A 57,671-nucleotide genomic window follows, 5' to 3' on the forward strand; every position below is an offset into this window, starting at 1 on the left:
CCTCCTTATAATAATCTGTGAGGTTAATTATACGCTATTGTTATTCGAGAAAACGACATGTACCATCAGGTTTTAAGCTGAGATCTGCATTTCTTCTGGAATAATAATACTTCTGGGATAATGTGTCCAGCACCCGGCAAATGTGATATCCGGATTTTCCCGGTCCAGCTTCCTGTAAGCGGAATAGCCGTCACAGACAACTACCCCTGTAAAGCCCTTCAGGAATTCTTGCGGGTGGTCTGCTTTTCGGGTCCGCTGATATTCATACAGGACGATGGGCGTATCTTTGTAGATCTTCCCAGTGCGGTAGATCCACATATAACTCTTGCTGTTTACGGGACGCCCATCCTTCGATACCATGACCGGAGTTTCGTCGGCCTGCAGCACATGGAAACGGTACAGTTCTTTATGGAGATAATCATAAAGGATTCCCAGATACCGGTCCGCACACTGGATCATCCAGTTCGCCATCACCTGCTTGGAAATGTGGATGTCGTTCCGCAGGAATTCCTGACTGATCCGGTACAGAGGAAGCCCGTTTACATACTTGGCATTCATGATACTTGCCGCCAGAGAAGGAGTCAGGATGCTGTTCCGCAGCAGATCTCTCGGACGGTCTGCCTTAACGATCGTCTGATTGTCCCTTCCGGCATAGACAGCTACATGATGCTCTTCAACTGTATACACGGCTGGCTGAACACGGACTCTTTTGTAGACTTCATCCGGAAGCTGCTTCCAGCCGTCTGCGCCAAAGAGTTCCTGCAGTTTTTCGTCCGAAAGAGTATGAGGGATCACTTCAACCGGAAGATCCTTTAAATCTTCCTCACGTTTCCCTTTCCTTTTCCGGCGGCTGACCTGGATCACATCCTCTTCGGCAGGCTCAACGACATAAAGAGTTTCTGTCAGGGCTTCTGCTTCGTTAAAGATGAGTTCCAGTTCTAACTGGCCTGCTATAACATCCAGTTTTTCAGAAGAACGCCCATAGCGTTTATTGTTTGCGTCAGCGATCTGCTCGATCAGCCGCTCCATGTTTGCGTTCAGTTGGTTCAGCTGATCCTGCATGGACAGGATCACTGCTACGAGTGTCTCTTTGCTGAAGCTGTTCAGTTCTTCTGGTGAGTAGATCTTTGACATGTCCGGTGCTCCTTTGTTTTGCTGAAACTATTGTACCGCAAAACAAAAGAAAAAGCGAACCACACAAAAAAGATCGTTCGTCATTCTCACCATAGGATAAACACTCTGAAAAGCCGAAAAAACTACTGGTTTTTTCAGTTTTTCAGAGTACTTATCCACACGGCAGCTTGCTGCCGGTAAGTACTCCATGATTGAATGAATGCAATAAGGCTCTGCTGTGGATAACTCCCAATCTGTCCTGGACGGCGAATGCGAAAAGATTTTTGATTTTCTCCGTTTTGCACAATGCTTTACAGGAGATCCTGAGGATACACTTCCTGGATCGGATGTCTGGAGACGATCTCCAGCCCCTTCATCAACGCCTGATATTGTTCCGGCGTGATCTCCAGTGCCTCTTCTTTTGTACGGGGCCAGCTGAAACCGCCAAGCTCCAGCCTTTTGTAGAGGAGAAGGAATCCATCGCCTTCCCATACAAGCCCCTTGATGCGGTCACTGCGCCTGCCGCAGAAGAGAAAAAGGATGTCCTTTTCATAAGGATCTAACTGGAAGTTGAATTTAATAATAGATGCCAGACCATCAATCCCGCGGCGTAAATCTGTGTATCCTGCAGCAATATAAATCTTTCGGAATCCGGTTGCATTATTCAGCACCCAGGAGCCCTCCAATCCGGGAGAGAAGCTCATCCGATGCAGAATTCGAAATCTCCAGAATGAGACTGCCTTTCCGGATCACGAGATCCGGATGAAAAACCGGAGCTGTGTTCTGAGAAGAAGATGGAAGCTTGATCTCAGTAAAAGAGACTGCCCTTTGAGTCGCTGGCACCATCGGCGCCATTTCCTGATGCGGTCCGGCAGTTGCCGGTAATAATGAATTCTGGGAATTTTCGAAAGCTTCCCTGCGCAGGATCCTCTGCCAGTAGAAGAACTGCTTCACTGAAATCCCATTTGCTCTGCACCAGGCAGTTTTAGACATTCCGCTGTTTATGCATTCATTCATGATTTTGGCCCAGTGCTCTGCACGGACCTGATGTGTGATCTTATCCATAGGGACACTCCTCTAAAAAACTTGTAGTTTTCTGGAGGTATTATCTCATAGATAGATAAAACTAGCACGGTACTAGTGATTTACCGTGTACATATTGTCGGGTTTTTATCATATAATGGGAAATATGGTATACAAATTTTTAATTTTGGGTTGTCCTATGAATGGGAAAAATATAATAATTGTAATCCTGAGCAAATATGTTTTGAGTTTAGAAATTCAGTTATAGTAAAGCTAGCTGAGAAAATAGTGGATAAAATGATAACTTCCAAGAATATTCGATATGATATAACAAATACAATTCCGGATGAAATCGGAATAAAGCATCCAATCATAGCATTATTCGATGATTTGGCAAATAAAAAGATGCTAATAGAATTCCACAGATGTATTTTAGATGTAAATTATCGTAAAAAAATGTTGGAGGATTGTTTCATGGAAAAGCAAGCAACTTATAAATAGACGATTAAAAATGTAGATAATCCTTTCAGTCAAAATTCTAAAATATTATTGACGTTACTAGGAGACTGATATAATCTATGACTATAATAGAGTTTTACGTTTGAAAGGAATAAAAAATGAAAGTATGGGGAAAATCTGAGTTCAAATCTGATGAGCATTTTTTGGGAACAATACAGCTGTCTTGCAAAAAAAATATTTATGCTTGTACAGTAGGAAGAACCAACTGTAAATGGGTGTTAAACCTATCGGCGCCAAATATGTACCTCTGCAATCTGTTTGTTGATAATGCAATAAATGACTGGAAAAATATATTCCTTGTATCAGATCTGTTTTATGAGCTGTATAAGAAAAGCAAGGAGGCAGGGAAGAATGCTAATGAGAAATTGAATGATTATTTTTCCAGCAGTTCTTATATGGATCTTGTAGATCGAATTGAGGATCCAATGCGTTTGCTTTTCGCTAAGGACCCAGACGACCTTGAACTTGAAATTGCAATTTTACTCCATAGAGAAATACCAGTGCAGGAGAGCGAGCGACTGCAGGAGATGGGGAGTGAACTCCAAGAATTTATTCATGTGTGAGGAGGGAACATCAAAGGATTATTTTACGTAAATGGAAATTTAAAGTGACTTCGCACAATACTTCTAAGATTGTGAAAAGATATTGATTTTTGAACTGTAATAGACCGAAAAGTCGATGATTAGGCGAAAAGTGCAAGTGAAAAGTATTTCCATGTTGACAAATATTCGGAACGAAGGTACGATATACATGATACAGATTACTTTAGTTCCATTTTGATGGAAGCGTAGTTTTTATTCTGAGAGAACTCAGAAGATGTTTTTTGCATATTGAGTGAATGAAAAGCATTGATTGTTTTTATGACAGTCAGTGCTTTTTTATTTCGGAATAAGTATCACGTAACTTATAAATTTTGCAAAATTAAAAGGAGGATAGTCAATAACAAAGAAAATATTAGGAGACAAAGAATCTTTGAGAATGGAGGATGAATATGAATAGATATGCTGTTTGATATTGTAATATATTAGCCAAGATCGTTATTGCCGGGTCAGACACTATCGAAGAGGCGAAAGAAAAGATTTAGGCTGCAGATGATGAATGGAGATTTGGATTAGATATGAAAGTCTATGATAAGTGTGAAATCAGATCGAGTTTAACATCTCAAGAATAATCTAAAAGGTAATACGAAATAAATATAGGAGGATCATTATACATGATGACAATAGGACAGTTAGATTATGCGTTAAAAGAAAAAACACCTATTTTTTTAAGGGCAGTAACAGGAAAGAAAAAAGTGGAACTTACAAATTATATACGTGGCCAATCCTGTGTACTTTCATGGGAAGTAAATAGCATTGAAATTTTAGGAAAGAAAAAAGGAGTTGTAGCAGACATTCTGCTTTCTGAATCAGTAATAAGCGCCTTGGAGACTATAGAGGAATAAAGGTTGCAAAGCGTTTGGCATTTTCATGCGTATAATCTTGCGGCGAGGAATAATGAAAATATATTTTAGAAACGAGTAATAATAGATGAATGATAAGAAGGAGAAAGGAGAATGCGTTTGAGTAAAGTAAAATGGTTAGATGAATATTGTAACAATTGTGGCTGCCAGATTAACTCCTGGGATAAAAGAATTTCAAAAACTTTAGCGTACCGCTATCCTAATTGTGAGAAATGTATAGCAGAAGAATATGACATGAACGTAGATGATTTGCGGAACCGGATGGAACGATTTTTTGGTATGCGCCCATGCATAGGCATATAAGGGAGTAGTATGAATGCGGATAATGAACTAACAGAAGTATTCCTGGATGTAGAAAATCTGGTGGGGAATTATCTGGATCATATTGGTGGGTATCATACAGACAGGTGGATTTCTGATGAAGAGTTGTACCGAACTATTTATGACATTGACATATTGAAAAGCTGCAGCTTAAAAATATAGATTGTATTATTTTAAGAGGATTTTGTGCCAATATATATTAGGGGCAATATATTAAGTGTTATATTTGACATTGCTTTTTTTGAGGGGTATACTTATTAGAAGTTAGCATGAGACCTGATGAGATGATTGGAACTCTAGCCACTTAGTCCAACTTTACAACTTAATCATTTGTAGCAATACTAAAAGAAAAAAACGGAGGTGAAAAAGATTATTGCTACAGGTGGAATGCTATTTTCCTGTAAAAATAAATATATACAAAATAGTTATTTAAGCGGGAAATGTTAAGTTTTCCCGCTGTTTCATAATTGGGGCCCCTGATTTAAGCGGCAGATTTATTTTAACAATCTTAAAAATGAATAGAGAGGAAAAGTATGATATCTAGAGAAGAACTGCTCAGGATGAAAAATATGACGTTCGACGAAGTGAATCCAGACGATATTATAGATGTTGAGGATTTTCATATTGATGTGACACTGAGTAAATCAGAAAAAATCAAACAGATTTTGGAATCTGGAAAGAACCCTTATTTTCTGAAATCTGGAAATACAATTGTTAAAATTGGGTATGCGGATACAACCAGAACAATTGAAGACGCATTAGAAAGTTTGGTGAGTTTAGAAAGCAAATCAGGAAGCGAAAATGGAAATAGACGTAATGGAGGCTGGTAATGTTTCTCGATAAAAACTTAGATCATATAGGGAGCAATAAATGCCACGAAGAAGTTTTTATGATTACAAGGGAAGAATTAATTAGAATGAGGAACATGACGTTTGATGAGATAGATCCTGATGATGCAATAGATCTTGATGATCTTGATGTTGATGTAACCTTAAGTAAACAAGAGAAGATTTTAAATATTTTAAATAGCGGAAAAAATCCATATTTTTGTAAGTCACAGGGCTATTTAATAAAAGTAGGATTTGAACCAAACGGTGTATCTGCAGAAGAGGCACTTGAAAGTTTAGTTAAAATGAAATGGTAGTGGAGGTAAAGATGATTAAATATCGTCCAGTTAGATCAACGCTAAGCGAAGCAATGGAAGAAGAACAATTTTTTGACACAATAGACGCTATGTTTGATTATATTGTGAAAGATTGGCAGCAGTTTGGAAATGACTTGTTTTCAAAAGAAGATTTGAGTATTGAAGAAAAACCTGGCAAAGATAAACGTATTAATTGGAAAGAATGCAGAGAAGTATACGTAAAACGGATGGGGCAAGAAATGTACACAACGCCACAGTGTATTGGATATTGTAGTTTTGAAGACTCTAATGTATAAAAGTGATTCATATATTAATGAGAATCTGCAAGATGAAATATAATCGAAAAATTATTAAAACAAATAAAAATTCAGTCCTATATGCAAATAAGTACTGGTTTGTGATAAATCAGAGTGGAAAAGTACAGGAAGACGGAGTAGATTATTATATTTTAGAAGTTACACGCCTAAAAAAGGATTATACACTATATCGTGGGAGATGCAGAAATAAGTTTATTCAGGTGTGTGATGATGAAATAAATATTATGCAGGATACATCTGCACAGATCTACTGTGAAATCTATAATTCAAGAAAAACCTATTTAGGGTGAAGTTTGTTAGTATAATTTTGAAGGTGGGATGCGGCAAGTTGATGAGGTTAAACCATCAACATAGAATCTTACAGCTAAAAAAAATAGCATGATATTTAATAGTTCACTTTTAGATAAGAAAAAAGGCAAAACCAGCAGGTAATCCTTTCTGGTTTTTGCCTTTTTCTTATCACAGCATAAAGGAATTTGTTTTATGCACCATCTACCTAAAATATGCGTAACACACAAATTATTAAAATATATTATCTGATATGGAAGGAAAGAAATTTGTCTTTTAATTTATTAATTTCTTTAAACCTTTCTTTCTCCTCACAGAAACAGGACAGCTTTCCCCATTATTCATGTGGACGGTTAGCTCTTTGAAATCTACATCAGCGATGTTATCTTTATTGATAATATATGATGTATGACATCTATAAAATCGATAATCTAATTGTTGCTCAATATCTTTTAATTGTCCAGTAAATTCTATGACACGTTTTCTTGCATGCAAAATAATTTTATGGATATTACTGGATGTTTCAAAGAAAATAATATCATTATAGTCAATCACAATATGTTTATCATTTTGATTAATCGTAAAGGTTCGGGTAACATCATTGTACAATGATGTGTATTTATTGTTCACATCTAATAGGCATTCATGGATTTTAGATTTTATATGTTCAGCAGTATCCTTTACGATGAAATCTAGAGCTTCTGCCTTATATTGAAAGGTGAGAAAACTCATCTCTGAATGGGATGTAATAAAGACTATGAAACAGCGAGGCTGAATTTGTCGGATCCGCTGTGCAAGTGTCAGCCCATCCATATCAGATTTTAAATCAATGTCAAGAAAGAAAAGGCCTGTGTTTTCGGAAGTTAATATTTTTTTTAGAATCATATGGGGGTCAGATGTTGCCTGAACAATCTGCATATCAAAACCTTCCATAAGAATAAAATTAGATATATATTTTTGAAAGAGGCTTAACTGCTTTTTGTTGTCTTCACAGATGAAAATATCAATCATGTTCAGTATCACTCCTTATTTTATCTTGTGATATGTTTATTATACAATAATTTGAGTTATTATAGAAGAAAAATAATAAGTGTCAACTTTTTGATAATAAGTGTTTGGGATTAAGCAGTTTTTATATAGAAATGAACGTTTATTATAAAAACCTAAAGGGTTATTTTTATTCTGCTATTATTGCTCCAAGAAAGGAGATACGAAAATGGAAACAATCGCGAACAGAATTGTAAATTATTTAGATACTTATAAAACTATTTGGAGCGATGTAGATCGAATGCGAATGAGTTTGGGGCTGCAAATCATGATTCATAATATCGTTATGATTGGAACGATTCTTTTGATTTCGAAAATTGCGGGAATTTTTCTGGAAGCCGTTGTTCTTTTGACTGCATATGGAACGCTAAAAATGACCGCAGGAGGAGTACATTTCAGAACGAGTCTGGCATGTCTTATTGGGACTGGGGTATTTGTGATGGCTGGAGTTTTGTTTTCTAGACAGTTAAATATGGAGTTGTTTCATATAATGGGAATTTATCTTGTCTGTCTTATAATTCTGGTTAAAATTGGACCACAAGGTACTGAGAATAATCCAATCTCAGAAGAAAATTATATAAAACTCAGAAATAGAACGGGGTTTATAGTTTTGACATATATGTTTCTAACCGTTATTGTGGAAAATGTGACAGGTCGCATTCCATATTTACTATTTATTGCGGTAGTATTTGAAACAATATCTATTCTTCCGTCTTATCTAAAAAACAGGAGCATTTAATGCTCCTGTTTTTTAAGAAGATTGTTTTGATATGTGAAGGCGCTGCGTAAAAATATCATCTTGTATTTCAGTGTCTAAAAATACGTGATTATATTTAGAAATGATTTCGTGGGCATTATATAGTCCGATCCCGCGGTTCGCTCCTTTTGTGGATACATTGGGTTTTGCCAAAGTGGCATATGGAATGCCCTTTTCTAAAAAGGTATTAGAAATGATAAAGATATATTCCGTATCCAAGTTAATTAGTGCAAAGCGGATTGAAGGCTGCTCTGTTTCCGTTGTAGCTTCGATAGCATTATCAAGAAAGATTCCAATAATCCGACATAGGTCAAGTGTATCTATTGGAAGTGAGGTTATTTCATCTGTCATTTCAATACAAACATTGATATTTAATTCTACTGCATATAGCAACTTAGAGGATAGGATACTTTTGAGCTCAGTATTTTTGATATTCATCAGTTGGTTCATATGTGATGTGTTTTTTGTGATTTTCTTGCCTAATGGTAAAATCTCTTTATCAAAATATTCTCTTAAACCGTCCATATCGTTAGCTTCGATATATCCCGACATGGAAAGCATGATATTAGAAAAGTCGTGCTTAAAAGATCGTAATGAAGAATACATGCTTTCGATTTGATTAGTATATTCCTGCAACCTATTATAGGTATCCCGACGCATATCCATATCCACTTTTTCCATATGAGCTTTTATGATATTTACGATTAGGATGGTACTGATGACAAAGTAGCAGGCAAACAAGATACAATTAAATGTTATAATACTACGGCTATATCCAATACATTCCCCAATTACTATATTAAACAAAAAAATAAATAGACAGCTCCCCAGATTTGTAGCAATAAGTAATAGAAGTTGTTTAGACAATCCGGCATGGATTTTCTGGATAACAAAATGGAGCAGTCGGCCTATTACTGGACAAATACAGCCTAAAAGTGCAATGTATGAAATTATGTAAATAACATAGTACATAAAATGGGCTTGTAAATCAGTAATAGGATAAATGAATGTATCCCATAATAAAGAATAAAGATTATCCCAAAGTACGCAGAAAAGATAGGTGGCTATAAAGACACAGATATTCATTAAACGATTGGGATTGAGTATTGCAATATAAACACAGGTGCTTATAATTAACAGAATGACTCCAATGTTACCAAGAACAAATCCAATCAATAACATATTGATTAATAATATAACAAATAGTACTGCTTTTTGTCTGAGTTTCAACTTGAATGGTAAAAAACAGCAAATGGGTAGCAAATAGGAAAAAACACTTAAAAAATACGGGAGTATTTGTATTGCTTGCAATGTCATATCTACACCCTTTCATATTTAATTATTTGAAATCACCTACATTATATTACTTAGGTTTTTTGAAATCAACGATTATTACTGAATAAACGTTGATTTTTTGAACTTGTATTACGATTTTTCGGATAAAAATATTTTTTATTCATAATATCTTAATTCAAAAAAAGAGTAGGTTATACTTGTATTACCAAATATGAAAGGGGTAAGTAAAAATGAAGGAAAAATTAAAAAGAAGCATTGGTAACTTGGCAATCAATCTTGGAAAACATGCGGTAGGAAAGTGTATGATTCCTGGTATGTTTGATCCTAGAATCCCGGATGAAATAAAAGATATGAAAAGGGAAAGAAGAAGCAAATAGTTAATGTAGGATAGCTCTAAAGCTTATTAACGTTAAAGGAGAAAGTTATGAAATGTATTAAAAAACTTGCAGCTCTATTATTATGTTTAGCAATGATGTGTGCTGTATCCATGACAACTTTTGCTGCAGAAGAGGAGACTGTTACCCCTGACGAAAGGGAGTATCTGATCGTAAATGGAGAAGATATTGTATATGTAGGCGAAGACTATGAAAATCCGGACACAGGAGAATACGTACATTGGAATACGAATGCACGAGGAATTGATAAAAGCTTTTCATTTAAAATTCGATATTCTGTATCATCAAGCAACTTTACCGTACATAGCAGTAAAGTTTTGGTTAAAGCAAATGCACATGTTGAAGATTTAAACGGAAAGACTGTAAGCGGGTATAATGGTCATCTTTATACAGTCTCCATTGTTGGATGGTATTCTCGAAACCTTCAATTTTCTGTTGGAAGTACCCAGTCTGGAACGATTACTGGGCTTGATAACGGCGGTAGCTATAAAGTAAAAATTACAAATAATGATTATCTTTCCGACACGAGATATTTAGTTGGGAGCGGAACTGTTTCGACTTTATAAAACTTTGAAGTTCCAAAATAGAGAAATATTTTAATGAAATTCTGTCTGCTTAATAAAATAAAAGCAGACAGAATTTTTTAGATTTAAGTGTAATGTGATAAGCAGTTAATGTGTCTATTATAGTGAAAGGAGTAAAAATGCCGACAGATAATGAACTTGAAAGACTTATTAACGAATATGGGAATACACTTTTGCGTATGTGTTATTTGTTTTTAAAAGATTACCAACTTGCAGAAGATGCAGTACAAGAGACTTTTATAAAAGTTATGAAATCATATGAAACTTTTAAACACAAATCCAGTGAGAAAACATGGATAACACGAATTGCAATAAATGTATGTAAGAACGAAATGAGAGGTGGATGGTTTCGGATCAGAAAGAATAACGATTTTGATGAAGACACAATTGGCGAAAAAACTTTCGAAGATGCAGTTGTAGACAGAGATTCTCTTTCGAGGGCAATTATGCGTCTAAATGACGTAGATAGAGAAATTATCATCTTATATTATTATCAAGAACTTCATATAAAAGAGATTGCTCCTATCATGCATATTTCAGAAAATACTGCATTACAACGCCTGAGAAGAGCGAGAGGGAAACTAAAAAAAAATCTTGTGGAGGACGGATATGAATGTTAAGGAAAGAATAGATAAAGAACTGAATATGATTTATATGGATGAGAATCTGAAGAAACGGATAAGAAGTAGCTGTTCAAAGAAAAAATCATATAAATTACTAACCAGTATTGCAGCTTCCCTAGCTATAATTGTTCTGGCCGGAGGCACTGCGTTTGCAGGATATTATGCATTAAGTCGTATTACGGTAAATGAAGAGGAAACACCTGAGCTTAGTCAGATGTATGCGGTAGATGCGGAGTCTATTAATGGAAATATAGACGAATATGGGATGAGTGATAAAGACTATTCAGACTATGAGAGTATAAAAAGAGAGATAGGTATTCCTCTATTAGACACCGAGTTGTCTCAAAATAATCCATATATGCGTGGGCATATTATGACTGATAATAAAGATTTTGCCATTATTACGGTAGATAATTATGTTCTTGGTGATACCAGTAATTATATATATAATTCAGAGGAAGAAAGATACTTTTACAATTCTGGAGAGGAATATACCTCATCTGTTTCTCTATCAATTGATATTATGTTAAGTAAAGAACAAGAAGTTAACGGGTGGACGGTGGATTATCTGGGAATGTATAAGTTTGTTGAAAGTTATATTTCCGACCAGGGATATAAAGTTAATATTTTGGAGGATCAAACTGATGAAAATGTAAGAGATTATGTATCAGAGAAATGCGCAGTTTTTGTAAAGGATGGAATACGATACACCCTGAAAGGACGAATTCCTCTTGAGAGTATGAAAGAGATCATTAATTCTTTGAAGTACTAAATAGATGCTGGAGAAAAACAACATCATACAGAAAAGTGTTTTTCTCCAGTCTAAAAAAGATATAAGCGGATAAATATAGCGATATCAAGAACGGCAGTAATCCGTTCTTTTTTTAGGTGCGATTATATTTTTGGAGAGTACTGAGGTGCGCCTCATAGCTCAATTTTGCAATATAAGGTAAAATTTTCCAGAAATTTGTCGAAAGCAGGGGGCAATGGATGAAGGGAAATTCCAAACAGTTGTTAATGGGTTATCTTAGAAAAGAAATCCATGCATTCCGTGATCAAGAAGGATATTCGCAGGAAATGATGGCTGAAAAGCTTCACATAGCGCCACGTTCGTATTTTGATCAGGAACATGGGAAATATGGATTTTCTGCACTATCACTTATCTATTTTCTTCTGCTACTTCCGGAGGAAGAAGTGATTATATTTCTTAAAAATTTCAGGGAATTACTGCAAAGGAGTGGGGAGGATGCAGCTTGAGCCGATTCAATATGAAAAGGTATCGCAATGGCTGTTACGCAAACTGGGAATTACAGCAAATTATCGAGGTTTTCATTATATTTCTCATGCTATGTATTTAATATCTGAGGATCAAGAACGATTACTATATGTTTCTAAATTACTATATCCAGATCTTGCAAAAGAATACAAGACAGACTGGCGTGCAGTTGAACATAGTATCCGAACTGTAATTAATATTTTATGGAAAGACAATTCGGACTTTTTATGCTTTATGGCAGAGTGTCAGCTGTCACGGAGGCCAGCAGCAGGAAAATTTTTAGCAATACTGTATGACTTTATCTCGAATCTTGATATTGAAGCATCACAGTTAAACTAAGAATATATCACAGAAATTGAAAGAAATTAAGCTTTTTTACAGAAAAGCCGTCTATTTCACGTTTATATAAAGTAGGAACTATTTTATAACGAGGTGAGAAAGATGGCTTTTTTATATTTGATGAACATTATACATATCGTCAAAAATAGGACAATGTCTATTTGCCGATTTGTCAGAACAGCATTTATTGGACACAGAGAAACAGCTATAGTAAAAATAGAGGGAGGGAAACCTACTTTGATTTTAGTCGATAGTGGATATCTGCAGAGCTCGAAAAAAATGATGGGAGATTACAGAGAACGATTATTCGATTATTGCCAGAAAAGAGGATTTCAGGTGCTGGTGCTACTTGAAGCGAATAGCTTTAATAAATCATGTCAGAATTGGGCTGCGAAGAAAGTATTACAATTAGTGGAAAAGCAATATATAAATACGATTATAATTGTCGGCGGAATATCCCAGAAACGATGGATAGAGATTTTAAAGAGTATGATAAAAAGAAAAGTAGAAATTGAATATCTCTCAACAAGTGAGGACATAAATACATACAGATAGCATACTAAATATAAATGAATTGAAATGATACTATATTTCCTTATAAATTAATATTCAAATTTCAGAGAACAATTTAGCGCCAGCCACGCTAGTTTTTGTGGTTGGCGTCTTTATCTTATATGGATGCTTCTATGGGACTATATTCTAAACTTATTAATTTACATTCAAAACATCTCATAAAAAATCCTCAAATCAAATGATAGCTTATCTTTACATATCCATAAAAAGAATCATGATAATGCACACTTATGCGGTTAAATTTCACTTTTTTTGAAAAATTTTAAAGAATTTTACAGAAAACGGCACTTTTTTTAGTTGGTATATATTAGTGCACCTTGATAATTGCATATAGCTAATATACCAAAAGTATCAATTTTCAGGTGAGAGCAACCATAAAAAGAAAGGAGCAAAAGATGAAGGCAGTGTGTATTGGATTAGGTATTTTGGGAGGATTGGCATTGTTCACAGTATTGACCTGTATGTTCCTGTCAGTCGGAAAACGGGCAGATGAAGAGATGCAACGTTATTTTGCAGAACAATTTCCCGAAAAAGAAAAAGCAGAGCAGAAAGAAGGCAGGTAGCGCGTGGGAAAATCAGGAGTAATTTCAAAAGAGGATAAAGGGGAGGATAACGAATACTATCATGACATCATTTCTCTGTTCAAAATTTACCGTTCGGTCAATTGGAAAATGCAGATTAAAATCAATCAGGTAAAACAAAGTTTTCATGCAGAATATGGAACTAATGTAGATGAATTTCTAGATAGTATTTATCAGGCAGGGATGGATATCAATCTTGATATGGAAAATATGAAAGAGAGGATTGAAGCCATTAATCAGGCAAATAAATACCTAAAACTGATTGATGAGGCGGTGGCGTTGATGAGAAAGTATCATCCGCAGGGAGAGCGATATTACTGGGTATTGTATTACACTTATATGTCCGCATATCGTGCGGAAAATGTAGACGAAATACTGGACAAATTGGAACCTCATTTTCCAAGAATACCGAGGATTCATCGTGCCACTTATTTCAGATGGAGAGAAAGAGCGTTTGAAGCAGTTGGGAATATTTTGTGGGGATATGAGCCACAGAACCAAAAGCTGCTGGCTCAAGTCAGAGATGCGTATGAACATGGAGAGTTAAAAGACTGAAACTGATAATGCGTGTGCAGCCTAAAGAGGGCGGAAAGGAGGACGAGTTGATCTTAGGGGTAGATACTGGTAACAAGATGATAAAGACAGATCATTTTATTTTCCATTCTGGGATCAAAGTGAAAGAACAAAGGATTCTGAACGGAGAAGAAGGGATCTGTTATAAAGGTGTTAATTACATAGAGAACAGTCAAAGAATAACATATTTGCAGGATAAAACAGCAGATGAAAGATATTATATACTGACGCTGCTTGGAATAGCAAAAGAACTGGAAAGAGAAGAAGGGAATGTAAGAACGAAAGGGATCATCCCAATTACTTTGCTTGTGGGGCTGCCGCCTGGAGATTATGGCAGGCAAAAACGGAGATTTCAGGAGTATTTTTACCGTCAAGGGAAAACAGTACATTTCCTTTACAAAAATAGACCTTATCAGATTACATATACAGACGTAAAAGTTTATATGCAGGCATATTCAGCCTATCTTCTTATTGCTAATCGATTGCGTCTTGTTGAGTACTCAAAGGTTTTGATCATCGATATCGGAGGATTTACAGTAGATTATCTGATGGTACGTTACGGTGTCGTGCAACCGACTCAGATTGATTCTATACCGGAAGGAATCATTACACTTTATAAGCGGATCAATGCAGGAATCCGACAGCATTTCAATCTCCTTCTGGATGAAACAGATATCGATAATATTTTATTTAAAAGGAATACACAGTATCCAGAGAAAGTGCTTCGCCGGACTTTTGAAATAGCAAAAGATTATTTAGTGGAGCTGTTAGGAACCTTTTTAGAACTGGGAATCGACATACGTACAACCGTAACAGTGTTTGTAGGTGGCGGGTCTATTCTTTTAACAGATCTGATCGAAGATGTGTGGGTTAGATATAATAGCCAATATTTTATTGTTGATGATCCGCAAGCTAATGTAAAAGGGTTTAAGAAACAGTATCTGGCAGAACTTGCCGACTCTGCGGAAACATGATATGGGAAAGAGTAATCCATATCGATTTTCACTAGGATTTGATCCACAGGATCCGGATCACAGAAAAGTTGCTGACCTTTTAAATTCACTGGGACATAGAAAAACGAGATTCGTTGTAAAGGCAATTTTAGCATATTGCAGTGAAGACACGAATCAGAAAACAAATACTGATTATAAAAGTGATTTGTTTTATAAAGATGAGGAATCAGTGAAACAGGAGCGAGTGATTCGCTTTGATGAAGAAGTTCAGGTAGATGAAGAGGATCTGTCCATGATTCAAAAAAATAGAGATTTACTAAAGTATTTGGAAGGAGAAGAAAATGTTTAAAAAGCATCCAGTTCTTTGTTCAATTGCAGCTGCAGCTGTTGCGGTCATAATATTTCAGTTGTTTTGGGGAATTGCAGTTGTGAGTGGAAATTCTATGTCTCCATCTTATGAAGATGGTGATTTGGTTTTATTTAATAAACGGGAAAATCCAGAAAAAAATCAGGCCGTGGTAGCATACGTGGGAGATAAGTATGTGATTAAGAGAATTGTCGCAGTGCAGGGTGACGTGATTACGATTTGCGACAATATCCTGCTGATAAACGGAGAAGAGCAGGGGAGCGTTGATACCGATGGGGATGATAGAGAAGAAAGTATTACGCTTGTAGAGGACCAGTATTTTCTGATGGGAGATAATCGTGAAAATTCAAAAGACTCACGTATATATGGAGTCGTCTATCGGTGTCAAATTATTGGCGTTGTAGCGAAAAAATTATAGGAGGAGAGTGTATATGTTCAAAAAAGGAGAATACCTTTTCGCTTTTTTATCACTGGCTGAACTAATCTGCATCGGACTAGTGTGGATACATTATGACTGGATGCTGTATCTTCTGTCGGCATTAATTTTATTTCAAATGGCCTATTCAGTATTTGTTCAAATCAAGAACCGGACAAAAACAAAAATCTGTCCGCTTTGCAGTATGCATATTGTGGTATGGTATAGAATCTGTCCCAATTGTGGATATATTTTTGAACCGGGCTGTAAAAAAGATGAACTTACAGATATGATTGAGGATGCTCTTGAAAAAGAGGAAATTCATGATTTTGATGGAACTGAATACCCCGTAGACAGAGTAGAACAGATAGAGATGGAGGCTGTAGAAAACTATGTAAAAAGTCCATAATTGAAAATATATGATAAAAGTAAGTTTTCGGAAAGTTTTTTTTGCTATAATGTCGAAATGGTGACTTGGAACACATACAAAACCGGAAAATAAATCTCAGGTTTTGTGGCACTGCATGTAAGTCCCTTTTCTGGATTAAGTGCTGAGATTTAGAAAGGGTGATTCGCATGAGCAAAAGAGAAACTAAAGAAGAAAACAGAGGAATAAAAAGGCTGTTAGAAGACTCTCTAACGGTCTTTTTTTGTAAATGAGTTTTATTTACATAGACAGTCTGATTTAAGACTGGCTCAGAATCGGGCTCCGCCTGGAAATTCTTGCTGCACTCAGACAAAAATTTCAGGAGGAAACCAGATGAGAAAAGGTAAAAAAACTGTACAGGAGAACTTTAGTAATTATCTCTTACATGCAGTAGAAAATACGATTCGTACATATTGTAAAACAAAATATTTGATACTTGAAAATGAAGTATTATCTGAAAAGGACTTGGAAGAGTCATTGGAAGAACCGCAACAGCCTTTAGACGAAACAGAAGTAATGGGGTGTGAATTTAAGGGGATCATAGAAATGGAGAAACTCCTTCATCAGATTACAGATAACCATCTTCTAAAAGCATTCTGCAGTCTCTCCAAGATGGGAAGAGAGGTTATGTGCCTTCGGATTCTTTATGAGAAGAGCTTTAAAGAAATTGGAGAAATTGAAGGAATTACGAAAAAAAAAGCAGAAGACACCTATTATAATTCAATAAAAAAAGTACGTAAGATTGTGGGAGGAACCAAATATGAAAAGAGAAGATGAATTTGAGAGAATTTTGCGTAGAGCACAAATGGCAGATAAAAATGCGATGGTAAAGATTGTAGAAATGTATCGTCCGTTATTGGTAAGCCATGCTAAAATTAGAGGAAAATTTGAAGAAGACTTATATCAGGAACTGGTTTATACGACTTTAAAATGCATTTTTAAGTTTCCGTTGGAAAAGGCAAAGAGAGAATCCACGGTCGCTGCGCTATATTCTGTATAGACTTGCGTAAGACAGGGCTGAAAGATATAATGAGTAATGAAACAGAGAACAAATAGAAATGTTACCATAAAAAACAAGCGAGGGAAATGAAGATGGATGAGAAAAATTACAAAGCTATTGTTGAGTACTTGGAAAATTCTTATAGCGGAGCAAAGATGATGGATGACTTTGAGTGTATGTGTCGTTTGACACGTGCAATTGCTGCTTTTAAAGCAGATCCGGAACAGGAAATTTTTTCTGAAGAGTTCAAAGAACAGTATTACAGTGATCAAGTGAAACTGTGAAAAGAAGATGTGTATTCTTAAACTGTCAGAAGATACCCTGTTGACAAAAAAGACCTCTTTTTTTATGATATAAGTGACACATTTTATAACTGCAGGTTCACAGTGCCAGTTATTAGAATTTTATTCCAACGGAGCAGTTGGAAGTTAATTTTGGCAGAAATATTGCATTTTTTAAAAGCAGAAAGACATTGATTATTTTGGTAAAAGTAATCAGTGTTTTTTTGTTTAAGTAAAAATTGTGTCAAGTAAAAATATCGAAAAGGAGGAACAAGGATGAAAAAAATGAAATGCGAAAAAGCAGAGAAAATTAAACGTATGATTTTTACATACGGGTCAGTGTTATTCCCAATTGCTACAGGGCAGCCGGTAAGTTATTACAGAAAAGGAAGATGGCATAAAACAGAGAAAGTGCAACGGATCATTCGTTCAGACGAGGAGCGTATTGTTGTGGAAACGAAAAGTTTCGTTTACAGTATTCAGTTCCAGCAGGAAGAAGCTGCCTCTGCAATAGCTGCAGCATAAGAGGAATTACTTTAATTAGGAAAATCGGCAGAAAGAGATAAGACTCTTTCTGTCGATTGAAAGGAGTTGAAAGTATGGGATGGATATCTTATCACGTGAATACTTATACAAAAAATGGAAAACAGGTCTTTGACAGAAAGAAGGAATGTGATGCGGAACTTACAAGAGGTATGGAAAAAGACAGTAAGATTTTAAAATCTGCTATGGTTGGAAGTACATATTATGCTGCGGTGCAGTCGATGAAACCAGATGGCTCTTGTCAGGTATGGGCTGCTATTTTTCGAACATGTTTCGACAGTAATTCGGAGGAAAACTTTTCATATAAGCCTATGGATGAGACGGTGGGGCCAGGAATACAATATTGTAAATGCCCCATATCTATATTGGAATTACTGACAGAAACATCAAATAAGTATGCACTTGATTGGAGAAACTCATGCAGGAAGTATCATGAAGCTCTAAAAACTAGAGCAAAGTTACGAAAATATCCGATAGGATCAAAGATAACATTCATAAATCAGCAAAAATTCATGGATGATATAGTGCGAGTAGGAGAAAGAGTATGTTTAGTTAAATGCCCGGGAATAAATGGCAGGCCCGCATACTGGAGCAATGGGGCATATCGATGGAGAGTGAGGTTTATCCCGGGAGATTACGAACTTATTGAAAAGAGGGGAGAAGATAAGTGAGCTGGATCTGTTTTCAAATAGAATTACCTCATAACAAAAATCAGTGGGGAAAGAAGATTAAAGAAGAGTGTGACCGGATGCTGACCCAACAGGTACATGAAGATAATGGTCTTTTGCGTCCTGCTATGGAGATTGTCCAATCCTGTATTCATAAAGACATCTATTATGCTGCCGTAAGAACGATATCTTTGTCAGGAAAATGCCGCATTAAGGCGGCTGTTTTTAAGATCAAGATTCATGAGAATAGGGTTTACAATCTGCTTTGTGATGAAAAATATGAAGATGAACTTCCGCAGGAGCAGGAGTGCCCGCTAGCGATTCTTCGGCTTTTAAGCGATACAAAATCTGAAAAAGCATTAGAATGGCGGAAAAAATGTTATGCCTTTCATGGTATATTAAAAGAAGAGCAGGGTAGAAAAAAGGAGAACATATTCCCATTTCAAAAAAAGCCACAGTACGGCAAACGAGTCCACGGATTGAAAAAAGGGGATTCGAAAAACAATTTATATAAGCAAAGATCGAAGTATAAAATTGCCAAAGGCTGTCATGTAATCTGATTTTCATATTTTAGGCTTTCAAAGCCATTCATCAGAAGAGAAGCGGTGGAATTTGACAAGTATTCTCCGCTTCTTTTTCTTTATAATTTTCTCTGCGATAAAATTACTACAAAAATGCGATTAAATTGCGGCTGTAATGAAATTGACAGACGATTTCAATCAGTATAGAATGATATCGTAAAGTTTTGTGCATGCGGAACGTATGCATGGAGAGCCGCAAAACCTTATAATAAAGCAAAGCGAACAGTCCGAAAGGGCTGTTTTTTTGTGCTTTAAATAATGAAGGAAGGAGGCTGGTGCTTGTTTAAGCTGATACGACAACTTCATAAGGGAACGGGAAACCAATTGGGGAATCCATCTGCAGGTAAGATGACAGAATGGATTCCCCAGTTTATGTTTATTTGTTTTCTCGTAGCGGGACTTACAGCATTTATGATTCAGCCTGTATTTGCCGAAGATATTTTTACAATGGCAAAAGATGCAATGCAGAAAGTCTATAATGATGTAATCGGTATTGCGACAGTTGCTGCGGTGGTATGCTCTGCGGTCTGCCTGTTTTTAATGAATTTTTCTAAATCCGGCAGGACCGTGGACGAATCGCGGATCTGGCTAAAGCGGATCATTATCTGCTGGGCGGTTCTGATGGCTTTGGGTGCGATTGTAAATTACATGGAAGAATTGGTTCCAAAGCAGGAATTTACATCTTAATCATTATTAAAATCAGGAAAAAGCCGGCGCTCTCCCGGTCAGTGAAAGGAGGTATATGACGGCAGTTGAGCTGGCTGATAGAGCTATTAATTGAAGGAATCCGAGAAGTTTGTTCACAGTTTCTGGTTGACATGATGGATCTGTTGACCAATATGTTTACGGAATTGGTTTCTTGCGATTTAAGCCTGTTTGAAGATCTGTTTGGTGTGGTAAAAGATTTGTATGAAAATGCAATCCTGCCACTTGGCGTAGCAATCTTGCTATTAATCCTGGTATGGCAGTTATTTAAAGCAATGTTTGGAAGAGGTACAGCAGAAGACCCTGTGGAATTGGTCTGCCGGAGCTGTATCTGCCTTTTTTTTGTAATCTTTGCCAGACCGCTTGCAAATTATATTTTGAGTGTTGCAGGGACCCCGTATCAGTGGGTAGCCGGAACAGAAATTGAAGTAGAGAGTTTCTCGGATTTTGTAAACGCTTTGGATGTTCTTTCTGCGGGGCTTGGAATTAACACATTGAGTATTACGATCTTAATGCTGATCATGCAGTTTGTAGTTGCATGGAACTATTTCAAAATGTTGTTCATTATAGCGGAACGGTATGTACTTCTCGGTGTGTTCTCTTATACTTCCCCGCTTGCTTTTGCGACCGGCGGTTCCAAAGCGACAAATAACATTCTTGCATCATGGGCTAAGATGTTTGGTGGTCAGGTTGTTTTGATCATTATGAATGCATGGTGCATGAAGATGTTTTTAAGCGGCTACGGTAATCTGATGGCAACCGGGTTAGGATTTACACAGTTTTTCATTGCTACCTTGTGTCTGATCGGATTTTGTAAGATCGCATATAAGCTGGACTCCTATATGGCAGCACTCGGGGTCAATTTAGGAAGGCCTTCCAATGGAATTGGAGCAATGGGCCTTATGATGGCTGCGAGTCGATTATTCTCCCATACTTCAGGATCATTTAGTGGCATGGGAAGTTCTTCGACAGAAAACGGAACTTCTTCAAATAACGGAGAAGGAGATGTCAATATGGCAGGAGGAAATGGCCCGATACCTATGAGTCCTGGCGGTGTGGAACCGGAAGAAATGAACCAATCACCAGTGCAGGAAACAGAGGCAGAAAGTACGGAAGCCTTTACAGCAGATGCAGGATATGATGAACCAGATAGCCAGGATGATGTTTTGGAAGAGATGGGGGCAGCTCCGGAAATGGATCAGCCTGAAGTAAATACTGCAGGAGCAGATGCATTCTTTGAAAGTGGTGGAGATCAAACGATACAGTCCGATGAAGAAGGCAATCCTGTGCCAGGTGATGGAAAAGATACGATGTTTGCGGATGCCGGTATGATAGAAAACGATGAAGAAACAGCAGGGAACTTTGCAGGTACTGTGGAGGATGAGTCAGAACAGGGAACCGCTTACGCAGAGAATGTGGAAGACAATGAACCGATTCCTATGGGTGAAGGAAATGAAGAGTGGACAGGCCAGACGATGGAGAACGGAGAAGGAGTACCGGATTATCCGCGGGAAGATGAAGAAATGGAAATTCCTGGAATGGATCTCGATTCTGGAGGAATGACGGAAAAGGATATGGATCTCGAGGGTGTTACCAGCGGCAGTGCTGGCAGCGGACTTTCTGAAGGAGAGTACATTTCCGGAAACAGCACTCAAGACCTTCATTCAAGTGGACCAGGCATCCTCAATGAGATCGGAGAAAGCACCGTATCTGAAACGGTCTTTTCTGAAACAACGAATCCGGATATGGAAGTATCTGGACGTATACAGGAGCATAGCGATAGTGATACGCTTTCTTCCCGTGAGGCAGGGAAGGGTGAAATTCATGGAAAGGATTTTCGCCGGGATGAGTTTTTAAGAGAAGGATCACCACTCACAGAGCAAGATTTCAAGGAAATGGGAGGTATCCCGTCATCTGAAAAATATCAGGAACATTTTACTGACGATTTCCATACTGTTCCGAGATCCAGAAGAGATATTCGCCGTAGACGAAAAGACGATACAGAGTATTGACGGGAGGTGAATCTGGATGCAGGAGGATAAACAGAATGGCTCTGTTGCAGACGGGGCAGCCAGTGCAGCTCATGGTGCACAGGCCGCATACTCTGTGATTTCAGCCGCAAAGGCTGGTAGTGCCGCCGCAGGAGCGGCAATAGGAACAGCAACGGCAGGCCCTCTAGGAACAGTTGTGGGTTTCCTAGTGACAACGAAGACTTTTTGGAAGGTGTTAGGAAGTGTTTTTGCCGCAATCCTTTTATTCATTTTCATTATCGTCAATTTTATCGGAATCCTTTTATCCTACTTAGGTTTCATGGATGCAGATTCTTTTGCAAATCAGGCTCAGTCGGAAGAGTTGAACAGCATGAGAAGCCGGATTGAATTAATCCTTGAAGAAGAGACATACCGCAATGAAATCCTTTCGATCATCTCTCAGGAAAGGGAAAGAAAGCTACAGGAAATAGAGGCAGATTGGAGTGCGAATTATGCGGATTATACACTGGAGATTGTGGATGAATACGAAACAAAACTTAAAGATAATCTTGCATATTATCTTGCTATCTTCCTTTTGGAGCAGTGGGATGAGAGTACTCAGAGATCGTTCTTGGGATATTCGGGAAGCTTAGATGCTAATCTGCAGACAGATCTGACAAGTACGTATGATGCCTATTTTGAGGAGGCTGCAAATACATATAATGTCCCCGTGGCACTTTTACTTGCAATGGGACAAGTAGAATCTGGTTTTAATCCGAATGTGGTGTCTTCGGCCGGGGCGATTGGCATTATGCAGTTGATGCCGGGAACTGCAGCGTCGCTCGGAGTAGATGATCCTTATGATCCAAGGCAGAATATTATGGGCGGCGCAAAGTATGTTTCTCAATTGATCGAGCAGTTTCAAGATTTTCCGAATGCATTGGAACTGGTAATCGCCGGCTATAATGCAGGTCCGCAGGCCGTTGTAAATGCAGGCTATCAGGTTCCTGCTTATAAAGAGACACAGAATCATGTCCAAAAAGTGATGGGGTATTTAACAGTATCAAATCTGGATACAGACGGAGATGGGCAGGATACGGAAAATCTGGATAACTCTTATGCTCTGCTAAAAACAGCGGTGCAGGAGAATGTAGGCAGTTTCTTTTCGTGGTCTAATACAGGGGTTGAGGAAACGACACAGAAGCAGACAGTATATTATCTAAATACAGAAAACGGAAGAACAGAAATCTCAAAGGATACTTATGATGAATTAAAAGAGAGCGGTCAGAATGCTATTTCGGAAGAGAAGGACATCGAAGTTAAGCGTGTGGAATATACATTGGCACTGTTGCTTAATTCGCAGCTATCGGGTACTGCGTCAGGGTATGAATACAAATATGTTCTTGATCAGCCCACTTTTGAACTCGTTCTCCGTGTCCTGCAGGTTATGCAGGATGGAGTAGACGCTCTGAGAGATGCGTTTTTCTCACTGTTTTCCTGGACTGATTTTGTGACAGGAGGAAATATTGAGGATTCCTATGTCGGGAATATTGACGTTACAGGTGATGTGATACATTACGATACGGTCGGGAAAGGTGTAAAGGAGGTCGTGTATTTTAATCAGTTGGAAGAACCGTGGGCAAGCCTTCCGTATGCAAGCAGTACAATCGAAGACTCGGGATGCGGGCCTACATCCATGGCAATTGTGATCTCAACTCTTACTGGAAATAATGTGACCCCGGAAATGACAAAATCCTTTGCAGAGAATAACGGGGAATATGTACCGGGACAGGGAACCAGCCATTCATTTATCGGTAATGCTGCAGCCCACTGGGGATTAACTTGTGAACGTGTCGGAAAGGATCGGATGGACGATGTGGTACAGGCGTTAAAAGAGGGCAAAATGGTCGTAGAAATCTGTGAAGCCTATACAATCACTGGCGGGAGCAGCGGACACTTTATCGTTTTGACCGGAGTGACCCGTGATGGTTATATCACGATTGCTGATTGCGCCAGCAGAGAAAGGACCGGCAAGGTTTATAGTGTGGAAACAATCAAAAGCTATGGCCGGGATCTGTCTGCCGGCGCTTTCTGGATTATTGGAAAGTAGGTGAAAAATATAATAGTGAAAAAAATCACAGCGATACTCTTGCTTGTTTGCGCCTTATTCGTTTTGACCGGTGCTTCTGTATTGGCGGAAGATGAACCCTCTGACCTGCCTGTAATTACCCAGTGGGATCAGGGAAAGGGATATGATGCTTCGGGGAGTATGCTGAAGGATACGTGGGCCCTTGATTCCGTAAATGTAGACGGAAAATATGTTTTGTTTGGTGCAGATGGAGAAGTACTTCAGAAAGCAGATAAATGGCAGGAGAGAAACGAAACAGAGGAAAACTATTCGATTACGGACCAGAGTACAGGAATCATAGCGGTGCGGTGCAGTACTTTCCCGGATTTTACGGGGATTGTAGAAGGTGTCCTTGAAGAAGAAGCAGGAACCCGCTATTCTTTTGAACTTGATCAGGAGAATGGATATAGCAGGAATGTGTCGGTCAGTGCCGGGAGTTATCGGCTTTTGCTCACGGCGTATGATGATAAATTTTATTATCAAACTAATTCTCAGGAAGAAGCGGTTGAGATACAAGGAGAAGGGTTTGAGATTGTAAATCTGCAGGTGACTCAGGAAACTACGGGAACTGTGAGTGTCCAGGAAGGAAATGAGCGTAAAAACAATGTTCTTTCCAATGAGGTGCAGAGCCAGAGGGTATCGGAAGATGAACTGGAAAAAATGGGTGCATTTTTGCTAATCACCGTTCTTATTTGCATAGCGGGCTACGGAATTTATCGGAAAAGAAAGAAGACATATACTTGATTTTTGAAAGGGGGCATGAGATGTCAGACAAGGAGAGAGTGGATATCTATACGATACCACCAAATTTCGCAGAATCCGGGAAGTGGTTTTCCGGAAGAATTGATGCGGGAAATGCAGTAGAAGCGGCAATTTTGTCGCTTTTTTTAGTGAGGCTTCTTCTGGAGCTGCCGATAGATGGTGAAATGAAAATCTACGCAGGCGTTATTTTTATTCTTCCGGTCACCATTTTTGCTGTGATTGGAGTGCAAGGGGAGCGCCTAACCTTATTCTTGTTCCATGTTCTGTGTTTCCTAAAAAGACGCAGGGTGCTGACGAAGCCAAGCGGGAAGTATCAATTAGAGCGGAAACGCAGGATAGAAAGGCGAAATCGCAGGATGAAGAAGAGAATGCTGCGTAAGAAAGGAGGTAATGGAGATAAGCCAGGAAATCAAAGAACTGGAAGCAAGATTAAGAGAGGCGAGAAGAGAAGAAAGGCAAATGCAAAAGGAGGAAAGGCTTCACCGGCAGAGGCAGAAGAAAGTTGAGAGAGAGCAGAGCCGAGAGGAAAGCCGGACGCGGCGAGAGATTCAGATAGAAGAAGAAAAGCTGAGGCGTTGCTTAGCAAATCCTCAGCTTGAAAAATCGAAGCCTGATTCGAATCAGAAAAAGAAGCATAGTGTCAAATCAAAAGTAAAGGATGAAGAACAGGATCTGCTTCCAATGACTTGGGCAGCGACCTATCTTCCAATCCGAAAAATTAAGAACGGGATTATTTATACGAATGATGGAAGATATGTAAAAATCTTGGAAATTTTACCGATTAACTTCCTGCTCCGTTCGCCTTCTGAACAGAGAAATATTGTTTTTTCTTTTTTGAGTTACCTGAAAATAGCTCCTGTCCGGATGCAGTTTAAGATTGTGTCCAAAAAAGCCGATATTGCGGAATATCTGGAAAAGATTCAGGAAGAGATTGAACATGAGGAAGATGAACAGTGCAGGATTCTTCAGGAGGATTATGCAAGACTGATTCGTTCAATCGGGACGAAGGAAGCTATTACCAGGCGGTTTTTCCTGATTTTTGAATACCATTCTTATGATGGAAACCGGAATCCAAAGGAAAAGGATGTATATCTGAATATCCGATCAGCAGTGCAGACAGCTAAAAAATATCTGGCAATGTGTGGAAACGTGGTCTTGGAACATGAAAATGAATCCCGTTTCTGCGTAGATGTACTGTACCAGATTTTAAATCGGAGAACAAGTGTTACAGTACCACTATCAGAGAGAATCCGGCAGGTTTCAGAATGGTATCGAAAAGAGAATGGAAGAGAAAGCCTTTCCCGTTTGCCGGTTACAGAATTATTTGCCCCGAATGCCATTGACTTTAGGCACCGGAACTATGTAGTATTTGACGGTGTGTACCATACTTATTTATATATCCCGTCGAATAAGTACAGAATCCGTGTTCCAGCTGGATGGTTGTCCCTGCTAATCAACGCAGGGGAAGGGATCGATGTGGATGTATTCTTTTTCAAGCAGGACAAAGCAAAGTGTGTGGAGCGGATTGGACGGAGAATCCGGCTGAACCGGTCGAAGCTGAAAGAGACATATGATACAAATACGGATTATGATGATCTGTCAGAATCAATCCGGGCAGGATTCTATTTAAAAAACGGGCTGAGTGGAAGCGAAGAATTCTACTATATGGCGACACTCATTACCGTTACCGGACATTCGGAAAAAGAGGTGGAATGGCGTGCGAGGGAGATGGCCAAGCTCCTAAGTTCACAGGACATTGGAACTGCCAGGTGTATCTTTTCAGAGGAAGCGGCATTTTTATCTTCACTACCGATTTTAAATCTGGATCAGAACCTTTACAGGAAATCAAGAAGAAATGTTTTGACTTCCGGCGTGGCAGCGTGTTATCCATTTGTAAGCTATGAGATGTCAGACCGTGACGGTATCCTGATGGGGGTTAATAAGGCGAATAACTCGCTTGTGATTGTGGATATTTTTAATTCGGAGATTTATAAGAATGCAAATATTACAATCTTAGGAACCAGTGGAGCAGGAAAAACGTTCTGCCTTCAGTTGATGGCGCTGAGAATGCGGCGAAAAAATATTCAGGTATTTATTGTCGCACCGGAAAAAGGGCATGAACTGGCGAGAGCCTGCCAGAATATCGGTGGAGCTTATCTGAAAATTGCACCAGGATCGGATTATGGAATCAATATCATGGAGATCCGGCCCAGTGATCAAAGTGCCAGAGTCATTTTAGACGGGGAGGCTTCCCAGAGATCAGAACTTGCAATGAAGATTCAGAGCCTCCATATCTTCTTTACGATCCTGATACCGGATATTACTCATGAGGAGCGGCAGCTTTTGGATGAAGCCTTTATTCTTACATACAAAGAAAAAGGAATTACTCATGATAATGAAAGCCTCTGGGATGAAAACAACCCGGGGAAATATAAAGAAATGCCGGTATTGGGGGATCTGTATAGGATCCTCATGGAAAAAGAAGATACAATACGGATGGCAAACATCTTGAACCGTCTGGTCAACGGTTCTTCGTCTAACTTTAACAGACGTACAAATATAGACCTGGATAATAAATATATTGTCTTAGATATCTCTGAGATGCAGAGTGATCTGGGGCTTGCAACATTTACAGCTTTGGATTTTGTGTGGTCGAAAGTGAAAGAAGACCGGACAAAAGAAAAAGCTTTTTTTATTGATGAGTGCTGGGCGCTGCTTGCCGACAATGAACTTACTGCAAACTATATCCTTGAAATATTTAAGACGATTCGTGGATATGGAGGAGCAGCGGTTTGTGCAAGCCAGGATCTGGAGGACTTCTTTTCACTGAAAAACGGAAAATATGGAAAGGGAGTATTGAATAATTCGAAGACGAAAATAATCCTGAACCTGGAGCACAAGGAAGCAGAGATTGTGAAAAATGAGATGGATCTTTCGGAGGCGGAGGCATTAGCAATAACCAGATTCGAAAGAGGAAATGCTCTGATCTCAACAAATAGTAATAATCTGTTGGTTGAATTTAAAGCCAGCCAGTTGGAAAAAGACCTGATTACCACAGACCGGAAAGACTTAAAGGAATTAAAAGAGCGGTTGGAGAAATATGGCGGTCAGGCATATGGAAGAAAGGGGGCATAGAAATGTAATTGGCAATGTGTAATTTATGCGTAAAGAATACGCATTCGCTATTTATAAGCAATAGGAATACGTAATCATTGCGTATATCCATGGGAAAGGAGAATGCATTGGAATACATAAATAATCAAAAACAAGTCGAGAAACAGATCCTTGAACTGGTGAAAAAATACAATGTTTTATATAAGAAACAGCTCTATGAGTTTTTTGCAGTAGACGGCCGGGATAAATTTGTGGGGAAAGCACTGCATTCTTTATTAAAGGATCGGTTTCTCTATCTCAATGATGTGACACAGATGGTGTACCAGCATGAGAAAGCCTATGAGTTTAGGGAGAAGGGAACACTTATGGCCTTTTGGGTATTGATATCCTTGATGAAACAAAAGAAAATAGAGAACCATTTCTTGTCCTCCAGAGAGGAATATCCGGTCCGGATTATTTTTGTGGGAGATGCGGAGATTTATGATATCTTGTATGTTTCTGAGGAAGAGATCCAACTGGTAAATAACCTTTTTTCAAGAAAGAGAATAGAGGGGTGCCAGCATGTAGTGATTGTAGAAGATAAAAAGGTGATTCCGCAGCTTCAAATTCCTGATGCAATTGGGTTTTGCACAGTTTCAGAAGATGATGGAGGAGTTGAGTATTATCGCAGAGACGAATGAAAAGGAGGTCTTACAAAAATTAAGAGCGCAGCTTGACGCAGGACAAAAGGCGGCCGGCCATGTAGAGCAGATGCTGGCAGAATCCAGAAATCTGCTGCTCGCATATTCGAGAAAAACTGTAAATATCCATTATGAGAATCTCAGTGATATGATCGTGGAAGCAGCGAAGAGCTCAGAAGTTTTGACAGAAAAAATGAGGCGGTTAGTCTTAGAAATGACGTTGGATAAAAGGAAATATGAGCGGTATAAATCTGATGTAGTACTGATTCATGGAATTAAGCTGAAATATCAGGATGAGATCCTGTGTATTTCTCTTCCGGTCTTAATCCCTCATAGAAAAGCAGAGTACACAGACTATATTTACCGGCCGCTTTATACTGCGTTCCAGCACTGGTGTATGCAACAGGCGGAGAATAATCAGGTGATTCCAGAATACAAGAATTGTACCGTCTGTTTCTTCCATCTTTATGATAAAAATCTGCCTCTTTATAGGGTACGTGATCATGACAATATGGAAGAAAAACACGTCCTTGATGTAATTGCAAATTTCTTCCTGACATCTGACAGTGGATACTACACAAGTACTTACCATGAGACACGGATGGAAGAGAAGGACAGGACGGTGATCTACTTGATTCCGGCGGAAGTTTTCCCATCCTGGCTGCAGGAAAAAAGGGAACAAACGATATCGAATTTTTTATAGACGGAGCTTCTGTTTTTTTCGATAACGGCAAAACATACGAAATGTTATGAAAATACGGGGGTTGAAAAAAGGATTCCTTAGTGGAATCTACCCAAGTATGAAAAAGGTAGGGTACGCATATGAGCAGACACACTGCAGGGGAAAAGATGGAAACAAAAAGGGATACACTTTTAAAAATGATCGCAATATCAGGAGAACTACCGTCATATTTGACGGGTATAGTCGTTGGTTCGCCATCCTATGCCGCCAGCCTGGTTACTGCGTTGAAGAAGGATGGATATATACATATCAGGTCGAAAGATGGCGTCAGAGGATATATTTTAAGCAAGAAAGGGAAAACGTATCTGTTAAATCATTATGAGACGGACATGCGGGACTATTTGACAGGGGCGAGCGAGACAAACCATGTAAAATCGGAGAAAGAGAAAAGGCTCCGCCTTCATCGCATGAGTCTTGCATGGACGCATTTTTTTTTGCAGGGGTGCATTATCTTTTCATCTGAGAAACCAGAGATTTTTAGTGAAAGTTTTTTCAGGCAAAAAGAAACGGGAACCTATTATGGGAGCCAAGAGCTAAAAGGAGGAACAGATAAAATAAAAGGCTCCAGAGCTTGTGGACTTTTTATAAAAAAAGGAGAAGCTTTTGTGGTATACCAAACAATGGAAAATCTGCTGAAGTGGGCAAAAAAAACAGAGCATGCAATGCGTGCGTGGGTGGAAGGAAAAGCGCTCCGGTATAACCTGTCGTGGGGAAGTGATGCGATCTTTTTAGGAAATTCCATGGCGTTCCTACTCCAGATCCTTGAAAGCACTGGAGGGATAAAGAACCAATTGTTCCAGGTGGACGAAACTTATGAACATTACTATTATATTCCGTGTTTTTCAACGCCGTCTTTCATTCAGACGGACCTTATCGTAGATGGTAAAACTACCAAGCATTTTAAAAAGTTTTTATATACCATGCTGGATGAGGTGGAGAATCGGGAGTTTTCTGTCCATGCTGGGTATCAGAAACAGAGAAGGGTCTATTTCTGCTATGAAATGGAATTAAAACATCTGATTCAGGTGAAAATGGAACTGGAGAGGAAAGGGAATGGGGTTGTGGTCTGTCTGGATTATCAAGCGGAAACCTTAAAAGAATATTTTGGAGAGGAGGTGGAGATGATGGTTCTTGTTTGCGAAAAAGTAAAACAGTATCTGGACATGCAGAGATCGTAGATGCATATCCTTCGGGAACGCACTACAGGAGGTGGCATAAGCCATGCAGAGCCAATTTCATACAGGAAGCTTGACAGTAGACCAGATGAGCAGGCTCCATATTTCTGGCAATGTCATTCCGGTAACCTGGTTTAAGACAATCAGGAAAGCGACGGGAAAACCAAATCTGAATGCAATCATTATTCTTGCGGACATCGTATATTGGTATCGGCCTGTGGAGATCCGTGACGAATTGACCGGAGAACTGATTGGGTTAAAGAAAAAATTCCATTCGGATATTCTGCAGCGAAGCTACCAACAGATTGCGGATCAGTTTGGGATTACGAAAAGAGATGCTACAAATGCAGTGGTAGAACTGGAAAAGCTCGGAGTGGTGAAACGGGTTTTCAGAACTTTGCGGCTGGGCGGACAACAGATTCCTAATGTGCTGTTCCTTGACCTGAATGTAAAAGTATTGGAACATCTTACTTATCCGGACGGAGAAAACCGAGGGTATCCCTCAAATCGGGGACACCCCTCACGCAAAATAGTGACAGGTACTACTGAAATCAGTCAGAGTGCTTCTCCGTTTTGGGAGGGAGGATACTCTGAAATTGGAGAGACAAATACAGAGAATACTAAGAGAGATTACTCAGAGAATACTCCTTCAGTTTCTTATGCTGAGACAGAGGAACAGGTCAAAAAGCAGATATCCTATGATGCGTTAAAGCGGGATTATCCATATGATAACAAAATTGATGAGATTTTAGGAATCTTGATGGATGTGATGACAAGTTCAGCGGCAACAATCCGTGTGAACCGAGAGGAGAAGCCGGCTGAAATCGTAAAGGCGCAATTTGAAAAACTAAATAAAGAGCATATCCAGTTCGTACTTAGCTGTATGGAGAAAAATACAACGAAGGTGACGAATATCCGGGCATTGTATATTACAGCTCTTTATAACTCAGTGAATACAATTTCCAGTTATTACAGCAGTCTTTATAACTATCATATAGCATCTGGGCTGCTGGGAAAAAGAAAGGAGGAAGAGAACGGGGAATATCTTTGATAACCGGGGGCTTTTAAAAAAGCTCCTATTTGGCGTCCTGTTTGTGGCGCTTACTTTCTACTTTGGCGGTGTATTAGAACGACTGATCCATTCGAAAGTAGAAATCAATCCGTTCATCTGTATCCGGCAGGGTATCACAACCATACAGGGATTAAAGTGTTCTGTCTGTGCATTTTTGGTCATTCTGCTGATCGCAGCAGTGATTGTATGGCGAGGCAGAGGAAAAGAGGTTTTAGAGACGGATGAAGATAGAAACTTTGATTATTCGGTCAAAGGAACCTATGGTACCGCTGGTTATATGAAACGGGAGGAAGAAAAAGAGATCCTGAATATTGACAAAAAACTGGATGACGTAAAGGGAATCCTTTTCGGAAAAGATCTGGATACAGGAGAATATATAAGTCTTCCCGTAGATTCCAGGCTCAATAGAAATCTGGCCGTATGTGGCAGCCAGGGAAGTATGAAGTCCAGAGCATTTGCCAGAAATATGGCGCTTCAATGCGTGCGGCGAGGCGAATCGATGTTTATTTCAGATCCAAAAAGCGAACTTTATGAAGATCTGGCGGCATACTTTAAGGAGCAGGGCTATACTGTCAAGCAGTTTAATCTGATCGATCTTTCCCATAGTAATGCGTGGGATTGTCTTGCAGAAATCGATGATGGCAGCATGATTGATGTTTTCGTGGATGTTGTGATCCGAAATACAACAGATAAATTTGACCATTTTTACGATAATGTGGAAATGGACCTCCTGAAAGCTTTATGCTTGTATGTATATGAGGAATATCCGGAAGGAAAAAAGACATTCCCGGAAGCGTATAAGTTACTGCTTAATAAATCCGTAGAAATGTTGGACAGTATTTTTGAGAGGCTTCCTACAAACCATCCGGCCAGAGGCCCGTATCAGTTATTCAGTAAAGCGGAAAAGGTGAAGGGGAATGCAGTTTTAGGACTTGGAACACGACTGCAGATCATGCAGAATAAACTGGTCCAGCAGATCACAAGTAATAAAGATATAGATCTGACACTTCCTGGAAAACAGAAGTGTGCTTATTTCTGTATTACATCTGATCAGGATTCTACCTTTGATGTGCTGGCAACGCTGTTTACCTCTTTCCTTTGCATAAAACTGGTAAGGTTTGCAGACCGCACAGTAGAACGGAAACTCCCAGTAGGCATGAGTTTTATATTGGATGAATTTCCAAATATCGGTGTGATTCCTGACTTTAAGAAAAAGCTTGCGACAGCCAGAAGCAGGGGGATCGGGATGAGTATCATTTTTCAGAATATTCCCCAGATGATGAACCGCTATCCGGAAGGCCAGTGGGAGGAAATTATCGGAGGATGCGATATGTCATTGTTTTTGGGCTGCAACGATATGACAACGGCTACATATTATAGTTCCCGTTCCGGGGAAGCAACCGTTGCGGTTGCATCCTGCAGGAAAAGTTATTATACTATACGGATGACGGATTATGTACCGGAGTATTCAGAAACCTCTTCCGTAGGAAAACGAATGCTGCTTTTGCCGGATGAAGTTCTGCGGTTCCCTTTGGACGAAATGCTTTTGATTATCCGAGGGCAAAAAATCCTGAAGTTAAAGAAGATGGATTATACAGAACACCCGGATTCCAGACATCTCAAACTGGAAAAAACAGAAGATTTTATACCAGACTGGTATCAAAAGATGCAAAAAGAGAAGATTTCTTTTGAAGAAGCAGATCCGGAGCAGGAGCGTTCCCTGCGTGTTCAGGCGGAGGAAGAGAAGCAGGAAGAAGAAATTTTGACTCTGCAGGAAGAACTCCCGAAAAAGAAACCGGGAAAGAAAGCCGGGGATGCAGCATCCGTATTCAAGGTGGAGGATCTGTTTGGGTAATATACAGGAGGTTGTATACAATATGGATGTCAAGAAGAATACACTGACCAGACATACATTCCGGAAACTGCTCTTTCAGGAATTTGGCATAGAGATCGGAGAGGAAGAATCCGAAAAGATAGAATTAGCGGAATCCTGTATTGAGATTTATAACAGCATGGAAGAGTTTTATGAAAAGACCGGCTGGGATAAGGACAATCCGGAACACAGCAGCCAGGAATATCTGGAGCAAAACCATATCTGCCGAGACATTCAGGGCAAGATCTGGTATTTTTCGAGAATCCGCTGGGAGGAAGGTTTAAAGAGTCTTCTTGCGGAGAAAGGAACTTATGAGTAGGCAGCAGGTGGAACTGCTGCTTGGTTGAAGCTTACAATTTCATATGGAGCAAAGAAATACGGGCACAGGGAAACAGTCAAAAAGGCTGTTTTTTTGTGCCTTTTTTGAAAGGAGATTTTATGGCAGAAGCAATGAAAACTGAAGAAAAAGAAATGCCCAAGGCAGTCATGCCTGGGTCAGTCCTCACAATCGAAGTGGACTCAAGCATTGAGAGCAGTCAGGAAAAGGAAGAAGCCAGATGGCACCAGCTCTTAAATGCCCAGAGGACACGAAAAATTTTAACCGGACCGCTTAGCGGCATTGAAAAACTGGAAAGCGGCTGGACGGTGGCCGTGACTTATTTCAACGGATACCGGATCATTATCCCCATGTCCGAAATGATGATCAATTTAAAGGGCGATGGTCGAGAGAATGCGGATACCTTAAACCGTCAGGTCAGGATTGCCAATAATATGCTGGGCGCTGATATTGATTTTATCATCAAAGATCTGGATGAGGCGTCCAGAAGTGTAGTAGCTTCCCGCAAGGATGCAATGCTCAGGAAGCGACAGATTTTTTACTTTACTGATAATGAAGAGGAACAGCCCATGATCTATCCTGGAAGGATCGTAGAAGCAAGGGTCATTGCCGTTGCACCGAAAGCGGTCCGTCTGGAAGTGTTCGGAGTAGAATGCTCAGTCCGGGCAAGGGACATGGCATGGGAGTGGATGCCGGATGCTACAGAAAAATTTCAGGTGGGGGATCTGGTACTGGTCTGCGTGAATAAAGTGGAGGCTCCGGATGTTGAGAATGTGACTGTCATGGCGGATGCAAAAGGCGCAACGGAGAACACCAATAAAGACAATCTGAAAAAATGCCATCGGCAGGGGAAATATTCCGGTATCATTACCGATGTTTATAAAGGAACTTACTTTATCCGTCTGGATCTTGGTGTCAATGCGATTGCCCACGAGTGCAACATGACAAATCTGCCGGGAAAATGGGACCGGATCGGCTTTGTCGTTACCCGGATCAATGAGACATCAGAAGTGGCAGAGGGGATCATTACGAGGATGATCAAGCGCCATGAATAAAGTTTATAAAAATTTTAGAAAATTGCCTTGAAATACAATGCCCAGATTTTTTATCATGCACCATACATAAAGAAAGGGGGAATATCCGCATGAAGAAACGGAAGAAACAAACGGAAGTTTTCTGCCCTTATTGTGGGAGAAGAGCTGTCCTTCGACCAATCACTTATGTTGTTGGCGAAAACCGGAGAATCTTCGACCCTGACCAAAAGGTTTATGTATGCAGTGCATATCCGGCGTGCAATGCCTATGTGGCAGCCAGCAAAAAGAATTTGAAGCCGCTTGGGAGCCTGGCAGACGGAGAATTGAGAAACTTACGGATCCAGGCGCACCGGGCGCTTCGGGGACTCTGGCAGAACGGCTATCTATCCGAAAAGGATGCGTACCACTGGTTAAGCGGGAAACTGGGGCTTCCTGAGAAGGATACCCATATCGCAAAATTCAGCCACTACTGGTGCGAGGAAACGATCCGTTGCTGTGAAGCATACATAGAAGAACGCAGGGAACTGGAGCTGAAGGGCAGGATGATGACAAAGAGCAGAAAGGAAGGAAGCCATGATACTAAGGGCAACAGAACGTGACATGTATAAGCTGATGGATTACAAGGAAACATGCCTCATACGGGCGGGTATCTGCATGGGAGGGGCCTGCATCTGCACTGTGCTGATGGCCTGCATAGGAGTTTCCTGGGAACCTCTTTATCTTGTGGTCCTGCTTTCCGGTACAGCAATTTGCCTGTTCCGGGAAGCAATCGAAGCGAATGACCGGATCATGCAGACCAAGGATTGCTACATGGAACTGGAAAGCGACTGTCTTGTGGTCAGACAGCCTCAGAAAAAGGAACATTATGAAGCCTGCAGGATCTTTTTTGACGAGATAGAAAAGGTCGTCGAAGGCAGCCAGGCTGGCGAAGCAGAATTTTATGTGGTGATCCGAAGGATGAAGGACAGAGATCGGAAGAGTTTTATCCTTCTGGATGATACGGAAAAAGAGACGCGGATCTTTCAGGTCCGTTCCTTTGGGTATAAGAAAGAGGATTTCCAAAAGCTTTACCGGAAACTCCGCTGGGAGGTTCCGGGCCGCGTCCGGATTTTCGGGACACGGAAGCAGACTGCCTGGTTCCGAAAGAAACCGGGAAAGGGCTGGAAACTGTTTTTGGCAGCAGTTTGTCTGTATGGGATTCCGAAAGCCTTTCTGCTTCTTATATGAAGGAGAAAGATATGAGAGAGTTTTATACAGCGATTGGAGTCAAGCAGGAATCCGGCCCTTTTTGTGTAATCAAGCAGGGGGAACGGGTATTCTTAGCCCGGACAGAACAGCTTCTTTGGACGACTTTGCAAGGGCAGTTTCTTGAAAAAGATGAAATCTATCCTGAAATGTGTTCCGAGAAAGCAGGAAGTTGTGCGAAAAAGGCAGGTGAAGAAGAGGTTTCCTACTGTCTGAGAAGATTAACAAACCGGAGGCTGGTTGTAAAAGTTATGGCAAATGGTGCAGAGGATGCACAGAAAATGCTCCTGAAGAGTTCCGTAGTGGTTCCTGCAGCACCAGTTTTTGAGATAGCCGCTTCTGCTTTCTTTCGAAGGGCGTTTTGTGAGCCGGGAACAGTATCTTCCCATGACAAACTCTGGCGGAAACAGTGGGAGCAAAGAGAGCGGTCTGTATTAAAGATGCTGGGGATCTTTGGGGATGTATCAAAGTACCTGGAGGCCATAGAAGGTTCGCAGGAAGCGCTGCCAAAACGTCTTTTAAAATACCGGGATGTGCTTGAGATGTATGACAGAGAATCCTTCCTTCGGACGCTTTGCCGGCTGCATGAGCAGAAAATGATTGGGATTTTAACAGTACAGGAAAACGAGGTGTAAGATGAAGAAATTAAGAAGATTACTGTTGAAGATAAAGGCAGACAGGCTATTAAAGGCTGCAGACCGTCTGGTTGCAAGCATGGAAGAGTTCCCATATGTTTTCAAGGACAGGATGCTGAAATTGTCGCTCTTGTCCTTTTTTCTTGGGGGTGTAGGGACTTATGCGGGGATCCTGATCGGGGAAAGAAACTTTATCCTGTTCTCATGGGTGCTTTGCGGGATCAATCTCTATCAGGCTGCCAGACTATACCGGATTGCAAAGCAGAAAAAATATGAAGTGATAGAAGGGCGTGTGTCTCAGATCAGAGGGAAACATGGGATTGGCAGGACCTGCAGAGTATTTATCCAGACAGAAGAGGGAGAAACGAAAGAATTTGTCTTGGAGAAGGGAAGTCCTTTACAAGCCGGGAAATGTTATCGGTTTTACTTTGACGAAAATCGCTGCCTCACTTCAGGGATCCGTTCTTTAGATGCCATGCTCAATGTGAATTCGTTTTACGGAGTGGAGGAAGTCAGCAGGGAAGAAGGCTAAGAAAGGTGTGGTTCAAATCCGCACCCTTCCCATCGTGTTGCCATACACGAAAATAAAATAGAAAAGGAGAGATGATTTTATGGCAGACAGTAACAAAATGAAAGGAACCGTCAAATGGTTCAGCGCAAGAAGAGGATATGGTTTCATTACAGACGAGGATGGAATCGACTATTTTGTGCACTTTTCTGAGATCCAGTCAGAGGGCTTTAAAACCCTGCGGGGCGGGGAAAAGGTCCTGTTTTCTGTTTCTGAAGATGAGAAGGGCAGGAGCCTTGCAAAACAGGTTGTCCCTGCCGAGATGCCTGAGGAAACCGAGGAGGAGTAACAGGAGCGGGCGGCGGAAAGTTTACGCCGCCCCCAAGCAACATTCTACAATAGTATAGGGAACATTCCCTGATATTCTAATAAATAGAAAATATGTCATAAGTGAGATTGACACATACAATATGTTGTGCTAATCTTAAAATGACTTTTATTTTATGGGAAAATGAAATCGATACTTTCCTAAGTCACTTTTGTTCCGGGAATAGCCGGAAGAAAACTTTAACAATTGTTTATGATTGGAACAAATAGAAAGACACAGAAAAGAAGGAAGACTCTTTTTTGTGTCTTTTTTTGTGCCAGAAAAGGAGGAATCTGTGGAGAACAAAAAAGAGATGAAACTAGTGCATTTCCAGTACGGGATTGGGAATGCGGAAAATTTCCGTATGAGAAGGAGGAAGGATGAAGTTTGAGCATAATGCAGCGATGATTGGTTCAGCACAATTCTTGGAAGAGCAGCTGAGGAAGAAAGAGATCAGCTATGACCGGCTTTCAACCGTGGAAGAGATTACAGGCTGCGATACAGAGTTTTGCGGGATGGCAGTGGATTTTTTAGACAGTTACTGCAGCAGCGACCAGAAAGAAGAATTGGATGAATTATTCTGTGGTCTGACAGGGCAGCGGATTGGAGACTTTTTAGAGCGGTGGCTCCAGATCCTGTTGATAAAGTGGCAGGAATGTGTGAAAGAACCTATGGAACTCTGCCTGAATGGAAAGCATTTTATATTCATTGGGAAATGCACAGAAGAAGAGAAAAGAACCCTGTTTCCATCCGGCAGAAGAGCAGAAAAGCTGACCGTTGCGTGGAAGAAGCAGGGAGAAGAAACATATCGGGCATATTTACAGGAAATCTTTCTTTGCAGAGAGGATTTGCGGCTGTATCTGGGGTCCGAGAAAGGATTGATCCCAGGAGGGACAGAAAGGAGGAAACGATATGCTGGCAAGTATCCTGTGGCAAGGCAGTCTGCCTGAAGAAGATGAGATCAATCAGATGAAGGAAGAAGGATACCATTTTGTGGAACAGGCAGACGGTTTCCGGATCTGCCTGCCATTAGACAATACGCCTTCCGGAAATTATTATGAGGACGGTTTTTCGACAGGATTTAAGAAAGAAGTAGAACTGCATCAGTACCTTGCAGAGACGGAAAAGAGGGCACAATGGATTACAGTGCCAAGCAGAAAAATGCGTGTATATGCTACGGGCCGTCTGGTTGGGGCTCCAGAGTCAAAGGCGGATGAACGTTGTGCCAGAATCTTCCGTGACACACAAAAATCGGCAGGCCTAATGTTGAAAACAGACCGGGGAGAAGCATACCAGATCGGGAAAACTGCGATCAGCACTTTGGAGAGCAGGGCGAGGATCAGCGGGAATGCACTTGGAAAGGTGTCCCGGCCGGTGTTCGCTGAAATTTTGAACCAGTGCCTGAAAGTGGCGAAAGGAAAGGCGCTGATCCGGCTTTCAGAAGGAAAGGTACGTGCAATCCATTCCGCAGAGAAAAACGGATATCAGGTATTCCCTTTGTCCGAACTGTTTATGCAGGCGTCGGTCTATATCAACGGGGAATATCAGAAAACGGAGTTCCAGGAAGGATATGCGGATCAGTCCATGGTGACGGCGGTATGGAAGGTTTCAGATGAGCGTCTGGAAGAAGTCTACAGTGAGATCATGGAGAAGTACGGAAAACAGGTACGGGGCAAATTAAGCGCAACGATCCGGATCTGCTCTTCCGATGTAGCGGCTTCCGGAGCCAATATCTTTTATAGCCTGCAGGAAGGTAAGCATGAGATTGCATTGGGAACAGATATGCGGCTGAAGCATGACCACAATACGCACATGAAAGAATTCAGTACGAATCTTTTATCAACCTTTGAGTGCTATAAAACGGTGATCAAAAAAACAGTCGAGAAATTGGTCAAAATACCGATTGAGAATCCGGCGAACACTATGATCGGCGTGATGAGCAGGTATAAATTCGGGAAAAAAGTGACTGCAGAAATGGTGGAGCGCTTCAAGGCAACATTCGGGGAAGACCCCTGCAGCGCATATGAAGTTTACTGCGGGATTAGCGAAGTATTGTTCCAGGCGCAGAGCCAGGGAGCAAGCGGCAGGAGTCTGGTGGAGTTAGAGGAGAAAGTAGCAAAATGCCAGAGCGTAAAGTGGCAGGACTATGACATCCCCGGAGAAGTGCAGTATTAGACGGATACAGGAAATCAGAGGGAAAGGAGACAGGATGAACCTTAAGAATGGAAAAGAAATGGAACGATTGGTTGCAGGAACATATTTGAACAGTATGTGTATCGACAGGGGCAAGACTCTGGCAGAAGAAATGGGAAAACAGGGAACTGACGTAAAAACGGCATTTACCTATCTCAACCTTGCGTGGCTGGAGATCTTAAGTAAGATGGAATATCATGATGCGCGAAACGAGGCATCGGTGCAGCTGGCGAAAGAGATCTATAACCGTCCGGTGGAGCCTCCCAAAGTTACAAGTTTAAAGGAGGTATCTGAAAAAGAAACAGTCCGCAGCGTTGATTCAGAATCGCCACGGGATGTTGCGAAAGCGTTGTCTACTTATCTTCGGACGGATTCGGCAGGACGGTATGCAGGATTTTTACAGGCGCTTATGAGCGAACATCGTACCCTGCAGCAGAGTTTCACCCGGATGGGGATGTGCTGGCTTCGTGCAGACTGCAGGAACAGGAAAAACCTCTCCTGGATCTGTGACATTGATGCACATTTACCGTTTATCTGAAGGCTGAAAGAAAGGAGCAAAATACGATATGAAAATGTTTAGGGAACCAAGAGTAGAAGGAATCCGGTATGCCAGGTTCCTGCTTCGTATGGCTGAAGACTATAAAGCGAAAAAAGGAGCAGGCAACACTTGGGAAACTCAGAAGTTGTTGCGGCAGATCCGCGGTGACAAGCGGAAAAAGACAATATGTCGAAATATGGATTACCTGGTATTAAGCTGGATGCAGTTTTTGACGACTCTTCCGGAATGGAAGGAAGAAGAGCTGTGGGCGGTGAAGGTAGCAAAGATGGCTGTCATACAATTTCCTGACCTGCCAAAGTGCAAGCCTCTCTTCCGGGCAAAATGGAAACAGCCGGGAGGCACAGAAGCTGAAGAAATGCGGAATCTGTTATGCAGGATTTCTGACCGGGAGAAAGATGAGTTCATGCAGGCATTCTGGATGCAGCTGAAAACTGCAAAGCGGGAGAAACAGCAGCATCTGACCGAATTCTTTTTAGAATGGATCTGGGTAACCCCGGAAAAAACGCAGGTATTAGAGAGCCTCAGGTACTGGGCTGCGGATTACTGCCTGCCATTTGTATGAAAGGAGGAAAAGGATAATAATGAAGAGAAAAAGAAAGCCGGGATGGGCAAAGAAGACGACAGAGGGACGCCGGATGTTCCGGTGGCTGAGAAGAAGGAAAGAGCAGACGCTTACAGAACGGGGATGGCAGTTTATTAAGGTGTACCATTGCCCGTTTATTTTTGTTTATGGGCAGACAGCGGAAAAGGAGCGGTATGTATGCCGGGACTTTCAGTTTCTGGCAATCTTTAACATGGATACCTGGGAATTGACGGATGTTTCTTACCAGCTTCGGAGTTTCTTAGAGATTCCGGAGAACCAGAAGTTCCGTTTCCAGCAGAAATGTAAACGTCAGGCAGAGCGGGAAATCCAGAAGTATGCCATAAAGTTACTGGGGGAAGAGGAAGGATGGAAGGAGAAAGAGATCTTTCCATGGAAGAGGACTTCCGTTTTATGCAGGTACAGAGACTGGATCAAGAAAGAAGCAGAGATACAGGCTGCAGGAGGCGAAGAATCCGAACGGTTCAAAGAGGACATCCGGCAGTTTACCTTTGACGGGGACCGGGATTACTTCGATTACCGGACGTATCTTTCCTATCTGAAGAATCCGGAAACTTTTATCTTCCGATATGGCCGGAAGTTCTGCAAAAGGATCAAAGAGCAGTACCGGATTAATCGGATCCTGAAAGAAGCTGTGGAGCAGGAGAAGATACGGTATCAGGAAGAGAGACGGGAGCGAATCGCTCTGATCACGCGCATCCGTGAAGCTGTAAAAGGGATTGATGATGAAGTTGCCGTGATTACAGAGGCAGGGAATGGTACCTATGATGTGTTCCATATGGAACCGGAAATTCTTCGGAATTTCCTTGGTGTTTATCCTATTTCTACAATCTCCGGGAAAGAGAAGCGGGATCTGCTCAAAAAGTATGGAAAAGACAAGGCGTGGGATATCACCGAGATCTGGAAAGTGGGCATCCGGAACCGGTGGCTCTACGAGGCGGAAAAATCAGGAATATCCGATGCCGCATAGGAAAGGAGAACATTATGATTCGAAGGAAGATCAGGCAGTGCCTTGCATTAAGGAAAACGAAACAGAAACGTGAAAAACGCAGGCCGGGAGCTTACCGTATGTTTCTGTTGGATCTGGATGCGACGTATGGACAGGAGGAAGCAGATTCTTACGGGGTAGAACCGGTCCTTTATCTGCTGCTCGACCCTAAGTGGAAAGCAGAACAGATCGCGATACGTGCGGTCCATGCGTTTCATGACAAGGAAAATGATGTGCCGATCGGGGATTTGTTTGAATATGGATTGAAAAAGAACCAGATTCCCTTTGAACGGATCTACATATTCAAGATTCCGTTCGGGAAACGGAAACAAAAGTATTTAGAGGATCATATCTCACAGGTATATTTATAGGAGGATACACAGGATGAAAAAAAGACATATGCTGAATCTTCAGCAGAAACTGATCAAAATATCGAAAAAGCTGCCGAAGCTGATCAAGAAACATTATTCTGATGAAGTGGATTATGATTTCGTGAAGATCGATGATATCTATGAGATCATCAATCCGGCTTTTGCAAAGTACCATATCTGTATCCAGGAGATGGAAGAGAAAGATTCCAAAACAGAGTTTAAGGATGGGCGGTGGATCTATACCTCCGAGCTGTATTTTTGCCTTGTGAATGCAGACCAGCCTGCAGAAAGGGAGCCGGTACATATCCATCTGATCGGGGATCATGAAGACTCTCCGGCAAAAGCACAGGGAGCAGCATGGACTTATGGCCTGAAACACTTCCTGCTGTATAAATTCCAGATCAAACAGGTATCGGAAGACCCGGATATGAAAGGCAAGCCGGCAGGCGGTGCATCAAAACAGGCGGAGATACCGAATCAGACTGGAACAGGCAGAACCGCTTCTGGCAGACGGAAAGATACAGACCCGAAGAAAGCTCCTTCCGATGTAGTTGGAAAAAGCCCTTTGTATGGACGGCTTGCAGAAGATGCAGGGGAGAGGAAAAATAACGTGGGCGACCGGACTAGAAATGGAGACAGCAGTGCCAAACAGATGACATCTGCGGCACCAGACCCGGCAGAGATCTTCGGGAAAACGTCAGGTGATGCAACAGAACGTGGCGATAAGAATAGTGGAACAGAGCAGGAACTGGCAGAGTACCCGGCCAGCGACGGAAAGGAAGTGGCACATCATCCGAATGGAGATGGTGAATCTGGAGGGGCTAAAGAGACAGCTCCCTACACTTCATCGGGAAAAGGACGGGTGATCCCTATGCCTGGCGCAGAAAAAGTAGTCCAGGGCAGTTTCCGGAGTACAGATGAAACTTCCTGTCCGGAGAGAAAGGTTCCTGACGAACCGTCTGGCAGCAGTGTGAATCCGAAGAAGGATGAAACACCAGTGGCGCAGAACGAACCGCAGGAAACAGGCAGTGTTCCTGAAAGGGTGCCTGATCTGCCGGAACAGAAAGCAGAAGAGAGTGATCTGAGAGAAGAAGAGTTACCTGCGGAAAAGAAAGCAGGAGAGCAGGTTGAGACTGTATCTGGTGAGAAAAAGGATGCTTCTTCTGGCGGAGACGGAACGGTAACCGTGAATGAGGACCCGAAGGAGCCGGATGATCGAAAAGGGAAAGAGCCTATCAAAGAAGATGGCGAAATTGCAGAGCCGGCGAAAGACAAGGAAGACGATAGAAGTGAAGAACAGGATGCGCCGGACAGTGATAAGGTACATGGCAAAGAGAGAAGAAAACGAAAAAAAGGGCGGCATCACAAGGAAGGGGGCGGTGAAGATACCGCCCAGATGAGCCTGTTGGATTTTGCGGGTTCTTTTCGAGCAGATGAAGAAAGTACAGGTTCTGTTCTTACAGAGAGTGAAGCAAGAGAAGAGAAGGAAGCAAATGCAGAAAGAAGTGCTCCTGAATTTGTAGAAAGCAGAGGGCATGAACCAGAGAACAGGATAGATGGGCTGAAAGAAGCAGAGGAACCAGAAGTACCGGGAGTTGATCGAAAGGATGAAGCGGAAGCGGATGTCCCCGCAGAGGAAGAAAATGCGGATACATCAGGAACCGGCGGATCATCCAAAGATGAGAACGGCTTTGCAGAGGCAGAAGAGGTTCCTTTTGATGAAGCAGACGAAGAGGATTTCTTTAAAGCACTGGAAGAGGAAATCCGGGATGAGGAAGAAACGCCTTTGACGCTTGAGGAAGCTCTGCAGACCATCTGCCCCTATGCACTATTTGCTGGGAAAACTTTTGAGGAAATGCTGGAAAGCGACGCAGGGCGTAAACAGCTTTCCTGGTTTGCGACAGAATACATGGGATCGGATTTCCGTGTTCGTGATGCTGCAAAGATGGTATTAGAAAATCTGGAACAGAAAGCGGCATAAGCCTATATTTCGGGGAAAGAGGAAGGAAAGCTCCTTCTTCTTTCCTGATTTCAAAAGAAGTCCATCCTCACAAAGGAAAGTGGTAGTGAAATGAAAAAAAGAAAAACTCAGGATGAAGAATATACTGCGCCTTTTACGATCATGGATGTTGCCGCCTACCTGGGGATTGAAAAACTGGAAGACTGTCAAAAAGGCTATCGGGTGAAAGATCCGGAGAATGAAGCAAATGTGGTCTGCCCGTTCTGTGGGGATGCCCGGGGAAAGGCGAGCATCTGCGTGTGCGGTGGCGGCCAGGTAAAAAATGTCTTTCACTGCTATGACTGCGGCAGCGGTTATAACATGGTCACCCTCTATGCAGAACTGAAGCATATGAAGGGGAAGGACCGCTATAAGAGAGCATACCGTGAGCTTTACCGGAAAAAGCAGCGTCAGGGAAACGGAAAAATGAGATCCAGGAAAGCCATGCAGCAGGAGTCCCAAAAGGTAAAGAAAAGAGCCGGGAGCCAGAAAAAGAAGATGGCCGAGCCGCTTAATAGAGAACAGGTGGATCAGACGTATCGAGCGATGCTGAAATACCTTAAATTGAAACAAGTGCATCGAAACGACCTCGTCCGGAGGGGCGTAAGTGATGAGATCATTCAGAGGATGATAGAGAAAGGGTATCGAAGTATCAATGTGGAAGGAAGCCTGTCCATTGCAAGGCGTTTGATCAAAGACGGCTGTAAGCTGGAAGGCGTGCCTGGATTCTTTAAAAATTGGGATGGAGAATGGGATCTTAACTTCCATGACGGAAACCGAGGGTATTTATGCCCGGTCTATGATATCGAAGGGTTTCTCCGGGGATTCCAGATCCGCCTTGACCGTCCGGTAAAAAAGAACAAATATGTCTGGCTCTCCAGCAGCGGCATGGAAAAAGGGACTGCCATATCAAGCTTGGTGGGAGTATCCGGCGTACCAAAGGGAGAGAGCATCTTCCTGACAGAAGGAATCCTAAAAGCGGAAATTGCTTCCCAGATCAGGGGAGACTGTTTCCTTGGAAACCCTGGTATCGGAAACTGGCGTGACCTTTCTGAAGTTTTAAAAGCTGCGAAGGAGAGAGGCGTGAAGCATGTGTATGAAATGTATGACATGGACAAGATGCTCCGTCTGACCTGTCAGGAGGACTATGATGAAAGATGCAGGGAATGTGAAGATAAAGAGGAACATGGGAATCCGGAGTTTGAGTGCCCGAGAAAACGATTAAAGAGAGACACGATCCGGAAAGGATGTAACTCGGCTTATCGTGTCTGCAAGGAGCTGGGCCTTACCTGCAAAAGGGAACTGTGGGATGTAGGGGAAGACGGACTTTGGGATGAACATGAAAAAGGAATCGATGACTGGGAGACAAGAGAGATCCGGAAGAAATGCGATTCTGCATAAGCGGGGCAGAAACCGTCTCAGAAAAACGTGCAGGGATAAGATTTAGGTTATGCAAAAGGGGAACTTATTTTAAGTTCCCTTTTTGCATGGCTTAAAAGCCATGAGAAGGGAGGTTTTTATGATCCGGGACAGACCTGAATCATGTGGCAGGGCGAATCTGTAAGAGACGGCGGCTTTACGAAAGGCAAAATAATCGCCCTGCCCTGTAAGGCCGCCATTTTCACTTTTATGAATGAAGATTTGGAACGAAAGGAGAGAAGTTTACTTGAAGAAAAACTGGAAAACGAGACTGACTGCAGGATTTCTGGCTGTTCTGCTTGGCTGCTCTGCGCTTCTTAGTGTACCGACGGACACTGCATATGCGGCAGCATCACAGAGCCAGGAAAACTCCCAGGCAGAAGATCTGACCATCGAGAAAGGGGAAACGTTTGACATTGCCAGCGATTTTACCGGGATCCATACAGAGGAAGGGGATAAGGTATCCTATGTTGCCTCCGCTGATGAGGATGGAAAAGCCTTTGATGCGGACCGGCCAGGAACTTACGACTGTATTTACCGGGTAGAAAAATCGACAGGTGAAACCTATGAAGTGGTCCGGACGATCACGGTCAGCAGTAACGCAAAAGAGAACAGCACTCCTTCGTCCCAGCAGAAGGAAGATAAGGATGCTTCGTCAGAAGATGAGGATCCTGACCCTGCCGGGGCGGAGATTGAACTAGACGGCGTAACGGAAGAGGATGGCTTATATCTGTCCGTTGTGCCTTCCGCCCTTGCCTCGACAAGGGAAAGTGCAACCCTGGTACAGGGCGAGCGGATCTGGTATCCCAGTGATCTTGGATCCTACAGCACCTGTTATTTCTATGTCAATGACCGGCTGGCATACTGTATTGAATCGAACTTAAATTCTCCTCCGTCAGCGGACTATGTAGCAGGGATTTATGAAAGCAACTTAAATCTTCAAAAAGTCTTGTACTATGGTTATGGAGGCCCGGGAGACTTGACCGGAGATTACTTAAGCGGCTATAGCAATGACATGAAGTACATCATGACCCACCTTGCTGCCAGCGTGGCTTATGCAGGAGAGGACGTAGGATTTACCGGCTGTTATGAGAGCGGGATTCAGAAGTATAAAGTCCGGGAATATATCCAGTTCCTTTACGGTCAGGAGGCACCGCCGAGTGCAGCCATCAGCCTTTCCTCTACACAGGAAAACGCCTATCTGGAGGGGGATGTGCAGAGAACAGATCCTATCACATTAAACGGGGATCACAGAAACTATATCACCCTGAACCTTCCGACGGGTGTCACCTACCATGATACAGACGGCGGTGAGCAGAGTGGAGGAACAGTAACGATTTACGGAGGAACCACGTTCTATTTTACCGCAGCAAAAACGGTTCATGGAACATGGAATACCGGAAACTTAAGCGGGCAGATCGGAGCCCAGTGGAAGACACTGGTGGTTTCCGCAGGAGACGGATACCAGGATGTCGGTTATGGCGAGTTCTATGAGGAACCGAGCGCCAGTGTCAGCTTTTCCATCAAATGGATGGATTTCTCCTGGGTGGAAGTGATTAAGGAGGATGCCCAGAGCGGAGTCCGCCTGGCAGGAGCAGTGTTCGGAATCTACCGGGACGAGGCATGCACAGACCTGATCACAGAGATGCCGGCGACAGACGAGAACGGCGCATCAAAAGCAGAGCTGAATATGGGAGACGGAACGGTTTACCTAAAAGAAATCTCTGTTCCGGAAGGCTATAAGCTGAACACGTCTGTTTATAATGTGGAACTTAAAGTTGCAACAACACAGACAGTTACGGTGACCAACGAGGAACAGAAAGGGAAGATCGTGATCCGGAAACAGGGAGAGAAGTTATCTGGAGTTTCCGGAGAAGAGGGAAATCTTTCTTTTATCTATGAAAATGCAGCTTTTGCGGATGCCCAGTATAAGATCTATGCGGCAGAGGATATTTACAGCCAGGATAAACAGACCCTGATCCATCATGCGGGAGATCTGGTAGAAGAGCTGATGACCGGGGCCGATGGAAGCTGCGAGACAGGGATGCTCTATCTGGGAAGTTACCGGATCGTGGAAATAAAAGCGCCTCATTCCCTGACGATCGGAGAATCTGAAGAAGAGCGCACAAAGGATGTGACCCTTTCCTATGCCGGTCAGACGGTGGAACTCTCAGAGGAAGAGGCAACCTATACGAACGCACGCCCGAATGTGGAAGTCAATATCGTAAAGAAATCCGAGAACGATGATGTGACATTAAAAGGCGCTGTCTTCGGGCTGTATGCGGCAGAGGACATTACAACGGCAGATGGTACCGTACTTGTAAAATCCGGGACATTGATTCAGAGCGTGGAATCTGATGCGGATGGCAACGCAGCGTTTACAGCAGACATCCCCGTTGATTTCCATTATGCAGTAGAAGAGATCCAGGCTCCGGAATATTACTATATGAGCAGCGACCGTTATGAGTTCTACTATGAGTATCAGAATGACACAACCTACACCTATACCTTCGCCCACACTTTTACAAACAAGGAGGTGCGGGGTGAGATCCATATTGAAAAGATCGACAAGGATACTCAGTCTTCCGTATCCCAAGGGGATGGCGATTTAGACGGTGCGGTTTACGGGCTGTATGCTGCAGAAGATATCCAGCACCCAAACGGCAAGAGCGGGACTCTTTATGAAAAGGATGAGCTGGTGACCCAGGGTGTGATCGAAGATGGAGAACTGGATTTCACAGACCTGTATCTTGGAAGCTACTATGTGCAGGAGATCTCTGCACCACCTTCCAATGCCTATCTGATCGATGAGACGAAATATCCGGTGGAGGTTTCCTATGAGGGGCAGGAAGTGGAAATCGTACGCCGGGATGTGACCGTGGTGGAGACGATTAAGAAACAGGCGTTCCAACTCATTAAGATTTCTGAGGATGGTGACCAGACGGAAACAGACCTGTTAGAAGGGGCCGGGTTTAAAGTGTACCTGATCAGCTCTTTGAGCGGAGTGAAGGATGGAAGCTTAGAGCCGTCCAATGGCACAGAATATACTGCAGAAGATTTCATTGGTTATGATTTCAGTGAGGAAGAGTGCGCTTCCTACTATGAGAATGGGGAAAAGATCGTTACGGAAGAGATGTTCAGCGATAAGAACGGATATGTTCTTTCCCCGGAACTTCCCTATGGAAAATATGTCGTAATCGAATCTACAGTGCCGGAAAACATGAACGGGATCAATCCATTCCTCGTGACGATTGACGAGGACAGCAGAGAGCCGCAGCCATGGCGTGTCTTCGATGACCGTCCCTATGAATTCTACTTTAAGATCATTAAGAAGGACGCCCAGACCGGGCTGCCGGTATTAAAGAACAGTGCGAAATATAAGATCTATGATATGGAAAATGAGGAATACGTATCTATGAAGGTACGCTATCCGGAAGTGGATACCATTGATACGTTCGAGACGAATGAGGAAGGATACCTGCAGACACCGGAGCAGCTAAAAAGCGGCACCTACCGGATCGAAGAGGTGGAAAGCCCCAACCTGTTTGTACAGCCTGGGCATGAAAACGCCCTGATGGATGGGGAGACATCGATTCCGCTCAATGAGGTCACAAATGCAGGCGTCTATGAGGGAGCTCCGAGGGATTCTATTACCATCAAAGTAGACAGCGAGACTGCTCATGAGGTGGAAGAGGATACCGGAAAATACATCATCGTGGTGGAAGTCTACAATGATGAGGCTGTAGGCAGCCTGACGATTGAAAAGACCGGTGAAGTATTGGTGGATGCAGAGACAGCAGGGGAGCCAATCCTTGCAAAAGCCCGTAATGTACTGGCCGGGATTGTAAATAGTGTGTCCAATCTGGTTACCGGAGAGGATGCCATGGAAGTTGCAGAAGGCTATTCCTTTATTTACGAGGAACAGGGGATTGCCGGAGCAGAATTTTCCATCTATGCAAGGGATGTCATCTACTCACCGGATGGTCAGACAGATGAAGAGGGAAATCTGGTGATCCGTTATGAAAAGGATGCCCTTGTTGGATCTATTGTAACAGGCGAGGACGGGAAAGGGACTCTGAATAACCTTCCGGTAGGAAATTACTATATCAAAGAGACGAAGACAGGGGATTCCTTTGTTCTGGATCCGGAAGAGAAGGATTTCTCGATCACCTATCAGGGGCAGGAAGTTGCTGTAGACTATGTGACAAAGGAGATTGAGAACCAGAGACAGAAAGTGGATCTTTCCGTGGTAAAAAAATCTTCTCAGACTGAAGAACCTCTTGCAGGCGTTGTATTCGGCCTGTATGCGGCTGAGGATATCACCGGTGCAGATGGAAGCGTTCTTGTGGAAGCAGGGGCTCTGATCGAAAAGGGAACCACCGGGGAAGACGGTACCCTTGCCTTTTCTTCTGACCTTCCCCATGGGAAATATGAGATCCGGGAGATCGAACATCTGCCGGGCTATCTGCCAAATGAGGAACCGATCGAAGTGGATGCTTCCTATACAGACCCGGCTCTGGAAGTGATCGAGATCACAAAGGAAGTGGAGAATCAGCCTACGGTTACAGAGATTACGAAAACGGATATTACCGGGGAAAAAGAGGTGGAAGGAGCCACGCTCCAGGTGATCAATGAAGCCGGAGAAGTGGTGGAAGAATGGGTATCCACTGCAGAACCCCATGTGATCTATGCCCTGGCACCTGGGAATTATACGCTCCATGAAGTGTCCGCACCTACAGAGGATGGTTATGTTCGTGCAGAGGATGTAGCATTTACGGTTGAAGAATCTGGAGAGGTCCAGCAGGTTTCCATGCAGGATGACCATACAAAGGTGGAGATCAGTAAGACAGATATAACTGGGGAAACGGAAGTGGAAGGGGCGCACTTACAGATCATCAACCAGGACGGAGAGGTTGTAGAGGAATGGACCTCTACAAACGAGCCTCATCTGATCGAGTATCTGCCGGTAGGCGAATATACCCTGCATGAAGAAAGTGCACCTACGGAGTCCGGTTATGTGCGTGCGGAAGATGTGACGTTTACAGTGGAAGAGACTGGTGAGATCCAGCAGGTTTCCATGAAGGATGATCATACAAAGGTGGAGATCAGTAAGACCGACATTACCGGGGAGCAGGAGATTGAAGGAGCGCTTTTACAGATCCTGACACCGGATGGAGAAGTGGTAGAGGAATGGACTTCCGGAAACGAGCCTCATTACGTGGAATACTTAGCTCCTGGGGATTACGTACTCCATGAAGAATCTGCTCCGGAAGGATTTCTGATCGCAGCAGATGTAGAATTTACCGTAGAGGAATCCGGAGAAATCCAGCAGGTTTCCATGGTGGATGAAGTTCCCATGGGCCAGCTTGTGATCAAAAAGACCGATGCAGCAGACGGATCGGCTTTGGCCGGCGTAGGATTTACCCTGACGAATCAGGAAACCGGAGAAGTGGTGGCGGAGCTGACAACAGGCGAAGATGGTACAGTGACCAGTGATCTGCTGCCTATCGCAACCTATGCGGACGGCAAGGTGGCTGGGGACATTACTTATATCCTGACGGAAACCAAGCCGTTAGAGGGCTATGTGGCAAATGAAGAGTCCTATGAGATCACTTTCAGTTATCAGGATGCCGAAACAAAAGTGATCGAAGTGGTACAGGAGATTACCAATGAGAAGACACCGGATGCTCCGGAAGAAGTAAAGACCGGAGATAATACTATGCTCATCATTCCAGTGATTATTGGAATCCTGGCGGTGATCGGAATCATCGTTCTGATCATTCGGATCCGGCGCAGTAAGAGATAAGAGGAATATCTGTAAGTAAAACAGGGATCAAATAAGAAACATGAAGTCTGGCAGAGAAGCAGGCTACTAGAATAGTATAGTCTGGAGCGGCAGTGTACTTTTTGGGTATGCTGCCGCTCTTTTTTTGATTGGAGGCAGAGGATGAAAAAAGAATATATATTGCTGGGAGTTTTAGTGGCTGTTTTGCTGGCAGCAGGGATCTGGATCTTTCAGATAGTAAGCGAATACCAGAGGGCGGATCAGGAATATGAGGAACTGACGGAATATATAAGAGAAACAGACGAAGAGGATACGCCTCAAGAGGATAAGACAGAAAATGAAGAAGACGAAGAGACAGAGGGATCCGGCAGTGCGGAGGACTTTACCGTTGATTTTGAAGCATTGAAACAGATCAATTCGGATATTGTAGCATGGATCCGTGTACCTGGAGTCTTGGACTATCCTGTAGTGCAGGGAACAGACAATTCCTATTATTTGCATCATACTTTTCGGAAAGAGTATAACATTGCCGGGAGCATTTTTCTGGATTCCAGAAATGCGTCTGACTTTTCGGATGGAAAGAATATCATTTATGGTCATAACATGAGGGATGGGAGTATGTTCCATGTGCTGCGTAAGTTTCAGGATCTGGATTTTTATCAGGCAAACCGGCAGATTTGGCTTTACCTGTCCGATGGTAGTGTGCAGGTCTATGAGATTGTAGGGTGTGAAGAAGTGAAGGCAGCAGGAAAAACATATGAGCTGGGGAACGGTAATGAAGATGAAAAGGAACTGATTCTGTCTACCTGCAGCTCAAGGTCAGAGTGGAGAGTGATTGTTAGAGGAAAACTAAAACATCATTCATAAAAGGGGCAACTTATGCCCCTTTTATAATAGAATGGTTGAGTGAAGCTGGATTTAGAGATTGAAATCCGTCTCCCAGCAGTCAAAAGCGGTAATAATTTTTTGTTCAAGTGATAAATTTTCATTTTGGTTTAATTCTTTATTCGGAATACGTATTTCCTTAGGGGGACATAATGCAACAAAATCGTTATAAATTTTGATACCGACAACATCAAATTCATTATGGAAACGTTTATTTCCGAAATAATAGTCCTTATTCTCTTTATTGGGACAGGGCTGATTTTTATTATAGTCAAAAACTTGAACATGGAAGAATAATTCGCGGTATAAGGGCTTATTAGATAAAATATATATCAAGTCTTTCATATCCTGTATGTCGTCTGTTTGATAGTTCTCTTTAATAGCCTGGTTGATTTTTGTGACATATTGTTTAGCGGTTTCTAAATATTTATCGTAAGATTCACAATCATTGTGTCCAGTGGCTTTCTCTAGTGCGATTAGTAATTGAAATACGGAAAAGTATCTAAGGAGTTCCCGTTTGTTGTCATATACAGATTCAACATTTTTTTGGATATATTCTACAAGGTCATATAAAACATCTTTTCTAGAATTATAAAATTCGGGTAATGTCAGTCCTTCGTAAAAAATAATCTTTTTAGAAGATATCTCAAAAATAGAATGATCCTCAAGATATGGGCCTGGTGGAAGAGGAATGAAAATATTGTTGTCTTTGTTCAATTGTAATATCTCTATTAAATCTAAAACAGTCATAAAATAATCCTCCCAGTTTTAGTATTTGTTATTACTTTTCTATAATAGCACAAGTAAGGACAAGAAACCATTAGAATTTATGGCTTTCGGATTGTTCCGGATTGTTTTGAAAAGTCGCTTGTTTAGATAAAAAGAGATGATAGCGGCTACGCTTTTTCTAAAAAAACATAGAGTGTTTTATGGATTCGTACGATAATTCAGCAGAATAATACACTTATTAAATTTTCGTAAAAAACCTTATTTTTGACATATAATTTTATTACAAAGAAATACAAAACAAGTAAGAAAAAATAGCATTAAAACTATTCTATGACATGGACTTTGAGAAGAGAGAACGGTATTTTTTGTACTAAGTAGATAGTTTATATGATATTAAAGAAGAGGATTAAAATGAGATTTAGAAAAAAGATGAACAACGAAAAAATGTAAAAACTGTAAAATATGCAAAACTAGAAATTATTTTATCGTCTCATGTTTTGTATCGCTAAAAAAGAATGTAGGAGGTGTTTTATGAACGAAAGATATAAAATAACAGGTTTAATTAGAGCCGAAAAATTTGGTGGGCTATATTATGAGCGAGATAGATTGGTTATTGAACTCCTTAACAATAGCAGTTTTGAAATTATGGATTTAATTGGCAAGGGTTATAGTGTTAAGGAAACAATTGAAAGAATTACAAAAAAATATGATGTCGATTATTCAAGAGTAGAAGAAGACGTTTTAAAGTATATTTCTTATTTAGAAAAAAGTGGATATGTAGTATCGGAAAGTTCAAGCGACAATAGTAATGCAAGCGTTTATTTGCAAAAGAGCAAAGAACACACTTTGGTATGGCAAGACTTTATATTAGGTATGGAACCATATGAATTAAGAGCACCATTAAAAGTATTATTGGAGCTTACATATGCTTGCAATTTAAGATGTATACATTGTTTTGCCGATGCTGATTATTGTAAAGAAGGTATGACAATAGAGAAAGAACTAGGTTATGAAGAGTGGTGCAGAATAATAGATAACATTGTGAAAAATGATGTTTTTGAAATTCTTCTTTCAGGTGGAGAAGCCACTATGCGAGATGATTTAATAAAAATATGTGAATACATTCACTCCAAGAATAGAACATATAGCTTGTTGTCAAATGCTACTTTGATTGATTCAAAAATGGCGAGAGAATTAAAAAGGACAGGCTGCTCAAAAGTTGAAAGTAATCTTGATGGCCATGATGCAAAATCATATGAGGCATTTCGAGGGGTTAAAGGTTCTTTTGAACAAACAATTAAAGGTATCAAAGCCTGTCTAGAAGCAGGTATTCCAGTAAGATGCAATGTAATGGAAACCAAAAAAACAATTTTCAATTTAAAAGAAATAGTAAATGTTGCATATAAAATAGGTGTGCGAGAAGTTTGTGTAATTCCGTTGGAATTAGGTGGACGTGCAAAGAACTTAAAAGAAATTTGCTTTCAAAAAGGCGATTTAGAAGGCCTAAATAGCTTTTATGAAGATGTTAATCAATGGTTTGATAAAAAATACGGCAATACAGATATGGTACTATTTACTCCTAATCAATTTTCAAAGAATAAAGAGAGTAAATACACTAAGATTTTTGATATTGCCGGAATGATGCCTCGATGCGGTGCTGGTTTGATACACTGTACTATAAATCCATATGGTATCGTTAAGATGTGCCCAACAGATCATTCTTTACTTATAAATGAACAACTAAATATTTTACATGATGACTTGGGTAACATATGGAAAAATTCAAAGGTGCTGAAAACAATCAGAGGCAATAATTTTAGAAAATGTGTCCATTGTGATCAGGTATGTGAAATGGAATGCCCTGTAATGCGGAATGAATTAGAAGGTACACTCAATTATAGTTGTCATATGGGGGATTAATAATATGATAGGAAAAAGAATAATAACACAGGAGGATATTAACATTTTTTTGAATGATGGTCTTAATTCTCCGTTTAAAATTCCATCAAAATTTTCCGCTCCAATTTCACTCATATGGGAAGTGACAGGAAATTGTAATTCAAATTGTATTTATTGCTCGGGTAGTTTCCCGAAACATATCAATGAAATGAAAAAGACGGATAAAATAAAGTTGGCAAAAGAAATCTGTGATATGAAAGTATTTATGATTTCATTATCTGGAGGTGAACCTTTGATAAGTCATGATTTATTGGAACTTGTCAATATCTTTATAGAAAATGATGTTTCAATAATGATCTGCACTTCTGGATATAGGATAAATTATAGCATTGTAGATGCGCTATTGAGATTAAAGAAAGTCTCTTTTAATATATCTATAGACTCTATAAACGATGAAATCAATGATTTTCAAAGGGGACGTGTGGGTGCATTAAAGGGAGCGCTAAATTTAATTGAGTATATTAGAAACAATGAATTAACAGATACATTTATAAGTATAGAATCGGTTGCAACAAGAAAAAATTATTCCGGTATGACTGATTTGGTTGAATATTTTTCAAAAAATTGCAACGTAAACGAAATTAGAATTCAGCCTGTAGTAACAATGAATAAAGATGTTGTTGAAAATGAGTTAGAGATTAGCAAAGAAGAGTTCAAAAACTGCATGATAAATGTAAAAAAATTTATTGAAGAATATAACTCAGTTGTTAGCGAGCCGAGCGAGGGATATATATGTGTTAGATTTGTAGATCAATTTAAAATGATAAAAAATGGGTTGGAAACAGAAAGAACATGGGGCGGCATCATTACTCCCCAAGGCGAATTTTTGCTCAGCGTTTATTTACCCAGCAATTTAGGTAGTGTATTTGAACTTGGAACCTTTAGAGAAACTTGGAATAAAAAGTTTTCTGATGGGTGGAAAATACTAAAAAAGGACAGTAATTTAAGTAATATTAATTGTGTTTACGATTTGAGAAAATTGTATGTAGATGTTTTATAAGGAGGTTAATTGTGAAAAAATTTGTGAACATTTTTGGAAACATAAATAACGACAAAGATATAATTGATGCTGCAGATGATTTCGCAGATTTAAGTAAAGCTAAACTTATACCTGATGAAGGATTTGATGCACCATTGTATGTCATGTGGGAGTTGACAAGTACTTGTCCAAACAAATGTATTTATTGTTATAATGATTCTCACAATAAAAGAGTTAATGAACTTAGTAGGAAAAGGAAATTTGAAATTGCAGATGAATTAATAAATGCAAAAGTTTTTCAAGTGTGTTTAACTGGTGGAGAACCTACATGTAGTAGTGAATATTTTGATTTAATGAGATATTTGCGATCTAATGGGATTGAAATTGGAACTATTTTAAGTGGTGCAAATCTAGATAGAAAAAAAATCAGAAAAATTGCAGAGTATGTTAATATGATTCAAATTAGTCTTGATGGTTCAAAACCTGAAATTCATGATTTTGTTAGGAATAGAAAGGGCTCATTTGATGAAGCAGTTAATGCAATTAAAGGTTTTGTTAAACTAGGAAAACAAGTAAGGGTATCTTTTGCTACTACAAAATATAATATAGATGATTTTAAGAATACAGTCGAGTTGTGCAAAGAATTGGGAGTGGAGTCAGTAAGAACTCAGCGATTATCTATTTCTGGCAGAGTAAAAGGAAACGAAGAAGCAATTTACGCCACTGAAAAGCAGTTTGAAGAGTTAGAAAAATATATTTATTCAAAAAAAGCTCCTATACAAATTGAGTACAGAAGCCCTGCTGAGCATATAGAGTTTGGTATTAAAAATGGATATGCAACAGTTATGAGAATTACTTCGGATGGACTAGTAGGAATCACCCCATATATTGATGTATACTTTGGAGATCTAAATAAAGAATCTTTTAATGACGTATGGAGAAAGATGAAAAAAGGATGGCATAATGAAGTAATGCTCTCATTAGCTAAAGAAATGAATTCAAGACAAAATGGCACATTATTAGATCCGTTAACAGAAAAAATATTTTTATAAACTGAGAGGAGTGTACTAAAAATGTATAGAAATGAAATCCCTAAACTTATAAATATAAAATGGAGATACGAGGGTGGTGGACAGTTCATAATATATCAACACCCAATAACAGGTATGCTGGATATTCTCAATCCTGTAGCCAGTCAAATTTTTGTGAATTGTGATGGTACAAAATCAGTTAATCAGATTTGTAAAAATCTCTGTGAAGAATACTCAAATATTGACCAAAAGATTATTGAAGAAGATGTTAGTCGGTTCATTAATTATTTAGTGAAAGAGGATTTGTTGTTTTTAATTTAGGGAGGAAGAATATGAAATTTATAGAGTTGAAACATTCTG

At 41.0% G+C, this 57,671-nt stretch carries 66 protein-coding genes (1 of these 66 running past the window's edge); 60 read left to right on the forward strand and 6 right to left on the reverse strand.

Annotation, left to right across the window (positions count from 1 at the left end):
• Positions 1–72 precede the first annotated feature (72 nt).
• The 3 genes from tnpC to tnpA form a co-directional block, all read right to left on the reverse strand.
• Positions 73–1,134, reverse strand: coding sequence for an IS66 family transposase (gene tnpC / locus INF30_RS11985; RefSeq protein WP_226395363.1), 1,062 nt, complete (start codon positions 1,132–1,134; stop codon positions 73–75).
• Positions 1,135–1,424: 290 nt separating this feature from the next.
• Positions 1,425–1,784, reverse strand: coding sequence for an IS66 family insertion sequence element accessory protein TnpB (tnpB, locus tag INF30_RS11990; protein WP_226395364.1), 360 nt, complete (start codon positions 1,782–1,784; stop codon positions 1,425–1,427).
• Entirely contained in the window at positions 1,774–2,178 is a 405-nt protein-coding gene (tnpA, locus tag INF30_RS11995; protein ID WP_070090334.1) for an IS66 family insertion sequence element accessory protein TnpA, read from the reverse strand. The genes tnpB and tnpA overlap by 11 nt, the downstream gene beginning before the upstream one ends.
• 75 nt (positions 2,179–2,253) lie before the next feature.
• On the opposite strand from tnpA, the gene INF30_RS12000 reads away from it, so the two are divergent.
• The 7 genes from INF30_RS12000 (at position 2,254) to INF30_RS12030 (ending at position 6,189) form a co-directional block, all read left to right on the forward strand.
• Entirely contained in the window at positions 2,254–2,637 is a 384-nt protein-coding gene (locus tag INF30_RS12000) for a hypothetical protein (protein ID WP_226395365.1), read from the forward strand.
• Positions 2,638–2,753: 116 nt separating this feature from the next.
• The gene (locus tag INF30_RS12005) at positions 2,754–3,218 is read left to right on the forward strand and encodes a hypothetical protein (RefSeq protein WP_226395366.1); all 465 of its coding nucleotides are present in this window, start codon (positions 2,754–2,756) and stop codon (positions 3,216–3,218) included.
• A gap of 650 nt (positions 3,219–3,868) precedes the next feature.
• Positions 3,869–4,099, forward strand: coding sequence for a hypothetical protein (locus INF30_RS12010; RefSeq protein WP_226395367.1), 231 nt, complete (start codon positions 3,869–3,871; stop codon positions 4,097–4,099).
• Positions 4,100–4,971: 872 nt separating this feature from the next.
• The gene (locus INF30_RS12015; RefSeq protein WP_226395368.1) at positions 4,972–5,268 is read left to right on the forward strand and encodes a DUF6870 family protein; all 297 of its coding nucleotides are present in this window, start codon (positions 4,972–4,974) and stop codon (positions 5,266–5,268) included.
• Complete coding sequence (locus INF30_RS12020; protein WP_226395369.1) at positions 5,268–5,582, forward strand: DUF6870 family protein; 315 nt, start codon at positions 5,268–5,270, stop codon at positions 5,580–5,582. The genes INF30_RS12015 and INF30_RS12020 overlap by 1 nt, the downstream gene beginning before the upstream one ends.
• Positions 5,583–5,593: 11 nt before the next feature.
• Positions 5,594–5,878 carry a hypothetical protein gene (locus tag INF30_RS12025; protein WP_226395370.1) on the forward strand — a complete coding sequence of 95 codons (285 nt, stop codon included), beginning with the start codon at positions 5,594–5,596 and terminating at the stop codon, positions 5,876–5,878.
• Between the two features lie 32 nt (positions 5,879–5,910).
• Positions 5,911–6,189, forward strand: a complete 279-nt coding sequence (locus INF30_RS12030) for a hypothetical protein (protein WP_226395371.1) — start codon at positions 5,911–5,913, stop codon at positions 6,187–6,189.
• Positions 6,190–6,463: 274 nt separating this feature from the next.
• Here INF30_RS12030 and INF30_RS12035 read toward each other — a convergent pair whose 3' ends face one another.
• Positions 6,464–7,198 (reverse strand): LytR/AlgR family response regulator transcription factor, encoded by a 735-nt coding sequence (locus INF30_RS12035; RefSeq protein ID WP_226395372.1) that lies wholly within the window; start codon positions 7,196–7,198, stop codon positions 6,464–6,466.
• Between the two features lie 205 nt (positions 7,199–7,403).
• On the opposite strand from INF30_RS12035, the gene INF30_RS12040 reads away from it, so the two are divergent.
• Positions 7,404–7,973, forward strand: coding sequence for an accessory gene regulator ArgB-like protein (locus INF30_RS12040; protein ID WP_226395373.1), 570 nt, complete (start codon positions 7,404–7,406; stop codon positions 7,971–7,973).
• Between the two features lie 12 nt (positions 7,974–7,985).
• Here the strand turns inward: INF30_RS12040 and INF30_RS12045 are convergent, their stop codons facing one another.
• Complete coding sequence (locus INF30_RS12045) at positions 7,986–9,308, reverse strand: sensor histidine kinase (protein ID WP_226395374.1); 1,323 nt, start codon at positions 9,306–9,308, stop codon at positions 7,986–7,988.
• A 209-nt stretch (positions 9,309–9,517) separates the two neighbouring features.
• Here INF30_RS12045 and INF30_RS12050 point away from each other — a divergent pair, with 209 nt between their 5' ends.
• From INF30_RS12050 to INF30_RS12280, 47 genes are all read left to right on the forward strand, one after another.
• Positions 9,518–9,664 (forward strand): hypothetical protein, encoded by a 147-nt coding sequence (locus tag INF30_RS12050; protein WP_226395375.1) that lies wholly within the window; start codon positions 9,518–9,520, stop codon positions 9,662–9,664.
• Between the two features lie 47 nt (positions 9,665–9,711).
• Complete coding sequence (locus INF30_RS12055; RefSeq protein WP_226395376.1) at positions 9,712–10,248, forward strand: hypothetical protein; 537 nt, start codon at positions 9,712–9,714, stop codon at positions 10,246–10,248.
• A 137-nt stretch (positions 10,249–10,385) separates the two neighbouring features.
• Positions 10,386–10,886, forward strand: a complete 501-nt coding sequence (locus INF30_RS12060; protein WP_226395377.1) for a sigma-70 family RNA polymerase sigma factor — start codon at positions 10,386–10,388, stop codon at positions 10,884–10,886.
• Positions 10,876–11,661, forward strand: coding sequence for a hypothetical protein (locus tag INF30_RS12065; RefSeq protein WP_226395378.1), 786 nt, complete (start codon positions 10,876–10,878; stop codon positions 11,659–11,661). The genes INF30_RS12060 and INF30_RS12065 overlap by 11 nt, the downstream gene beginning before the upstream one ends.
• 218 nt (positions 11,662–11,879) lie before the next feature.
• Positions 11,880–12,146, forward strand: a complete 267-nt coding sequence (locus INF30_RS12070; protein WP_226395379.1) for a helix-turn-helix domain-containing protein — start codon at positions 11,880–11,882, stop codon at positions 12,144–12,146.
• Entirely contained in the window at positions 12,136–12,504 is a 369-nt protein-coding gene (locus INF30_RS12075; RefSeq protein ID WP_226395380.1) for a sporulation initiation factor Spo0A C-terminal domain-containing protein, read from the forward strand. Before INF30_RS12070 ends, INF30_RS12075 begins: the two co-directional genes overlap by 11 nt.
• Before the next feature lie 102 nt (positions 12,505–12,606).
• The gene (locus INF30_RS12080) at positions 12,607–13,059 is read left to right on the forward strand and encodes a hypothetical protein (RefSeq protein WP_226395381.1); all 453 of its coding nucleotides are present in this window, start codon (positions 12,607–12,609) and stop codon (positions 13,057–13,059) included.
• Positions 13,060–13,472: 413 nt separating this feature from the next.
• Positions 13,473–13,640, forward strand: coding sequence for a hypothetical protein (locus tag INF30_RS12085; RefSeq protein WP_226395382.1), 168 nt, complete (start codon positions 13,473–13,475; stop codon positions 13,638–13,640).
• Between the two features lie 3 nt (positions 13,641–13,643).
• Complete coding sequence (locus INF30_RS12090; RefSeq protein ID WP_226395383.1) at positions 13,644–14,213, forward strand: hypothetical protein; 570 nt, start codon at positions 13,644–13,646, stop codon at positions 14,211–14,213.
• A gap of 47 nt (positions 14,214–14,260) precedes the next feature.
• Positions 14,261–15,205 carry a ParM/StbA family protein gene (locus tag INF30_RS12095; protein WP_226395384.1) on the forward strand — a complete coding sequence of 315 codons (945 nt, stop codon included), beginning with the start codon at positions 14,261–14,263 and terminating at the stop codon, positions 15,203–15,205.
• Between the two features lies 1 nt (position 15,206).
• A complete protein-coding gene (locus INF30_RS12100; protein ID WP_226395385.1) occupies positions 15,207–15,533 on the forward strand; it encodes a hypothetical protein in 327 nt (108 codons plus the stop codon).
• Positions 15,526–15,969: a signal peptidase I gene (gene lepB / locus INF30_RS12105; RefSeq protein ID WP_226395386.1), complete on the forward strand. Its 444-nt coding sequence runs from the start codon at positions 15,526–15,528 to the stop codon at positions 15,967–15,969. Before INF30_RS12100 ends, lepB begins: the two co-directional genes overlap by 8 nt.
• A 13-nt stretch (positions 15,970–15,982) precedes the next feature.
• Positions 15,983–16,375 carry a hypothetical protein gene (locus INF30_RS12110; protein WP_226395387.1) on the forward strand — a complete coding sequence of 131 codons (393 nt, stop codon included), beginning with the start codon at positions 15,983–15,985 and terminating at the stop codon, positions 16,373–16,375.
• A gap of 351 nt (positions 16,376–16,726) precedes the next feature.
• Positions 16,727–17,170 (forward strand): sigma-70 family RNA polymerase sigma factor, encoded by a 444-nt coding sequence (locus tag INF30_RS12115; protein WP_226395388.1) that lies wholly within the window; start codon positions 16,727–16,729, stop codon positions 17,168–17,170.
• A complete protein-coding gene (locus INF30_RS12120) occupies positions 17,154–17,393 on the forward strand; it encodes a helix-turn-helix domain-containing protein (RefSeq protein ID WP_226395389.1) in 240 nt (79 codons plus the stop codon). Before INF30_RS12115 ends, INF30_RS12120 begins: the two co-directional genes overlap by 17 nt.
• A 92-nt stretch (positions 17,394–17,485) precedes the next feature.
• Complete coding sequence (locus tag INF30_RS12125) at positions 17,486–17,677, forward strand: hypothetical protein (RefSeq protein ID WP_205132111.1); 192 nt, start codon at positions 17,486–17,488, stop codon at positions 17,675–17,677.
• A gap of 273 nt (positions 17,678–17,950) precedes the next feature.
• Positions 17,951–18,199, forward strand: coding sequence for a hypothetical protein (locus tag INF30_RS12130; RefSeq protein WP_205131041.1), 249 nt, complete (start codon positions 17,951–17,953; stop codon positions 18,197–18,199).
• Positions 18,200–18,273: 74 nt separating this feature from the next.
• Positions 18,274–18,888, forward strand: coding sequence for a hypothetical protein (locus tag INF30_RS12135; protein ID WP_226395390.1), 615 nt, complete (start codon positions 18,274–18,276; stop codon positions 18,886–18,888).
• A complete protein-coding gene (locus tag INF30_RS12140; RefSeq protein WP_226395391.1) occupies positions 18,885–19,445 on the forward strand; it encodes a hypothetical protein in 561 nt (186 codons plus the stop codon). Before INF30_RS12135 ends, INF30_RS12140 begins: the two co-directional genes overlap by 4 nt.
• Positions 19,446–19,745: 300 nt before the next feature.
• Positions 19,746–20,153: a fimbrial protein gene (locus INF30_RS12145; RefSeq protein WP_330601323.1), complete on the forward strand. Its 408-nt coding sequence runs from the start codon at positions 19,746–19,748 to the stop codon at positions 20,151–20,153.
• Between the two features lie 65 nt (positions 20,154–20,218).
• Positions 20,219–22,183 carry an ICP22 family protein gene (locus tag INF30_RS12150; RefSeq protein ID WP_226395392.1) on the forward strand — a complete coding sequence of 655 codons (1,965 nt, stop codon included), beginning with the start codon at positions 20,219–20,221 and terminating at the stop codon, positions 22,181–22,183.
• A 16-nt stretch (positions 22,184–22,199) separates the two neighbouring features.
• Entirely contained in the window at positions 22,200–24,251 is a 2,052-nt protein-coding gene (locus tag INF30_RS12155; protein WP_226395393.1) for a transglycosylase SLT domain-containing protein, read from the forward strand.
• A 15-nt stretch (positions 24,252–24,266) separates the two neighbouring features.
• A complete protein-coding gene (locus INF30_RS12160) occupies positions 24,267–25,013 on the forward strand; it encodes a hypothetical protein (protein WP_226395394.1) in 747 nt (248 codons plus the stop codon).
• 20 nt (positions 25,014–25,033) lie between these two features.
• On the forward strand, positions 25,034–25,537 hold the full coding sequence (locus INF30_RS12165) for a hypothetical protein (RefSeq protein ID WP_226395395.1): 504 nt from the start codon (positions 25,034–25,036) through the stop codon (positions 25,535–25,537).
• Positions 25,422–28,166 (forward strand): VirB4 family type IV secretion system protein, encoded by a 2,745-nt coding sequence (locus INF30_RS12170; RefSeq protein ID WP_226395396.1) that lies wholly within the window; start codon positions 25,422–25,424, stop codon positions 28,164–28,166. The genes INF30_RS12165 and INF30_RS12170 overlap by 116 nt, the downstream gene beginning before the upstream one ends.
• 107 nt (positions 28,167–28,273) lie before the next feature.
• Positions 28,274–28,825, forward strand: coding sequence for a DUF5697 family protein (locus INF30_RS12175; protein WP_226395397.1), 552 nt, complete (start codon positions 28,274–28,276; stop codon positions 28,823–28,825).
• Entirely contained in the window at positions 28,800–29,528 is a 729-nt protein-coding gene (locus INF30_RS12180) for a DUF6100 family protein (RefSeq protein ID WP_226395398.1), read from the forward strand. The genes INF30_RS12175 and INF30_RS12180 overlap by 26 nt, the downstream gene beginning before the upstream one ends.
• Before the next feature lie 119 nt (positions 29,529–29,647).
• The gene (locus INF30_RS12185; RefSeq protein WP_226395399.1) at positions 29,648–30,745 is read left to right on the forward strand and encodes a hypothetical protein; all 1,098 of its coding nucleotides are present in this window, start codon (positions 29,648–29,650) and stop codon (positions 30,743–30,745) included.
• Between the two features lie 43 nt (positions 30,746–30,788).
• The gene (locus tag INF30_RS12190; protein ID WP_226395400.1) at positions 30,789–31,793 is read left to right on the forward strand and encodes a DUF6017 domain-containing protein; all 1,005 of its coding nucleotides are present in this window, start codon (positions 30,789–30,791) and stop codon (positions 31,791–31,793) included.
• 43 nt (positions 31,794–31,836) lie between these two features.
• A complete protein-coding gene (locus tag INF30_RS12195) occupies positions 31,837–33,669 on the forward strand; it encodes a VirD4-like conjugal transfer protein, CD1115 family (protein WP_226395401.1) in 1,833 nt (610 codons plus the stop codon).
• A gap of 22 nt (positions 33,670–33,691) precedes the next feature.
• On the forward strand, positions 33,692–34,006 hold the full coding sequence (locus INF30_RS12200; protein ID WP_226395402.1) for a hypothetical protein: 315 nt from the start codon (positions 33,692–33,694) through the stop codon (positions 34,004–34,006).
• Between the two features lie 119 nt (positions 34,007–34,125).
• Positions 34,126–35,079, forward strand: coding sequence for a S1 RNA-binding domain-containing protein (locus INF30_RS12205; protein WP_205130796.1), 954 nt, complete (start codon positions 34,126–34,128; stop codon positions 35,077–35,079).
• A gap of 89 nt (positions 35,080–35,168) precedes the next feature.
• The gene (locus INF30_RS12210; RefSeq protein WP_226395403.1) at positions 35,169–35,657 is read left to right on the forward strand and encodes a zinc-finger-containing protein; all 489 of its coding nucleotides are present in this window, start codon (positions 35,169–35,171) and stop codon (positions 35,655–35,657) included.
• Positions 35,632–36,285, forward strand: coding sequence for a hypothetical protein (locus INF30_RS12215; protein WP_226395404.1), 654 nt, complete (start codon positions 35,632–35,634; stop codon positions 36,283–36,285). The genes INF30_RS12210 and INF30_RS12215 overlap by 26 nt, the downstream gene beginning before the upstream one ends.
• An 11-nt stretch (positions 36,286–36,296) precedes the next feature.
• Entirely contained in the window at positions 36,297–36,938 is a 642-nt protein-coding gene (locus INF30_RS12220; RefSeq protein WP_226395405.1) for a hypothetical protein, read from the forward strand.
• 1 nt (position 36,939) lies between these two features.
• Complete coding sequence (locus INF30_RS12225; protein WP_226395406.1) at positions 36,940–37,470, forward strand: hypothetical protein; 531 nt, start codon at positions 36,940–36,942, stop codon at positions 37,468–37,470.
• A gap of 79 nt (positions 37,471–37,549) precedes the next feature.
• Positions 37,550–37,795: a cold shock domain-containing protein gene (locus INF30_RS12230; RefSeq protein ID WP_311136020.1), complete on the forward strand. Its 246-nt coding sequence runs from the start codon at positions 37,550–37,552 to the stop codon at positions 37,793–37,795.
• 398 nt (positions 37,796–38,193) lie between these two features.
• Positions 38,194–38,763 (forward strand): hypothetical protein, encoded by a 570-nt coding sequence (locus INF30_RS12235; protein WP_226395407.1) that lies wholly within the window; start codon positions 38,194–38,196, stop codon positions 38,761–38,763.
• Positions 38,726–39,988, forward strand: coding sequence for a hypothetical protein (locus INF30_RS12240; RefSeq protein WP_226395408.1), 1,263 nt, complete (start codon positions 38,726–38,728; stop codon positions 39,986–39,988). The genes INF30_RS12235 and INF30_RS12240 overlap by 38 nt, the downstream gene beginning before the upstream one ends.
• Positions 39,989–40,022: 34 nt before the next feature.
• Positions 40,023–40,544, forward strand: a complete 522-nt coding sequence (locus INF30_RS12245) for a hypothetical protein (RefSeq protein ID WP_226395409.1) — start codon at positions 40,023–40,025, stop codon at positions 40,542–40,544.
• A gap of 28 nt (positions 40,545–40,572) precedes the next feature.
• The gene (locus tag INF30_RS12250) at positions 40,573–41,127 is read left to right on the forward strand and encodes a hypothetical protein (protein ID WP_226395410.1); all 555 of its coding nucleotides are present in this window, start codon (positions 40,573–40,575) and stop codon (positions 41,125–41,127) included.
• A gap of 19 nt (positions 41,128–41,146) precedes the next feature.
• Positions 41,147–42,136, forward strand: a complete 990-nt coding sequence (locus tag INF30_RS12255; RefSeq protein ID WP_226395411.1) for a hypothetical protein — start codon at positions 41,147–41,149, stop codon at positions 42,134–42,136.
• 14 nt (positions 42,137–42,150) lie between these two features.
• Positions 42,151–42,525: a hypothetical protein gene (locus INF30_RS12260; RefSeq protein ID WP_226395412.1), complete on the forward strand. Its 375-nt coding sequence runs from the start codon at positions 42,151–42,153 to the stop codon at positions 42,523–42,525.
• 13 nt (positions 42,526–42,538) lie between these two features.
• A complete protein-coding gene (locus INF30_RS12265) occupies positions 42,539–44,506 on the forward strand; it encodes an ERF family protein (RefSeq protein WP_226395413.1) in 1,968 nt (655 codons plus the stop codon).
• 90 nt (positions 44,507–44,596) lie between these two features.
• Positions 44,597–45,925, forward strand: a complete 1,329-nt coding sequence (locus INF30_RS12270) for a hypothetical protein (protein ID WP_226395414.1) — start codon at positions 44,597–44,599, stop codon at positions 45,923–45,925.
• Positions 45,926–46,190: 265 nt separating this feature from the next.
• On the forward strand, positions 46,191–51,749 hold the full coding sequence (locus tag INF30_RS12275; RefSeq protein ID WP_226395415.1) for a SpaA isopeptide-forming pilin-related protein: 5,559 nt from the start codon (positions 46,191–46,193) through the stop codon (positions 51,747–51,749).
• A 141-nt stretch (positions 51,750–51,890) separates the two neighbouring features.
• Positions 51,891–52,595, forward strand: coding sequence for a class B sortase (locus INF30_RS12280; RefSeq protein ID WP_226395416.1), 705 nt, complete (start codon positions 51,891–51,893; stop codon positions 52,593–52,595).
• 51 nt (positions 52,596–52,646) lie between these two features.
• Here INF30_RS12280 and INF30_RS12285 read toward each other — a convergent pair whose 3' ends face one another.
• Entirely contained in the window at positions 52,647–53,363 is a 717-nt protein-coding gene (locus INF30_RS12285) for a hypothetical protein (protein WP_226395417.1), read from the reverse strand.
• A 510-nt stretch (positions 53,364–53,873) separates the two neighbouring features.
• Here INF30_RS12285 and INF30_RS12290 point away from each other — a divergent pair.
• The 5 genes in view from INF30_RS12290 to INF30_RS12310 are tightly spaced (at most 21 nt apart) and all read left to right on the forward strand, a layout consistent with a single transcriptional unit that may run on beyond the window.
• Positions 53,874–55,262, forward strand: a complete 1,389-nt coding sequence (locus tag INF30_RS12290; protein WP_226395418.1) for a PqqD family peptide modification chaperone — start codon at positions 53,874–53,876, stop codon at positions 55,260–55,262.
• A 4-nt stretch (positions 55,263–55,266) separates the two neighbouring features.
• Positions 55,267–56,301 (forward strand): radical SAM protein, encoded by a 1,035-nt coding sequence (locus INF30_RS12295; protein ID WP_226395419.1) that lies wholly within the window; start codon positions 55,267–55,269, stop codon positions 56,299–56,301.
• Positions 56,302–56,312: 11 nt separating this feature from the next.
• Positions 56,313–57,332, forward strand: coding sequence for a radical SAM protein (locus INF30_RS12300; protein WP_226395420.1), 1,020 nt, complete (start codon positions 56,313–56,315; stop codon positions 57,330–57,332).
• 21 nt (positions 57,333–57,353) lie between these two features.
• Positions 57,354–57,632 carry a PqqD family protein gene (locus INF30_RS12305; RefSeq protein WP_226395421.1) on the forward strand — a complete coding sequence of 93 codons (279 nt, stop codon included), beginning with the start codon at positions 57,354–57,356 and terminating at the stop codon, positions 57,630–57,632.
• Positions 57,633–57,643: 11 nt separating this feature from the next.
• Positions 57,644–57,671, forward strand: the beginning of a protein-coding gene (locus INF30_RS12310) for a GNAT family N-acetyltransferase (protein ID WP_226395422.1). It continues 437 nt past the right edge of the window; only the first 28 of its 465 coding nucleotides appear in the window; it begins with the start codon at positions 57,644–57,646; its stop codon lies off the right edge, out of view.

This window comes from Claveliimonas monacensis (genome assembly GCF_014982975.1).
GTDB classification, from domain to species: Bacteria; Bacillota; Clostridia; order Lachnospirales; family Lachnospiraceae; genus Claveliimonas; species Claveliimonas monacensis.

Excerpts from the sequence above, each read along its gene's own strand:
- lepB (WP_226395386.1), top strand. The coding sequence starts at position 15,526 with ATGTTTAAAAAGCATCCAGTTCTTTGTTCAATTGCAGCTGCAGCTGTT.
- tnpC (WP_226395363.1), bottom strand. The coding sequence starts at position 1,134 with ATGTCAAAGATCTACTCACCAGAAGAACTGAACAGCTTCAGCAAAGAG.
- INF30_RS12135 (WP_226395390.1), top strand. The coding sequence starts at position 18,274 with ATGGGATGGATATCTTATCACGTGAATACTTATACAAAAAATGGAAAA.
- INF30_RS12255 (WP_226395411.1), top strand. The coding sequence starts at position 41,147 with ATGAAGAGAAAAAGAAAGCCGGGATGGGCAAAGAAGACGACAGAGGGA.
- INF30_RS12060 (WP_226395377.1), top strand. The coding sequence starts at position 10,386 with ATGCCGACAGATAATGAACTTGAAAGACTTATTAACGAATATGGGAAT.
- INF30_RS12075 (WP_226395380.1), top strand. The coding sequence starts at position 12,136 with ATGCAGCTTGAGCCGATTCAATATGAAAAGGTATCGCAATGGCTGTTA.
- INF30_RS12225 (WP_226395406.1), top strand. The coding sequence starts at position 36,940 with ATGAAGAAATTAAGAAGATTACTGTTGAAGATAAAGGCAGACAGGCTA.
- tnpA (WP_070090334.1), bottom strand. The coding sequence starts at position 2,178 with ATGGATAAGATCACACATCAGGTCCGTGCAGAGCACTGGGCCAAAATC.
- INF30_RS12190 (WP_226395400.1), top strand. The coding sequence starts at position 30,789 with ATGCAGAGCCAATTTCATACAGGAAGCTTGACAGTAGACCAGATGAGC.
- INF30_RS12185 (WP_226395399.1), top strand. The coding sequence starts at position 29,648 with ATGAGCAGACACACTGCAGGGGAAAAGATGGAAACAAAAAGGGATACA.
- INF30_RS12205 (WP_205130796.1), top strand. The coding sequence starts at position 34,126 with ATGGCAGAAGCAATGAAAACTGAAGAAAAAGAAATGCCCAAGGCAGTC.
- INF30_RS12005 (WP_226395366.1), top strand. The coding sequence starts at position 2,754 with ATGAAAGTATGGGGAAAATCTGAGTTCAAATCTGATGAGCATTTTTTG.
- INF30_RS12025 (WP_226395370.1), top strand. The coding sequence starts at position 5,594 with ATGATTAAATATCGTCCAGTTAGATCAACGCTAAGCGAAGCAATGGAA.
- INF30_RS12100 (WP_226395385.1), top strand. The coding sequence starts at position 15,207 with ATGGGAAAGAGTAATCCATATCGATTTTCACTAGGATTTGATCCACAG.
- INF30_RS12035 (WP_226395372.1), bottom strand. The coding sequence starts at position 7,198 with ATGATTGATATTTTCATCTGTGAAGACAACAAAAAGCAGTTAAGCCTC.
- INF30_RS12045 (WP_226395374.1), bottom strand. The coding sequence starts at position 9,308 with ATGACATTGCAAGCAATACAAATACTCCCGTATTTTTTAAGTGTTTTT.
- INF30_RS12125 (WP_205132111.1), top strand. The coding sequence starts at position 17,486 with ATGGATGAGAAAAATTACAAAGCTATTGTTGAGTACTTGGAAAATTCT.
- INF30_RS12240 (WP_226395408.1), top strand. The coding sequence starts at position 38,726 with ATGCTGGCAAGTATCCTGTGGCAAGGCAGTCTGCCTGAAGAAGATGAG.
- INF30_RS12070 (WP_226395379.1), top strand. The coding sequence starts at position 11,880 with ATGAAGGGAAATTCCAAACAGTTGTTAATGGGTTATCTTAGAAAAGAA.
- INF30_RS12085 (WP_226395382.1), top strand. The coding sequence starts at position 13,473 with ATGAAGGCAGTGTGTATTGGATTAGGTATTTTGGGAGGATTGGCATTG.
- INF30_RS12155 (WP_226395393.1), top strand. The coding sequence starts at position 22,200 with ATGCAGGAGGATAAACAGAATGGCTCTGTTGCAGACGGGGCAGCCAGT.
- INF30_RS12170 (WP_226395396.1), top strand. The coding sequence starts at position 25,422 with ATGGAGATAAGCCAGGAAATCAAAGAACTGGAAGCAAGATTAAGAGAG.
- INF30_RS12030 (WP_226395371.1), top strand. The coding sequence starts at position 5,911 with ATGAAATATAATCGAAAAATTATTAAAACAAATAAAAATTCAGTCCTA.
- INF30_RS12280 (WP_226395416.1), top strand. The coding sequence starts at position 51,891 with ATGAAAAAAGAATATATATTGCTGGGAGTTTTAGTGGCTGTTTTGCTG.
- INF30_RS12285 (WP_226395417.1), bottom strand. The coding sequence starts at position 53,363 with ATGACTGTTTTAGATTTAATAGAGATATTACAATTGAACAAAGACAAC.
- INF30_RS12040 (WP_226395373.1), top strand. The coding sequence starts at position 7,404 with ATGGAAACAATCGCGAACAGAATTGTAAATTATTTAGATACTTATAAA.
- INF30_RS12120 (WP_226395389.1), top strand. The coding sequence starts at position 17,154 with ATGAAAAGAGAAGATGAATTTGAGAGAATTTTGCGTAGAGCACAAATG.
- INF30_RS12220 (WP_226395405.1), top strand. The coding sequence starts at position 36,297 with ATGAGAGAGTTTTATACAGCGATTGGAGTCAAGCAGGAATCCGGCCCT.
- INF30_RS12165 (WP_226395395.1), top strand. The coding sequence starts at position 25,034 with ATGTCAGACAAGGAGAGAGTGGATATCTATACGATACCACCAAATTTC.
- INF30_RS12260 (WP_226395412.1), top strand. The coding sequence starts at position 42,151 with ATGATTCGAAGGAAGATCAGGCAGTGCCTTGCATTAAGGAAAACGAAA.
- INF30_RS12065 (WP_226395378.1), top strand. The coding sequence starts at position 10,876 with ATGAATGTTAAGGAAAGAATAGATAAAGAACTGAATATGATTTATATG.
- INF30_RS12245 (WP_226395409.1), top strand. The coding sequence starts at position 40,023 with ATGAACCTTAAGAATGGAAAAGAAATGGAACGATTGGTTGCAGGAACA.
- INF30_RS12290 (WP_226395418.1), top strand. The coding sequence starts at position 53,874 with ATGAACGAAAGATATAAAATAACAGGTTTAATTAGAGCCGAAAAATTT.
- INF30_RS12200 (WP_226395402.1), top strand. The coding sequence starts at position 33,692 with ATGGATGTCAAGAAGAATACACTGACCAGACATACATTCCGGAAACTG.
- INF30_RS12230 (WP_311136020.1), top strand. The coding sequence starts at position 37,550 with ATGGCAGACAGTAACAAAATGAAAGGAACCGTCAAATGGTTCAGCGCA.
- INF30_RS12235 (WP_226395407.1), top strand. The coding sequence starts at position 38,194 with ATGAAGTTTGAGCATAATGCAGCGATGATTGGTTCAGCACAATTCTTG.
- INF30_RS12305 (WP_226395421.1), top strand. The coding sequence starts at position 57,354 with ATGTATAGAAATGAAATCCCTAAACTTATAAATATAAAATGGAGATAC.
- INF30_RS12015 (WP_226395368.1), top strand. The coding sequence starts at position 4,972 with ATGATATCTAGAGAAGAACTGCTCAGGATGAAAAATATGACGTTCGAC.
- INF30_RS12115 (WP_226395388.1), top strand. The coding sequence starts at position 16,727 with ATGAGAAAAGGTAAAAAAACTGTACAGGAGAACTTTAGTAATTATCTC.
- INF30_RS12020 (WP_226395369.1), top strand. The coding sequence starts at position 5,268 with ATGTTTCTCGATAAAAACTTAGATCATATAGGGAGCAATAAATGCCAC.
- INF30_RS12295 (WP_226395419.1), top strand. The coding sequence starts at position 55,267 with ATGATAGGAAAAAGAATAATAACACAGGAGGATATTAACATTTTTTTG.
- INF30_RS12265 (WP_226395413.1), top strand. The coding sequence starts at position 42,539 with ATGAAAAAAAGACATATGCTGAATCTTCAGCAGAAACTGATCAAAATA.
- INF30_RS12210 (WP_226395403.1), top strand. The coding sequence starts at position 35,169 with ATGAAGAAACGGAAGAAACAAACGGAAGTTTTCTGCCCTTATTGTGGG.
- INF30_RS12010 (WP_226395367.1), top strand. The coding sequence starts at position 3,869 with ATGATGACAATAGGACAGTTAGATTATGCGTTAAAAGAAAAAACACCT.
- INF30_RS12055 (WP_226395376.1), top strand. The coding sequence starts at position 9,712 with ATGAAATGTATTAAAAAACTTGCAGCTCTATTATTATGTTTAGCAATG.
- INF30_RS12110 (WP_226395387.1), top strand. The coding sequence starts at position 15,983 with ATGTTCAAAAAAGGAGAATACCTTTTCGCTTTTTTATCACTGGCTGAA.
- INF30_RS12050 (WP_226395375.1), top strand. The coding sequence starts at position 9,518 with ATGAAGGAAAAATTAAAAAGAAGCATTGGTAACTTGGCAATCAATCTT.
- INF30_RS12250 (WP_226395410.1), top strand. The coding sequence starts at position 40,573 with ATGAAAATGTTTAGGGAACCAAGAGTAGAAGGAATCCGGTATGCCAGG.
- INF30_RS12270 (WP_226395414.1), top strand. The coding sequence starts at position 44,597 with ATGAAAAAAAGAAAAACTCAGGATGAAGAATATACTGCGCCTTTTACG.
- INF30_RS12130 (WP_205131041.1), top strand. The coding sequence starts at position 17,951 with ATGAAAAAAATGAAATGCGAAAAAGCAGAGAAAATTAAACGTATGATT.
- INF30_RS12080 (WP_226395381.1), top strand. The coding sequence starts at position 12,607 with ATGGCTTTTTTATATTTGATGAACATTATACATATCGTCAAAAATAGG.
- INF30_RS12215 (WP_226395404.1), top strand. The coding sequence starts at position 35,632 with ATGATACTAAGGGCAACAGAACGTGACATGTATAAGCTGATGGATTAC.